Annotated in this window: 61 protein-coding genes, 3 tRNA genes and 3 pseudogenes (1 of these 67 running past the window's edge); 50 read left to right on the top strand and 17 right to left on the bottom strand. The window is 71.0% G+C overall.

Annotated elements, in window-relative coordinates; translation table 11 throughout:
* The 16 genes from HYV93_12115 to HYV93_12040 all read left to right on the top strand — a co-directional run.
* A protein-coding gene (locus tag HYV93_12115) for a glutamyl-tRNA reductase (GenBank protein MBI2526715.1) crosses the window boundary here: on the top strand, nt 1-383 show its 3' end. Its footprint begins 907 nt before the window's first position; 383 of the gene's 1,290 nt are visible here — the last part of the coding sequence; its start codon lies off the left edge, out of view; the stop codon is at nt 381-383.
* Nucleotides 380-1,288 (top strand): hydroxymethylbilane synthase, encoded by a 909-nt coding sequence (gene hemC, locus HYV93_12110; protein MBI2526714.1) that lies wholly within the window; start codon nt 380-382, stop codon nt 1,286-1,288. Before HYV93_12115 ends, hemC begins: the two co-directional genes overlap by 4 nt.
* The gene (locus HYV93_12105; protein ID MBI2526713.1) at nt 1,285-2,193 is read left to right on the top strand and encodes a uroporphyrinogen-III synthase; all 909 of its coding nucleotides are present in this window, start codon (nt 1,285-1,287) and stop codon (nt 2,191-2,193) included. Before hemC ends, HYV93_12105 begins: the two co-directional genes overlap by 4 nt.
* 3 nt (nt 2,194-2,196) lie before the next feature.
* Nucleotides 2,197-3,180, top strand: coding sequence for a porphobilinogen synthase (gene hemB / locus HYV93_12100; protein MBI2526712.1), 984 nt, complete (start codon nt 2,197-2,199; stop codon nt 3,178-3,180).
* A 12-nt stretch (nt 3,181-3,192) separates the two neighbouring features.
* Nucleotides 3,193-3,639, top strand: coding sequence for an Rrf2 family transcriptional regulator (locus tag HYV93_12095; protein ID MBI2526711.1), 447 nt, complete (start codon nt 3,193-3,195; stop codon nt 3,637-3,639).
* A 28-nt stretch (nt 3,640-3,667) separates the two neighbouring features.
* Nucleotides 3,668-4,612 (top strand): cysteine synthase A, encoded by a 945-nt coding sequence (cysK, locus tag HYV93_12090; GenBank protein ID MBI2526710.1) that lies wholly within the window; start codon nt 3,668-3,670, stop codon nt 4,610-4,612.
* A gap of 15 nt (nt 4,613-4,627) precedes the next feature.
* A complete protein-coding gene (locus tag HYV93_12085) occupies nt 4,628-4,930 on the top strand; it encodes a MoaD/ThiS family protein (GenBank protein ID MBI2526709.1) in 303 nt (100 codons plus the stop codon).
* Nucleotides 4,927-5,409: a Mov34/MPN/PAD-1 family protein gene (locus HYV93_12080; GenBank protein ID MBI2526708.1), complete on the top strand. Its 483-nt coding sequence runs from the start codon at nt 4,927-4,929 to the stop codon at nt 5,407-5,409. The genes HYV93_12085 and HYV93_12080 overlap by 4 nt, the downstream gene beginning before the upstream one ends.
* Nucleotides 5,406-6,950: a glutamate-1-semialdehyde 2,1-aminomutase gene (gene hemL / locus HYV93_12075; GenBank protein MBI2526707.1), complete on the top strand. Its 1,545-nt coding sequence runs from the start codon at nt 5,406-5,408 to the stop codon at nt 6,948-6,950. Before HYV93_12080 ends, hemL begins: the two co-directional genes overlap by 4 nt.
* 128 nt (nt 6,951-7,078) lie before the next feature.
* Nucleotides 7,079-7,477, top strand: a complete 399-nt coding sequence (locus tag HYV93_12070) for a cytochrome c3 family protein (GenBank protein MBI2526706.1) — start codon at nt 7,079-7,081, stop codon at nt 7,475-7,477.
* Nucleotides 7,474-10,458: a 4Fe-4S dicluster domain-containing protein gene (locus HYV93_12065; GenBank protein ID MBI2526705.1), complete on the top strand. Its 2,985-nt coding sequence runs from the start codon at nt 7,474-7,476 to the stop codon at nt 10,456-10,458. Before HYV93_12070 ends, HYV93_12065 begins: the two co-directional genes overlap by 4 nt.
* The gene (gene nrfD / locus HYV93_12060; GenBank protein MBI2526704.1) at nt 10,455-11,816 is read left to right on the top strand and encodes a polysulfide reductase NrfD; all 1,362 of its coding nucleotides are present in this window, start codon (nt 10,455-10,457) and stop codon (nt 11,814-11,816) included. Before HYV93_12065 ends, nrfD begins: the two co-directional genes overlap by 4 nt.
* A gap of 1 nt (nt 11,817) precedes the next feature.
* A complete protein-coding gene (locus HYV93_12055; GenBank protein MBI2526703.1) occupies nt 11,818-12,330 on the top strand; it encodes a DUF3341 domain-containing protein in 513 nt (170 codons plus the stop codon).
* Nucleotides 12,330-12,833 carry a cytochrome c gene (locus HYV93_12050; GenBank protein ID MBI2526702.1) on the top strand — a complete coding sequence of 168 codons (504 nt, stop codon included), beginning with the start codon at nt 12,330-12,332 and terminating at the stop codon, nt 12,831-12,833. The genes HYV93_12055 and HYV93_12050 overlap by 1 nt, the downstream gene beginning before the upstream one ends.
* Nucleotides 12,830-13,954, top strand: a complete 1,125-nt coding sequence (locus tag HYV93_12045) for a hypothetical protein (protein ID MBI2526701.1) — start codon at nt 12,830-12,832, stop codon at nt 13,952-13,954. The genes HYV93_12050 and HYV93_12045 overlap by 4 nt, the downstream gene beginning before the upstream one ends.
* 153 nt (nt 13,955-14,107) lie before the next feature.
* Nucleotides 14,108-15,331, top strand: coding sequence for a molybdopterin molybdotransferase MoeA (locus HYV93_12040; protein ID MBI2526700.1), 1,224 nt, complete (start codon nt 14,108-14,110; stop codon nt 15,329-15,331).
* 39 nt (nt 15,332-15,370) lie between these two features.
* On the opposite strand, the gene HYV93_12035 is transcribed toward HYV93_12040, so the two are convergent.
* Nucleotides 15,371-16,366 carry a YeeE/YedE family protein gene (locus tag HYV93_12035; GenBank protein ID MBI2526699.1) on the bottom strand — a complete coding sequence of 332 codons (996 nt, stop codon included), beginning with the start codon at nt 16,364-16,366 and terminating at the stop codon, nt 15,371-15,373.
* A 48-nt stretch (nt 16,367-16,414) separates the two neighbouring features.
* On the opposite strand from HYV93_12035, the gene HYV93_12030 reads away from it, so the two are divergent.
* The 22 genes and pseudogenes from HYV93_12030 (at nt 16,415) to HYV93_11925 (ending at nt 36,280) form a co-directional block, all read left to right on the top strand.
* Entirely contained in the window at nt 16,415-17,239 is an 825-nt protein-coding gene (locus tag HYV93_12030) for a tetratricopeptide repeat protein (protein MBI2526698.1), read from the top strand.
* Nucleotides 17,240-17,331: 92 nt separating this feature from the next.
* Entirely contained in the window at nt 17,332-18,330 is a 999-nt protein-coding gene (gene dprA / locus HYV93_12025; protein MBI2526697.1) for a DNA-protecting protein DprA, read from the top strand.
* A gap of 20 nt (nt 18,331-18,350) precedes the next feature.
* A pseudogene (gene topA / locus HYV93_12020) lies at nt 18,351-20,600 on the top strand (type I DNA topoisomerase).
* A gap of 32 nt (nt 20,601-20,632) precedes the next feature.
* Nucleotides 20,633-21,505: a tyrosine recombinase XerC gene (xerC, locus tag HYV93_12015; protein MBI2526696.1), complete on the top strand. Its 873-nt coding sequence runs from the start codon at nt 20,633-20,635 to the stop codon at nt 21,503-21,505.
* Entirely contained in the window at nt 21,502-22,056 is a 555-nt protein-coding gene (gene hslV, locus HYV93_12010; GenBank protein MBI2526695.1) for an ATP-dependent protease subunit HslV, read from the top strand. The genes xerC and hslV overlap by 4 nt, the downstream gene beginning before the upstream one ends.
* A gap of 58 nt (nt 22,057-22,114) precedes the next feature.
* Entirely contained in the window at nt 22,115-23,467 is a 1,353-nt protein-coding gene (gene hslU / locus HYV93_12005) for an ATP-dependent protease ATPase subunit HslU (GenBank protein ID MBI2526694.1), read from the top strand.
* A gap of 32 nt (nt 23,468-23,499) precedes the next feature.
* Entirely contained in the window at nt 23,500-24,366 is an 867-nt protein-coding gene (gene argB, locus HYV93_12000; GenBank protein MBI2526693.1) for an acetylglutamate kinase, read from the top strand.
* A complete protein-coding gene (gene argF / locus HYV93_11995) occupies nt 24,308-26,521 on the top strand; it encodes an ornithine carbamoyltransferase (GenBank protein ID MBI2526692.1) in 2,214 nt (737 codons plus the stop codon). The genes argB and argF overlap by 59 nt, the downstream gene beginning before the upstream one ends.
* 11 nt (nt 26,522-26,532) lie before the next feature.
* On the top strand, nt 26,533-27,741 hold the full coding sequence (locus HYV93_11990) for an argininosuccinate synthase (protein MBI2526691.1): 1,209 nt from the start codon (nt 26,533-26,535) through the stop codon (nt 27,739-27,741).
* Nucleotides 27,742-27,759: 18 nt separating this feature from the next.
* Nucleotides 27,760-28,527, top strand: a complete 768-nt coding sequence (locus tag HYV93_11985; GenBank protein MBI2526690.1) for a 2-phosphosulfolactate phosphatase — start codon at nt 27,760-27,762, stop codon at nt 28,525-28,527.
* The gene (gene pgsA / locus HYV93_11980; GenBank protein ID MBI2526689.1) at nt 28,524-29,099 is read left to right on the top strand and encodes a CDP-diacylglycerol--glycerol-3-phosphate 3-phosphatidyltransferase; all 576 of its coding nucleotides are present in this window, start codon (nt 28,524-28,526) and stop codon (nt 29,097-29,099) included. The genes HYV93_11985 and pgsA overlap by 4 nt, the downstream gene beginning before the upstream one ends.
* Entirely contained in the window at nt 29,096-29,692 is a 597-nt protein-coding gene (gene plsY / locus HYV93_11975) for a glycerol-3-phosphate 1-O-acyltransferase PlsY (GenBank protein MBI2526688.1), read from the top strand. Before pgsA ends, plsY begins: the two co-directional genes overlap by 4 nt.
* A 13-nt stretch (nt 29,693-29,705) precedes the next feature.
* A complete protein-coding gene (locus tag HYV93_11970) occupies nt 29,706-30,713 on the top strand; it encodes an NAD(P)-dependent glycerol-3-phosphate dehydrogenase (protein ID MBI2526687.1) in 1,008 nt (335 codons plus the stop codon).
* Nucleotides 30,706-31,719, top strand: coding sequence for a galactose-1-phosphate uridylyltransferase (galT, locus tag HYV93_11965; GenBank protein MBI2526686.1), 1,014 nt, complete (start codon nt 30,706-30,708; stop codon nt 31,717-31,719). Before HYV93_11970 ends, galT begins: the two co-directional genes overlap by 8 nt.
* A 50-nt stretch (nt 31,720-31,769) precedes the next feature.
* Nucleotides 31,770-31,844 (top strand) — tRNA-Gly (locus tag HYV93_11960).
* A gap of 45 nt (nt 31,845-31,889) precedes the next feature.
* Nucleotides 31,890-31,965: transfer RNA gene (locus HYV93_11955), tRNA-Cys, on the top strand.
* Nucleotides 31,966-31,995: 30 nt separating this feature from the next.
* Nucleotides 31,996-32,085 (top strand) — tRNA-Leu (locus HYV93_11950).
* Between the two features lie 38 nt (nt 32,086-32,123).
* Entirely contained in the window at nt 32,124-32,567 is a 444-nt protein-coding gene (locus HYV93_11945) for a YjbQ family protein (GenBank protein MBI2526685.1), read from the top strand.
* 379 nt (nt 32,568-32,946) lie between these two features.
* Nucleotides 32,947-34,632, top strand: a complete 1,686-nt coding sequence (locus HYV93_11940) for a radical SAM protein (protein ID MBI2526684.1) — start codon at nt 32,947-32,949, stop codon at nt 34,630-34,632.
* On the top strand, nt 34,620-34,925 hold the full coding sequence (locus HYV93_11935; protein ID MBI2526683.1) for a Rieske 2Fe-2S domain-containing protein: 306 nt from the start codon (nt 34,620-34,622) through the stop codon (nt 34,923-34,925). Before HYV93_11940 ends, HYV93_11935 begins: the two co-directional genes overlap by 13 nt.
* The gene (gene moaA / locus HYV93_11930; GenBank protein MBI2526682.1) at nt 34,922-35,944 is read left to right on the top strand and encodes a GTP 3',8-cyclase MoaA; all 1,023 of its coding nucleotides are present in this window, start codon (nt 34,922-34,924) and stop codon (nt 35,942-35,944) included. The genes HYV93_11935 and moaA overlap by 4 nt, the downstream gene beginning before the upstream one ends.
* Nucleotides 35,945-35,959: 15 nt before the next feature.
* The gene (locus HYV93_11925) at nt 35,960-36,280 is read left to right on the top strand and encodes a hypothetical protein (GenBank protein MBI2526681.1); all 321 of its coding nucleotides are present in this window, start codon (nt 35,960-35,962) and stop codon (nt 36,278-36,280) included.
* 157 nt (nt 36,281-36,437) lie between these two features.
* On the opposite strand, the gene HYV93_11920 is transcribed toward HYV93_11925, so the two are convergent.
* From HYV93_11920 to HYV93_11910, 3 genes are all read right to left on the bottom strand, one after another.
* Nucleotides 36,438-37,310, bottom strand: a complete 873-nt coding sequence (locus tag HYV93_11920; GenBank protein MBI2526680.1) for a hypothetical protein — start codon at nt 37,308-37,310, stop codon at nt 36,438-36,440.
* A gap of 499 nt (nt 37,311-37,809) precedes the next feature.
* Nucleotides 37,810-38,106, bottom strand: coding sequence for a hypothetical protein (locus HYV93_11915; GenBank protein ID MBI2526679.1), 297 nt, complete (start codon nt 38,104-38,106; stop codon nt 37,810-37,812).
* A gap of 481 nt (nt 38,107-38,587) precedes the next feature.
* Nucleotides 38,588-40,816: a tetratricopeptide repeat protein gene (locus HYV93_11910; GenBank protein ID MBI2526678.1), complete on the bottom strand. Its 2,229-nt coding sequence runs from the start codon at nt 40,814-40,816 to the stop codon at nt 38,588-38,590.
* A gap of 53 nt (nt 40,817-40,869) precedes the next feature.
* Here HYV93_11910 and HYV93_11905 point away from each other — a divergent pair, with 53 nt between their 5' ends.
* From HYV93_11905 to HYV93_11885, 5 genes and pseudogenes are all read left to right on the top strand, one after another.
* Nucleotides 40,870-41,025 (top strand): hypothetical protein, encoded by a 156-nt coding sequence (locus tag HYV93_11905; protein MBI2526677.1) that lies wholly within the window; start codon nt 40,870-40,872, stop codon nt 41,023-41,025.
* Nucleotides 41,026-41,121: 96 nt separating this feature from the next.
* Nucleotides 41,122-41,331 (top strand): annotated as a pseudogene (locus HYV93_11900) (hypothetical protein).
* Between the two features lie 2 nt (nt 41,332-41,333).
* Entirely contained in the window at nt 41,334-41,579 is a 246-nt protein-coding gene (locus tag HYV93_11895; GenBank protein ID MBI2526676.1) for a DUF4926 domain-containing protein, read from the top strand.
* A 719-nt stretch (nt 41,580-42,298) separates the two neighbouring features.
* A pseudogene (locus HYV93_11890) lies at nt 42,299-42,595 on the top strand (BrnT family toxin).
* A 55-nt stretch (nt 42,596-42,650) separates the two neighbouring features.
* Nucleotides 42,651-42,833, top strand: a complete 183-nt coding sequence (locus HYV93_11885) for a hypothetical protein (protein ID MBI2526675.1) — start codon at nt 42,651-42,653, stop codon at nt 42,831-42,833.
* A 497-nt stretch (nt 42,834-43,330) separates the two neighbouring features.
* On the opposite strand, the gene HYV93_11880 is transcribed toward HYV93_11885, so the two are convergent.
* Nucleotides 43,331-43,717, bottom strand: a complete 387-nt coding sequence (locus HYV93_11880) for a hypothetical protein (GenBank protein MBI2526674.1) — start codon at nt 43,715-43,717, stop codon at nt 43,331-43,333.
* A 432-nt stretch (nt 43,718-44,149) separates the two neighbouring features.
* Between HYV93_11880 and HYV93_11875 the strand changes: the two genes are divergently transcribed.
* Nucleotides 44,150-44,320 carry a hypothetical protein gene (locus HYV93_11875; protein ID MBI2526673.1) on the top strand — a complete coding sequence of 57 codons (171 nt, stop codon included), beginning with the start codon at nt 44,150-44,152 and terminating at the stop codon, nt 44,318-44,320.
* Between the two features lie 3 nt (nt 44,321-44,323).
* Here the strand turns inward: HYV93_11875 and HYV93_11870 are convergent, their stop codons facing one another.
* The 5 genes from HYV93_11870 to HYV93_11850 are packed head-to-tail and all read right to left on the bottom strand — an operon-like array spanning nt 44,324 to nt 45,826.
* The gene (locus HYV93_11870) at nt 44,324-44,515 is read right to left on the bottom strand and encodes a PEP-CTERM sorting domain-containing protein (GenBank protein ID MBI2526672.1); all 192 of its coding nucleotides are present in this window, start codon (nt 44,513-44,515) and stop codon (nt 44,324-44,326) included.
* A 55-nt stretch (nt 44,516-44,570) separates the two neighbouring features.
* Nucleotides 44,571-44,966, bottom strand: a complete 396-nt coding sequence (locus HYV93_11865; GenBank protein MBI2526671.1) for a type II toxin-antitoxin system VapC family toxin — start codon at nt 44,964-44,966, stop codon at nt 44,571-44,573.
* Nucleotides 44,963-45,250 (bottom strand): type II toxin-antitoxin system Phd/YefM family antitoxin, encoded by a 288-nt coding sequence (locus tag HYV93_11860; protein MBI2526670.1) that lies wholly within the window; start codon nt 45,248-45,250, stop codon nt 44,963-44,965. Before HYV93_11860 ends, HYV93_11865 begins: the two co-directional genes overlap by 4 nt.
* Before the next feature lie 57 nt (nt 45,251-45,307).
* Nucleotides 45,308-45,526: a DegT/DnrJ/EryC1/StrS family aminotransferase gene (locus HYV93_11855; protein ID MBI2526669.1), complete on the bottom strand. Its 219-nt coding sequence runs from the start codon at nt 45,524-45,526 to the stop codon at nt 45,308-45,310.
* A gap of 39 nt (nt 45,527-45,565) precedes the next feature.
* Complete coding sequence (locus tag HYV93_11850; protein ID MBI2526668.1) at nt 45,566-45,826, bottom strand: DegT/DnrJ/EryC1/StrS family aminotransferase; 261 nt, start codon at nt 45,824-45,826, stop codon at nt 45,566-45,568.
* 77 nt (nt 45,827-45,903) lie between these two features.
* Between HYV93_11850 and HYV93_11845 the strand changes: the two genes are divergently transcribed.
* Entirely contained in the window at nt 45,904-46,140 is a 237-nt protein-coding gene (locus HYV93_11845; protein MBI2526667.1) for a hypothetical protein, read from the top strand.
* A gap of 97 nt (nt 46,141-46,237) precedes the next feature.
* Here HYV93_11845 and HYV93_11840 read toward each other — a convergent pair whose 3' ends face one another.
* The gene (locus HYV93_11840; GenBank protein ID MBI2526666.1) at nt 46,238-46,408 is read right to left on the bottom strand and encodes a PEP-CTERM sorting domain-containing protein; all 171 of its coding nucleotides are present in this window, start codon (nt 46,406-46,408) and stop codon (nt 46,238-46,240) included.
* Nucleotides 46,405-46,746: a hypothetical protein gene (locus HYV93_11835; protein MBI2526665.1), complete on the bottom strand. Its 342-nt coding sequence runs from the start codon at nt 46,744-46,746 to the stop codon at nt 46,405-46,407. The genes HYV93_11840 and HYV93_11835 overlap by 4 nt, the downstream gene beginning before the upstream one ends.
* A 473-nt stretch (nt 46,747-47,219) precedes the next feature.
* Here HYV93_11835 and HYV93_11830 point away from each other — a divergent pair, with 473 nt between their 5' ends.
* Nucleotides 47,220-47,390 (top strand): hypothetical protein, encoded by a 171-nt coding sequence (locus tag HYV93_11830; protein ID MBI2526664.1) that lies wholly within the window; start codon nt 47,220-47,222, stop codon nt 47,388-47,390.
* On the opposite strand, the gene HYV93_11825 is transcribed toward HYV93_11830, so the two are convergent.
* Together HYV93_11825 and HYV93_11820 are read right to left on the bottom strand one after the other, a co-directional pair.
* The gene (locus HYV93_11825; protein MBI2526663.1) at nt 47,366-47,617 is read right to left on the bottom strand and encodes a hypothetical protein; all 252 of its coding nucleotides are present in this window, start codon (nt 47,615-47,617) and stop codon (nt 47,366-47,368) included. The genes HYV93_11830 and HYV93_11825 overlap by 25 nt on opposite strands.
* Nucleotides 47,618-48,268: 651 nt before the next feature.
* Complete coding sequence (locus HYV93_11820) at nt 48,269-48,832, bottom strand: lectin (protein MBI2526662.1); 564 nt, start codon at nt 48,830-48,832, stop codon at nt 48,269-48,271.
* 779 nt (nt 48,833-49,611) lie between these two features.
* On the opposite strand from HYV93_11820, the gene HYV93_11815 reads away from it, so the two are divergent.
* Together HYV93_11815 and HYV93_11810 are read left to right on the top strand one after the other, a co-directional pair.
* The gene (locus tag HYV93_11815) at nt 49,612-49,749 is read left to right on the top strand and encodes a hypothetical protein (protein MBI2526661.1); all 138 of its coding nucleotides are present in this window, start codon (nt 49,612-49,614) and stop codon (nt 49,747-49,749) included.
* A gap of 212 nt (nt 49,750-49,961) precedes the next feature.
* Nucleotides 49,962-51,050, top strand: a complete 1,089-nt coding sequence (locus tag HYV93_11810) for a PEP-CTERM sorting domain-containing protein (GenBank protein MBI2526660.1) — start codon at nt 49,962-49,964, stop codon at nt 51,048-51,050.
* Nucleotides 51,051-51,155: 105 nt separating this feature from the next.
* Here HYV93_11810 and HYV93_11805 read toward each other — a convergent pair whose 3' ends face one another.
* On the bottom strand, nt 51,156-53,327 hold the full coding sequence (locus HYV93_11805) for a tetratricopeptide repeat protein (protein MBI2526659.1): 2,172 nt from the start codon (nt 53,325-53,327) through the stop codon (nt 51,156-51,158).
* Nucleotides 53,328-53,617: 290 nt separating this feature from the next.
* Between HYV93_11805 and HYV93_11800 the strand changes: the two genes are divergently transcribed.
* Nucleotides 53,618-53,860, top strand: a complete 243-nt coding sequence (locus HYV93_11800) for a hypothetical protein (GenBank protein MBI2526658.1) — start codon at nt 53,618-53,620, stop codon at nt 53,858-53,860.
* An 84-nt stretch (nt 53,861-53,944) separates the two neighbouring features.
* On the top strand, nt 53,945-54,226 hold the full coding sequence (locus tag HYV93_11795) for a helix-turn-helix transcriptional regulator (protein ID MBI2526657.1): 282 nt from the start codon (nt 53,945-53,947) through the stop codon (nt 54,224-54,226).
* Nucleotides 54,227-54,350: 124 nt separating this feature from the next.
* Here HYV93_11795 and epsI read toward each other — a convergent pair whose 3' ends face one another.
* Together epsI and xrt are read right to left on the bottom strand one after the other, a co-directional pair.
* Nucleotides 54,351-54,992, bottom strand: coding sequence for an EpsI family protein (epsI, locus tag HYV93_11790; protein ID MBI2526656.1), 642 nt, complete (start codon nt 54,990-54,992; stop codon nt 54,351-54,353).
* Nucleotides 54,989-55,460 (bottom strand): exosortase (xrt, locus tag HYV93_11785; protein ID MBI2526655.1); only part of this gene is annotated, 472 nt, incomplete at its 5' end. The genes xrt and epsI, both read right to left, overlap by 4 nt.

The following is a 55,460-nucleotide window of genomic DNA, read 5'->3' as shown; positions in this document are numbered from 1 at the left end:
ACCTCCGGCTCGTGGTGGAGGCCAACCTGCGGGAGCGCCAGAAGGAGGCGCAGCGGGCCGAGGCCCTGGTGGAGCGCGAGGTGGCCAAGTTCGCCGCGCGGCTGCGTGACCTCGAGGTCGTGCCGACCATCGTGTCGCTCCGGGAGAAGCTCGAGACGATCCGCCGCGGCGAGCTCGACAAGGCGCTGTCGCGGCTGCCCGCCGCCACCGAGGAGACGCGGCAGGTGATGGAGGCGCTCTCGCAAGCCATCGTCAACAAGGTCCTCCACGCCCCCATCGTGAAGCTCAAGGACTCCACGCGGGACGGACATCACGCGCGCTTCGCCGAGCTGATCTCCGAGCTGTTCGGGCTGCGGCGCCCCCGGGAGGAGCGCGAGCCGTGAGGATCCGGCTCGGGACCCGGGCGAGCCGGCTCGCCCTCGTGCAGTCGGAGGGCGTGGCGGCCTCGCTCCGCGCCCTCGGCGCGGAGGTGGAGCTGGTGACGATCAGGACGTCGGGGGATCGGCTGGCGCAGGTGGCGCTGGCCGACTTCGGCGGCAAGGCGCTCTTCGTGAAGGAGATCGAGGAGGCGCTGCTGCTTGGCCGCGTGGACATGGGGGTGCACAGCCTCAAGGACATGCCCGCCCTCTTGCCGTCGGGGCTCTGCCTGGCGGCCTACCCCCCTCGCGAGGATCCGCGGGACGTGCTGCTGACCCGCGACGGCGCGGCGCTGGACGAGCTGCGCCGGGGCGCGGTGGTGGGCACCTCGAGCCTCCGCCGGCGCGTCATGCTCCTGGCCCGCCGGCCGGATCTCCGGATCGAGGCCGTGCGCGGCAACGTGGACACGCGGCTTCGCAAGCTGGCCGCCGGCGACTACGATGCCCTCGTCATGGCGCGGGCCGGGCTCTCCCGCCTCGGACTCGATCCCGCGCGGTCGTGGCCGCTGCCCGCCGGCGAGTTCCTCCCCGCCGTGGGGCAGGGGATCCTGGGAATCGAGGCGCGCGAGTCCGACGGGGCGCTGCTTGAACTTCTCGCCGCGCTCGATCACACTGACACGCGGGCGCAGGCCGAGGCGGAGCGGGCCCTGCTCGGGCGGCTGGGTGCCGGCTGTCACAGCGCGGTGGCGGGCCTGGCGCGACTCGAAGGCGAGGCGCTCACGGTCGAGGGATGGGTGGCGAGCGTCGATGGGCGCACGGTGCTGTCGGCCTCGGTGACTGGGCCCGCCGCCTCCGCCCGGCTGCTGGGGGAGAAGCTGGCCGACGAGCTCCTCGCCCGGGGCGCGCGGGCGGTGCTGGAGGAGGCGCGGTGACGGCGAGGACGGACGTCGGGGCGGCCAGGCCGCTCAGCGGGAGGGTGATCGTCGTCACGCGTGCACGCTCGCAGGCCGGACGCTTCGGGGCGCTCCTGGAGGAGGCCGGCGCCCGGGTGCTGGCCGTGCCGACGATCGCCATCGAGCCGCCCGCCTCGTGGGCGCCCCTCGATGCGGCGCTGGCCGCGGCGGGCTCGTACCACTGGCTCATCTTCACGAGCGCCAACGGTGTCGCGATGGTGCGGCGCCGCCTGGGCGAGGCGGGGCGCGGCGCCGAGGCGCTCGGCGGCCCCCGGGTGGTGGCCATCGGTCCGGCCACGGCGGAGGCGCTCCGGCGCTGGGGGCTCGGGCCCGAGCTGGTCCCGGACGAGTACGTGGCCGAGGGGCTGGTGGCGCGCCTGCGGGACCTGGTCCGCCCCGGGGAGCGCGTCCTCCTGCCGCGGGCCGCGGAGACGCGCGACCTGCTCGTGCGCGAGCTCGCCGCCATGGGCGCCTCGGTGGACGAGGTGGCGGCCTACCGGACGCGGCCCGCCATGGAGGGGGCCGCCGAGCTCATGGCTGCTCTCGAGGCCGGAGGCGTGGACGTCGTCACCTTCACGAGCTCCTCGACCGTGCGGCACTTCGCCGCGCTGTTCGCCGCGGGTCAGCTCGTCCGGCTCATGGCGAGCGTGCTCGTGGCGTGCATCGGTCCGGTGACGGCGGCGACCGCCGCCGAGCACGGTCTCCGCGTCGCCATCGCGCCCGAGGAGTACACGATCCCGGCCCTGGCCCGCGCCATCGCCGCCCACTACTCAGCGGCTCACGCCCCGGCGCCCCTGCCGGGGAGACCCGGCGCACCGGGAGGCCCCGACCCTCTCGCCTCCGGCCAGCATGCCGACCGGCATGCTGGGGATGAAAGGAATTGATCCATGCCGTATCCCATCTACCGTCCCCGACGCCTCCGCGAGTCTGCTCTCATGCGCAAGATGGTGCGCGAGACGACGCTCCGCGCCGATGACCTCATCCTGCCGCTCTTCGTCATCCACGGCCGCGGCAGCCGCGAACCGATCTCGTCCATGCCCGGCCAGGCGCGCCTGACCATCGACGAGCTCCTCAAGGAATGCAAGGACGCCGCCTCCATGGGCATCCCGGCGGTGCTCCTGTTCGGGCTGCCGCAGGAGAAGGATCCGCGGGGCAGCGAGGCCTACGCCGAGGACGGCATCATCCAGCAGGCGGTCCGCGCCGTGAAGGAGACGATCCCCGACCTGCTGGTCATCACGGATGTGTGCCTGTGCGAGTACACGAGCCACGGACACTGCGGGATCGTGGAGGACGGGCGGGTGAAGAACGACCCGACCCTGGACCTGATCGCGCGCACCGCCCTCTCGCACGCCGAGGCCGGCGCCGACATGGTCGCGCCCTCCGACATGATGGACGGGCGCGTCGGCGCCATCCGCGAGACCCTCGACGAGGCGGGCTATCAGGAGACGCCCATCATGGCGTACTCGGCCAAGTACGCCTCGGCCTTCTACGGGCCCTTCCGGGAGGCGGCCGACTCCGCGCCGCAGTTCGGCGACCGGCGCGCCTACCAGATGGATCCGGCCAATGCCATGGAGGCCATGCGGGAGGTGGCGCTGGACGTGGACGAGGGGGCCGACATCGTCATGGTCAAGCCCGCGCTGCCGTACCTGGACATCATCTCGCGGGTGAAGAGCGACTTCGGCCTGCCCGTGGCCGCCTATTCCGTCTCCGGCGAGTACGCCATGATCCGCGCCGCGGGGCAACTCGGCTGGCTCGACGAGGAGCGCGCCATCATCGAGGCCCTCACGGGCATCCGGCGGGACGGGGCCGACCTCATCATCACCTACTGCGCCACGGACGCCGCGCGGCTCATCGAGCAGGGGCGCCAGTAGCGGGCCCGGTCGGTGAGGATCTCGGCCAAGGGGGAATACGCCGTCAAGGCGATGCTCGACCTGGCCCTGTCGGACACTGACGAGCTCCGCCCCATCCAGGACATCGCGGCCCGCCGGGACATCCCGCAGCGCTACCTCGAACAGGTGCTGCTCCAGCTCAAGCGCGCGGGGTTCCTCGTCTCGCGTCGCGGCTCTTCGGGGGGCTACCGGCTGAGCCGGCCGGCCGATCAGATCACGGTGGGCAGCGTGCTGCGGGCGGTGGAGGGGGCCTTCGCGGGGCTCGAGCCCCCGCGGCGGACGAGGCGCGCATCCCCGCGGGACGTGGCCGGCGACCTGTCCGAGCTGTGGCAGGAGGTGAGCGCCGCCGTGTCGGCGGTCGTCGACAGGATCACGCTGGCGGACCTCAAGCGCGGGGCCGAGGAGCGCGAGCGCGCGGCCCGGCCCATGTACCACATCTGACCGGCGGCGGCCGGGGCGCGTGGGAGCCATGGGGCAGAGGCGGCCGGGGGGCGGAGGTCGGGCGCGAATCGCGGGGTCGGTGCTCGAGGTGGTGGGGGGCACGCCGCTGGTGCGGCTCAACCGTCTCGCGGCGCCCGACGGAGCCACGGTGCTGGCGAAGATGGAGTCGTTGAACCCGGGCGGCAGCGTCAAGGACCGGATCGCTCTGGCCATGGTGGAGGACGCCGAGCGGCGCGGCCTCCTCCGGCCGGGCGCCACCGTGGTGGAGCCCACCAGCGGGAACACGGGCATCGGCCTGGCCATGGTGTGCGCCGTGCGCGGCTACCGGCTCATCCTCACCATGCCGGAGGACATGAGCGTGGAGCGGCGGCGGCTCCTGGCCCGGTACGGGGCGGAGATCCGGCTCACGCCCGCGCTCGAGGGGATGACGGGCGCCGTCTTCGCCGCCCAGGAGCTGCTGCGCGAGCACCCGGAGTACTTCATGCCGCTGCAGTTCGACAATCCGGTCAACCCCGACATCCACCGACGCACGACGGCGCTGGAGATCCTCGAGGCCACCGAGGAGCGGGTCCACGTCTTCGTGGCCGGCATCGGGACCGGTGGCACGGTGACGGGCGTGGGCGAGGTGCTCAAGGAGAAGGTCCCGGGGGTGCGCGTCGTCGGCGTGGAGCCCGCGCGCTCGCCGGTGCTCTCCGGTGGCAAGGCGCGCCCCCACGGCATCCAGGGCATCGGCGCCTCCTTCGTGCCCGCCGTGCTGAACCGGGCGGTCCTCGACGAGATCGTGCAGGTGAGTGACGAGGACGCCACCGCCACCTGCGGCCGCCTGGCCCGGGAGGAGGGGCTCCTCGTGGGCATCTCGTCCGGGGCCAATGTCTGGACTGCCTGCCGGATCGCCGCCCGCCTGCCCGCGGGCCGCGTGGTGGTCACGGTGCTATGCGATACTGGGGAGCGCTATCTCAGCGTGCCGTTCTGAGAAGGGAGAGCCCCCATGACGGTCAACGTCTACATCCCGACGCCCTTTCGCAGGGCGACCCAGAACAGGGACCGGGTGTCGCTGGACGCCCCCGACGTCCGAGGGTTGCTGGACGGGCTGGAGGCGGAGTTCGAGGGCCTGCGAGGGCTCGTGCGCAACGAGCAAGGTGAGGTGCACCACCACGTGAACATCTACGTGAACAGCGAGGCCATTGAAGCCCTCGCGGGCCTCGAGACCTCGCTCAAGGACGGGGACGAGGTCTCGATCATTCCGGCCCTGGCCGGGGGCGGGCCCGATAGCGTCGAGGGACTGAGCTGAGCCGCGTCATCCTCACGGGCGAGGAGATCGCCCGGGTCCAGGAGCAGGCCATCGCCGAGTACCCGGCCGAGTGCTGTGGCGTCGTCCTCGTCCGGCTGTCGCTGCCGGAGGAGCGCCTGCTCCTGCCGTGCCGCAACATCCAGAACGAGCTGAACACGAAGGACCCGGCCCGGTATCCTCGCGACGCGAGGACCGCCTACTACATCGATCCGCGAGATCTTCTCACCATCGGACGCCGAGAGGCCGAGGGCTACCGCGTGGCGACCATCTACCACTCGCACATCGACACGGGCGCGTACTTCTCCGACACGGACAAGCGAAATGCGCTGATCAACGGCGAGCCGACCTACCCCGAGGCCGTTTACGTGGTGCTGTCCATCATCGAGCGGAGGCTGGCGGGCGCCAGCGCCTTCACCTGGGAGCCCGCGCGGCGCGACTTCGTCCCGACCGCCCTGACCCTCCCGGTCACCGCCCGATGAGCGCCAAAGGCGCGAAGAGGCCGAACCGCAACCCGAAGTCATCCACATTCAAGCGTCCTGAAGAGACCGCCGCAGGCGCGAAGAGGCCGAACCGCAGCGCGAAGTCATCCACATTCAGGCATCCGCAACAGAGCGCCGCAGGCGCGAAGAGGCCGAACCGCAGCGCGAAGTCATCCACATTCAAGCGTCCTGAAGAGACCGCCAAAGGCGCGAAGAGGCCCAACCGCAACGCGAAGTCATCCACGTTCAAGCATCCCGAACAAACCGCCGCAGCGTCTTCGACGCTCTTCGAGAGCGCCCAGCGGGTTATTCCCGGCGGGGTGAACAGCCCCGTGCGTGCCTTCCGGGGCGTCGGTGGCTCCCCCTTCTTCGTGGCGCGCGCCGCGGGGGCGCGGCTCGTGGACGTGGACGGCCGCAGCTACATCGACTTCCTGGGCTCCTGGGGCCCGCTGATCCTGGGTCACGCCGCGCCGGCAGTGGTCAAGGCGGTGATGGCTGCCGCGCGGCACGGCACGAGCTACGGCGCCCCCACGGGGGCCGAGGTGGAGATGGCCGAGCGCATCGGCCGGGCCGTGCCCTCGATGGAGATGGTCCGCCTGGTCTCCTCGGGGACCGAGGCGGCCATGAGCGCCATTCGCCTCGCGCGCGGCGCCACCGGACGCGACGTGATCATCAAGTTCGACGGCTGCTATCACGGCCACGCCGACAGCCTCCTGGTCAAGGCCGGCTCCGGCGGCGCCACGTTTGGCGTGCCGGATTCCCTCGGCGTTCCCCAGGCGCTTGCGGCCCTCACGATGGCGCTGCCCTTCAACGATCTCCCGGCGGTCGAGCGCGTGATGGCCGAGCGGGGGCGGGAGGTGGCGGCGGTGGTGGTGGAGCCGGTGGCCGGCAACATGGGCGTGGTCCCGCCCGCGCCCGGCTACCTGCAGGGGCTGCGGCGGCTGTGCACGCAGCACGGGGCGCTGCTTCTCTTCGACGAGGTGATCACGGGCTTCCGCGTGGCCCACGGAGGCGCCCAGGCGCTCTACGGCGTGCGGCCCGACCTCACCTGCCTCGGCAAGATCATCGGCGGGGGCTTGCCCGTGGGCGCCTACGGTGGCTCCCGCGAGCTGATGGCCCGGATCGCGCCCCTGGGTGGCGTCTACCAGGCAGGCACGCTTTCGGGCAACCCCCTGGCCGTGGCGGCCGGGCTGGCCACGCTCCGCGCCCTCGAGGAGCCCGGGGTGTACGAGCGCCTCGAGCGCCTCGGGGCGCGGCTCGAGCGGGGACTCCGTGAGGGGGCAGCCGCCGCGCGGGTGCCGGTCACGATCAACCGGGTCGGCTCCATGCTCACGTGTTTCTTCACCGAGGGCCCCGTGACGGACTACGCCTCAGCCCGGCGCGCGGACACCGCGCGCTACGCGCGCTACTTCCACGGGATGCTCTCGCGCGGCGTCTTTCTCGCCCCTTCCCAGTTCGAGGCAGCCTTCGTCTCGCTGGTGCACACCGACGCCGACCTCGCCCAGGTCGGCCGCGCCTGTCGCGAGGCCATGGCCTCTTGACACCAACTTTTCCCGCGTGATACGGTGCACGAGGTTTTCTGGACGACCGATGTCGTGTGCCGTCCGTCTGGAGCTCCCGAGGCAAATCAGGTGGCGCGCCATGCTGCGCGAGGAGTGTGCGAGCGTCGATGTCGGGCAAGATGGCCGTGGGAGTGCTGGGCCTGGTGCTCCTGGCCACCCTCCTCTTCCTCTCCCGACCCGGGGGCGCGCTGAGCGCGGCGCCGGGGCCGGTCCAGCCCATCAGCTTCAGCCACGCGACCCATGCCGGCCAGTACAAGACGGATTGCCAGTACTGTCACGCGGGCGCGCGGCGCGGCGCCGCGGCGGACATCCCCTCCGTGGCGCGCTGCTTCAGTTGCCATGCGGTGACGGCGGCCGACCGGCCGGAGATCCACAAGCTGGCCGGCTACGTGGCGGCGCAGACGCAGATGCCCTGGGTGCGGATCTTCGAGGTTCCGGAGTACGTCTCCTTCCCGCACAAGAGCGACATCAGGGCCGAAAACCCCCGAGAGACGGAGAGGCGATGAGCGGCATTGACCGGCGGGCGTTTCTCAAGATCGTGGCCGCATCGGGCGCTGCGACGGCGGCGGGCGGCTGCGGCCAGGGGGCGGAGTGGCTGCGGCCGCACGTCTCCCCGCCGGAGAACATCGTCCCAGGGATCCCCGCGTACTTTTCCACCGTCTGCCGGGAGTGCCCCGCCGGCTGCGGCGCTATCGCGAAGAACCGCGACGGTCGCGTGATCAAGCTCGAGGGCAACCCGGACCATCCCGTCAATGCCGGCGCCCTGTGCATCCGCGGCCACTCGGCGCTGCAGGGGCTCTACCATCCCGACCGCTTGCGCGGCGCCCTCGTGGGCGGCAAGCCCGCCAAGTGGGAGGAGGCCGAGAAGGCAGTCGTCGACAAGCTGGCGGCCCTGACCGGGGCGCGCCAGGGAGGCAAGATCGCGCTGGTCACCGGGCTCGAGACGGGCAGCCTGGCCCGGCTCATGGACGAGTGGGGCAAGGCGCTCGGCGCCCGGCCCCGCGTGGCCTACGAGCCCCTCGGCTACGAGCCGATCCGTGCCGCGAACCGCATCGCCTTCGGGCGCGAGGCGATCCCGGACTACCTGATCGGCGAGGCCGCCTACCTCCTCTCCTTCGGGGCGGACTTCCTCGAGACGTGGCTGTCGCCCGTGGGCTACGCGGGAGACTTCGCGCGGATGCACGCCTTCGCCCATGGCCGCGCGGGCACCTTCGTCCACGTCGAGCCCCGGCTGTCGGTGACCGCGGCCAATGCCGATCGGTGGGTGCGCAACGCCCCGGGGACCGAAGGCCTGCTGGCCCTGGCGATGCTGAAGGTGATCCTGGACGCCGGGCTGCAGGCGCCAGGGGCCGACACGAAGACACTCGGCGCTGCGGTGCAGGGGGTGGACGTGGCTCGCGCGGCGGCCGCCTCCGGAGTGGAGGCCGCCACCCTCGGGGAGATCGCCCACGACCTCGCGGCTTCGAAGGGGGGACTGGCCATCGGCGGCGGCGTCGGCGTCTCGGCGGGCAACGCCACCGAGACGCAGGTCGCCATCAACCTCCTCAACGCGGCGGTGGGGGCGCTCGGCACGCGCATCCGCTTCGGCAACGACTCGGTCCTCGGCCTGGCGAGCTCCTACGCGGACATGGTCTCCCTCACCCAGGCCATGGGCAGGGGCGAGATCGAGGTGCTGCTGCTCGGCGACGTGAATCCGGTGTACACGATGCCGCTCAAGGCCGGCTTCGCGGAGGCACTCGCCAAGGTGCCGCTGGTGGTGAGCCTCGCCAACCGCCCGAGCGAGACCGCGGCGAGGGCGCACGTGGCGCTGCCGGCGCTTCACTGGCTCGAGTCCTGGGGCGACTACGTCGCCGAGGAAGGGGTCGTGGGCCTCATGCAGCCGACCATGGGCCCCGTGGAGATCGAGGGCAAGCCGGTGGAGGCCAAGAGCGTGGGCGACCTTCTCCTCTCGCTCGGGCGGCAGGTGCTGGGCAGCGAGCCGGGCAAGGGGCCGCTGCCCTGGCCGACCTTCCAGGAGCTCGTCAAGGCGCAGTGGAAGGGGCTGGCCCCGCCGGCCCGCCGCGACAAGGAGTTCGACGCCTTCTGGGAGGAGTCGCTCCGCAAGGGCGGCGCCTTCCGACAGACCGCGGCGCCGCCCGTGGTGCTCAGGCCGGAGGCCGGCCGCATCAAGGCCGAGCCTGCCAGGCTCGAGGGTGCAGGCTCGCACGCGTTGCTCGTCTATCCCTCCGCGCGCTTCTACGACGGCCGCGGGGCTGACCGGGCGTGGCTGCAGGAGGCGCCGGACAGCATGACCCAGATCACCTGGGACGGCTGGGTGGAGGTCCCGGCCGAGACGGCGCGGAGACTCGGCCTGAGCCGGGGGGATGTCGTGACGCTCACCTCGCCTCACGGCAAGATCGAGTTGCCGGCCTATCCGTCGGACTCCCTGCACCCGGGTGCCGTGGCCGTGGCCATGGGGCAGGGGCACGAGTGGGGGGGGCTCTACGCGCGGGAGCGGGGGCTCAACGCCGGCGCCAATCCCATGCGACTCCTGGCGGCCGCGCCCGAGGCCCAGTCCGGTGGCTTGCCACACCTGGCCGTCACCGTCGAGCTGGCGAGGACCGGGGCCCGGCGCCCGCTGGCCATCCCGCAGTCCACGCATGACCAGGACGACCGCGAGCTGGCCCAGCACGTGCCGCTGGGCGCCGCCAGGGAGATGGAGCTGCGCGGGCGCCCGCCGGAGCATGCGAGCCACCCGAGCATGTACCCGCAGGTCCGGTACCCTGAGCACCGCTGGGGGATGGCGGTGGACCTCGACCGGTGCACGGGCTGCCAGGCCTGCGTCGTCGCCTGCGTCGCCGAGAACAACGTCCCCGTGGTCGGCCGGGAGCAGGTCGCCTACGGGAGAGACCAGCACTGGCTCCGGCTCGAGCGCTGGGAGGAAGGGCAGGCCGGCCACCCCGAGAACATCTTCCTGCCCATGTTCTGCCAGCACTGCGGCGTGGCTCCGTGCGAGCCGGTGTGCCCGGTGTACGCGGCCTACCATACGCAGGAGGGCCTCAACGGGCAGGTCTACAACCGTTGCGTCGGCACCCGGTACTGCGGCAACAACTGCCCGTACCACGTGCGGCGCTTCAACTGGTTCTACTACACGTTCCCGGCGCCGCTGGATCTCCAGCTCAACCCGGAGGTCACCGTGCGGCAGCTGGGCGTCATGGAGAAGTGCACCATGTGCGTCCAGCGCATCCTCCAGGGCAAGGACGCCGCCCGGGACGAGAACCGGCCGGTCCGCGACGGCGAGATCCGGACGGCCTGCCAGGAGACCTGTCCCACCCAGGCCATCACCTTTGGCGATCTCAAGGACGACCGGGCCGCGGTGTCCCGGCTCTCCCGCTCGCCCCGCGGCTACCACGTGCTGGAGGAGCTGGGCACGCAGCCCGCGGTGACGTACCTCAAGAAGGTCATCCGGGGGCGCGATCTCGCCCCGGCGAAGGGCCACAAGGCATGAACTTCCAGGGCAAGAGCGCGGACGCCAGCTGGGCCGACGTGAACCGCGACGTCATCCGCACCGTCGGCATGCCCGGCAACACCTACTTCGCCTGGATGTGCCTGGTGGGGCTGACGCTGGCGGCCGGTCTCGCCGCGTGGCCATGGCAGATCTACGTGGGCATGGGCGCGGCCGGCAAGCGGACGCCCCAGATGTGGGCCATGTACATCACCACGTTCGTGTTCTGGATCGGCATCGGACACGCCGGTACGCTGATCTCCGCCGTGCTCTACCTCTTCCGCGCGAAGTGGCGGACCTCCATCTACCGGGGCGCGGAGGCCATGACGATCTTCGCGGTCATGACCGCCGGGCTCTTCCCGCTCATCCACGCCGGGCGCATGTGGTTCGCCTACTGGCTCATGCCCTACCCGAACCAGCGCTACCTCTGGCCCAACTTCAAGTCCCCGCTGGTCTGGGACGTGTTCGCCATCTCGACGTACCTCACCATCAGCCTCGTCTTCTTCGTCATCGGGCTGGTGCCGGACATCGCGGCCCTGCGTGACAGCGCCACCGGCGTCAAGCGGCGGATCTACGCCGTGCTCGCCCTGGGCTGGGAGGGCTCGGACTCGCAGTGGCGCCACTACCGCCGCGCCTACGGCCTCTTCGCGGCCCTGGCGACGCCGCTGGTGCTGTCGGTGCACAGCGTCGTGTCGTTCGATTTCGCCATGGCGCTGGTTCCCGGCTGGCACTCGACGCTCTTCGCGCCGTTCTTCGTGGACGGGGCCATCTTCTCGGGCTTCGCCATGGTGCTCATCCTCATCCTGCCCATGCGCTACCTCTTCGACTGGTACACCTACATCACGGACAAGCACCTGGACGCCATGGCCAAGCTGATCCTGGTCACGAGTCTCGTGCTCACCTACTTCTACGCCTGCGAGGTCTTCACGGCCTGGTACAGCGGCGACCACTTCGAGCGGGCCTCGGTGTTCGCCAAGGCCACGAAGCAGTACGCCTGGGCGTACTGGCTCATGTACTTCTGCAACAGCGTGGTCCCGCTGATCTTCTTCTGGAAGCGGGCCCGGACCCACGTGGGGATCCTCTACGTGGCCTCCATCCTCGTGCTGATCGGGATGTGGTTCGAGCGCTTCAACATCATCGTCCCCGGGCTGGCCCACGACTTCTACCCGTACACCTGGGGCACCTACGTGCCGACCCTCACCGACTCGGCGATCATCGTCGGCTCCTTCGCGTGGTTCTTCCTCCTCTTCCTCGGCTTCATCAGGGTCATGCCGTCCCTGTCCATCGTGGAGGTGAAGGAGGTGCTGGCGCACCCCCTGAAGCACCCCCGGAAGCACGACGCCCACGGGGGAGGGCACTAGCATGGCCGCCGAGACCACGAGCGTGCTCGGCGTCTTCGCCCACGTGGACACCACGCTGCAGGCCATCCGCGACCTCAGGCAGCGCGGCTTCGCCGACCTGACGGTGTACTCGCCGGTGCCGGTGGAGGAGATCGAGGAAGAGGTGGAGCGCGTCCGGCCGCTGAGCCGGGTCCGGCTGTTCACCCTGATCGGGGGCGTCACCGGCACGGCCACCGGCTTCTTCCTCACCATCTGGTCGTCGCTCAAGTGGGAGCTCGTCACCGGCGGCAAGCACCCGGTCTCGATCCCGCCCTTCGTCATCATCGGCTTCGAGCTGACGATCCTGTTCGGAGGGCTCGCGACGCTCCTGGCCCTGCTGGTCCTGGGCCGCCTGCCGAAGCTCCGTCCCTCGCCCACCTACGACCCGCGCTTCACGCTGGACCGCTTCGGCGTGGCGGTGGCCTGCCCGCCCGACCGGGCCGGGGACGTCCAGACGCTCCTGGCGGGGGCCGGCGCCGAGGAGGTCAGGCGATAATGAAGTACGTCTTCGCCCTCGTGCTGCTGGTGGTGGGCGCGGTGGCGGCGCTGGAGGGCGGCGTCCTCGTGATGCGCTGGAACGACAACATGACGCAGACGCCCCGGGTGATGCCCGGCGAGCGGGCCTTCGCGATGCCGGTGGGCAGCGTGCCGCGCGCCGGCGGCGAGCTCTACTACCCCAAGGAGGAGCGGGAGGCGGCGGCATTGCGGAAGAACCCGGTGCCGGCCACCCCCGCGTCCGTCAAGACGGGCGGGGGGCTGTTCGCGATCTACTGCGTACCCTGCCATGGGACCTCTGGCAAGGGCGATGGGCTCGTGACGCCGAAGTTCGTGCCGCCCCCGGATCTCACCAACGCGGACCTGCAGAAGGGCCGCACCGACGGTTACTGGCAGAGCTATCTCAGCGTGGGCGGGGCGATCATGCCGCCCTACGGCGAGGCGCTCTCGCCCGAGGAGCGGTGGCACGTGGTGAACTACGTGAGGAGCCTGGCGCAGAGATGACCCCGACCACCTCGAACGCCCATGCCTCGCAGGGGTCCCCGGCCGTGCTGGCGGCGGTGGCCGCCGCCGGCGCGGTCGCCTTCGTCTACGGCATCATGCAGCCTCAGCCGGTCCGCGCCTGGGGGATGTACCTGGTCAATCTGCTCTTCTGGTCGAGCCTCGCGATCGCCGGGCCGGCGCTGGCGGGGATGATGCAGCTCACCGAGGCGCGCTGGTCGCCCACCGTGAAGCGGATCGCGCTGACTCCGGCCGGCTTCCTGCCGATCTCCTTCGTCCTCTTCCTGATCCTGTTCGCCGGCCTCAAGACCCTGTACCCGTGGGTGACGACCCCCGACCCGAAGAAGGCGGCGTGGCTCAACGTCCCGTTCATGGTGCTCCGCACCGGCGTCGGCGTGGCGCTCCTCTACTGGGTCGCGCTCCGCTTCTCCCGGGCGGTCTTCGAGGAGCAGCCGGGCGCCACCGAGAGCGCGGCCGCGCGCAGCCGCCGGACGCGGCTCGCCGCCACGCTCCTCTTCCTCTTCGTGGTGGTGGTGTCGCTCTGGGGCTTCGACCTGGTGATGTCCCTGGACCCCAAGTGGTACAGCGGGCTCCTGGGCGGCTACTACGTGGTGAGCACGCTCTACACGGGCTTCGGGCTGGTGGCCTTCCTCACCATCCGCGCCAACGCCCGCGGGCTCACTGCCGTGCCGCCCGCGGCCATCCAGGACGTGGCCAAGCTGACCTTCGCCATGTGCGTCATGTGGATGTACTTCTTCTTCTCGCAGTACCTGGTGATCTGGTACGGCAACGTCCCCGTGGAGACGAAGTTCTTCCTGCGGCGCTTCTTCAACGACCCGTGGCGGATCATGGCCTTCGTCATCTTCGTCATGGGCTGGCTCGTCCCCTTCGCCTACCTGCTCAAGCGCCTGACAGGGCGCCCGCCCACGGCGCACAAGCCGCTCGTGGTGATCCTCTTCATGGGGTGGACGGCCATCTTCCTCGAGCGCATCCTGCTGGTCTTCCCCGCCATCTCGCCGGAGGACGTCTTCCCGTTCGGGCTCGTGGAGATCCTGATCACGGCCGGCTTCTTCGCGCTCTTCGCGCTGGGCCGCCGCCGCTTCCTGTCCCGCTACCCCCTCTAGGGGTCAGGTCTTGCATTCCGACATCGGCCGGGGTGCGGGTGGTCCTGGCATGCGGGACAGGGCACCGGTCATCGTGTGTCGTACGGGCGCAACAGTGGTGGCGCCGGGCAGACGTGTCGGATTGCAAGACCTGACCCCTGCTACACTAGCTGCGTGATCTCGGTCGAAGAGGCGCTCGGCCGCATCCTCTCGTGCATCACGGTCCTCGGGAACGAGCGCGTCCCGCTCCTGCAGGCGCTCCACCGAGTGCTCGACGAGAGCGTGACCGCGCGGCTGGACATCCCGCCGTGGCCCAACTCCTCCATGGACGGCTATGCCCTCTGCAGCGCCGACACCGCGGCGGCCGCGCCGGCGGAGCCGGCGCGGCTGCGGCTGTGCGGGCGGGTGCCCGCGGGCGCCGTGGCGGAGCGGCCGCTCCGGCCGGGCCAGGCCGTCCGCATCTTCACCGGCGCGCCGCTGCCAGACGACGCCGACGCCGTGATCCCGCAGGAAGACGTGACGGTCGAGAGAGACACGGTGGTGATCGGCCGGCGCGTGGCGCCCGGCGAGTGCGTGCGGCGCCGGGGCGAGGACATGCGGACAGGGGACACGGTGCTGGAGCGGGGGCGCGCGCTGGGGCCCGCGGAGATCGGGCTCCTCGCCACGCTCGGCCATCAGCCCGTGTGCGTGGTGCGGCGCCCGGTGGTGGGCATCCTCTCTACCGGCGACGAGCTGGTGGACCTGCCCGGCACGCTCGGGCCGGGGCAGATCCCGAACTCGAACACCTACGCGCTGATGGGGCAGGTGCTCGAGGCGGGCGCGGAGCCCGTGAATCTCGGGATCGCCCGGGACAGGCTGGAGGAGATCGTCGAGCGGCTTTCCTGGGGGCTCGGCTGCGATCTGCTGATCTCCTCCGGCGGGGTGTCCGTGGGCGAACACGATCTCGTCAAGGCGGCTCTCGGGCAGCTCGGGGCCCAGCAGCACCTCTGGATGGTCAACATGCGGCCGGGCAAGCCGATCACCTTCGCGACGCTCCGCGGCGGACGCGAGGCGTCGCTGCCGGTGTTCGGGCTGCCCGGCAATCCGGTCTCCGCCATGGTCACCTTCGAGCTCTTCGTGCGCCCGGCTCTCCTGCGTATGGGCGGGCATGCGCGGCTGGCACGGCCCGTGGTGCAGGCGCGCGCGCTCGGGCCCATCGTCAATCAAGGGCGGCGCCGGGGGTATCTGCGCGTGAGGACCGAGCCCGTGGACGGGGGCCTCGGCGCGCGCCTCACCGGCGAGCAGGGCTCGGGGATCCTGCGCTCCATGGTCGCCGCCGACGGCCTCGCCATCGTCCCCGGTGACACGGTGATCGCGCCCGGGGAACCCGTCGAGGTGATGCTACTCAGAAACGCGTAGCACCCGGCGCCGGCGGCAGCGGGGCGCGGGGCGGCGCGGTCAGCCGCGGCGGAGGTAGAGGGCCCGGAGGGCGAGCCAGCCACCGAGGGCCATCGAGGCGAAGGTCACGAGGCTGCCGATGCTGAGCGTCGCGGAGTTGGTCAGGCCCTGATTGATGTTGCAGCCCTCGGCGAGCAGGGCCGCGCCGCCCATCAGGAGCCCTCCGCCGAAGATCTTCACGAGGCTCCACCCGGGCGGCAGCTTCCAGCGGAACTCTCCCGCGCGCCACGCGGCGACCCAGGCGCCGACGGGCACGCCGAGCAGCAGCACCATGCTCCAGGTGACCTGCGTCGGATATCCCACGAGGGGGTAGGTGAGCAGGTGACCCGTGTTGGAGGCGAAGGTGATGCCGGCGGGCCGGTCGCCGAAGCCAGACGTCCACCAGCCCGCCGCGATCATCCCGCCCACGGCCAGGCCCGTGGCGGCCCACGGCCACTTGCCGTGCTCGGGCTCGGCCGGGCCGCGGAAGAGGAAGACGGCCCCGACGGCGGCGAGCAACGCAATGACGATCCACGGCGAGAGGCCCACGAGACCGTGGAGCGTCGGCGCGGCGCCGCGGACGGTGACGGTGGGCGCCTGCAGCCATGTCCGCAGCGGCGCCAGCACGCCCACGCTGACGGTGGTGGCGCCCATCGCGAAGCCCAGCAAGACGACCCAGGCGCCCACCGCCCCCTCTCCGACGCGGTACCAGGTGCTTCCCGAGCAACCGCCGGAGAGGATCATGCCCACGCCGAACAGCAGGCCGCCCAGGATATTGGCCACCCAGCGGAACGGGCGGATGGGCACCTGGAGGAGCCCGAGCGCACCCAGCACGTGCACGCCGATGATGGCGACGAGGAGCGCCAGCAGGTAGGCCCGCAGGATGGTGAAGTCCCTCATGAGGACGGCGTTGGACAGGGCCCGCGTGAGGCAGAAGCCGCCGCGCTGGAGGATGTAGCCGAAGACGAGGCCGGTGAGGAGCGCGGAAGCGTGCACGGTCCAGTTGAAGTCGTCCACTGGCGCATGCTAGCCCCGGGGGCGCCCGCGTGTAAAGGGCGCGGGCGTTTGACTTGGCTTCCGGGCGGGTGCTACCGTCGCCCCATCGTGCTGCACGCCTTCTCTCCTCCCATGCTGCGCCGGCTCGCCGGCTGCGCGCTCTCCGCCGCGGCGTTGGCCGGCTGCGCCTGGGACGACAGCGGGCGCCGCGCCGTCGTCGAGATCGCCTCGGCGCAGAGAGAGCTTGTGGAGATGCGGCGGCTCCACGACGGGAGCGCGCGGGAAGTGAGCGAGCTCCAGTCGCGGATGCGGGGACTCGAGGCGGAGATGGCCGCGCTCGGGCGGGAGATCAGGAGCGCGGCCGCGGGACTCGCAGAGCTCCAGGTCGCGCTGCGCGTGCGCAGCGCCCCCGTCGCCGAGGGCCGGGGGGCGGCGCCCGAGGCGGCTCCGCCCCCCGGCGCACGGACTGCGGCCCCGCCGGCCCCCGCGCAGCCGCCTGAGCCGGAGCGGCTGTTCGCCAGCGCCCAGGCCAATCTCCGGGCGCGCGAGCCCGGGCAGGCGGTGCTGGAGCTCACCGACCTGATTGCGCGCTTCCCACGGCATCCGCTCGCGCCGGCGGCGCAGCTCTGGATCGGCGAGGCGTACTACCAGCAGCGCGACTTCCGCCAGGCGCTGGTCGAGCTGCGCACTCTCGTGGAGGAGTACGCGCGGAGCCCGCAGGTTCCGGACGCCCTCCTCAAGATCGGGCTGTGCCACCGCGCTCTCGGAGAGCCCGCGGGTGCCGGCGCCGCCTGGCGCCGGCTCGCGAGCGAGCATCCGCGGAGCGAGGCCGCCGCGCGCGCCCGCGCCCTCCTGGCGGCGGCGCAGCGCGGCGCCACGCTCCGGTCGCGCTGATCCCGCGCTGGCGGGAGCCGCTCCATTTCTTGACGCCCCTGAGGGCGAAGGTATACTGAGGCGCATTCTGCCGTGAGCGACGTATGATGATCATGACACGTATCTACCGGGAGACGATGAGCGAGGCGCAGCGAGGCGCGGCGGCGTGGCGTGAGGGTGTGCCGTCGTCCGGCGCCGTTGCGAGCGGCGGTGCGGTGGCGCGCGAGGTCCAGCTCGTGCGGCGCGGGGACGCGGGCTTCCCGTTGCTCCTGCGAGAGATCCCGGCGCCGCCCGAGCGCCTGCACCTGCGGGGATGCCTCCTCGACGAGGACGCGCTCGCGGTGGCGGTGGTGGGATCGCGCCAGGCCACGCCCTATGGGATCGCGGTGGCGGAGCGGCTCGCCTTCGATCTCGCGGCGCGCGGCGTGACGGTGGTGAGCGGGCTCGCGCGCGGCATCGACAGCGCGGCCCATCGCGGCGCGCTCGAGGCCGGCGGGCGCACCATTGCGGTGCTCGGGTCGGGGCTCGACGTGATCTATCCGCCCGAGAACCGGCGGCTGGCGGCGCGCATCGCGGCGCAGGGCGCCGTGGTCTCGCAGTACGCGATGGACGCGCGGGCGCTGCCCCAGCACTTCCCGGAGCGCAACCGCGTGATCGCCGGGCTCTCGCTGGGCGTGGTCGTGGTGGAGGCGGCCGAGAAGAGCGGCTCGCTCATCACCGCCCGGCACGCGCTGGAACTGGGACGCGAGGTGATGGCGGTGCCCGGCCGGATCACCTCGCCCACGAGCCGCGGCGCGCATCGCCTGCTCAAGGACGGCGCCGCGCCGGTGGAGGGCTGGGAGGACGTCGTGGCCCAGCTCCCGCGGCGCTTCCGGGACTGCGTGAGCGCGACAGCTCTCCCCGGGCCCCGGGCGGACGGCTGCATGCAGGCCGGGGATGATGAACGGCGGCTCCTCGCGCTCCTGGGGGAGGAGCCGGTGGGCATCGACGAGCTCATCGCGCGGAGCGGGCTCGGGGCGGGCCGGACGGCCGCCCTGCTCCAGGCCCTCGCCCTCGATGGGGTGGCGAGACAGCTGCCGGGCGCCCGCTTCGTGCGGGCGGGACGCGCCTGAAAGGACACAGAGTGGCGAAGCGCTCGCTGGTGGTGGTCGAGTCGCCGACCAAGGTCAAGACGATCCAGAAGTACCTGGACGCCAGGTACGTCGTCAAGGCCTCCATGGGCCACGTCCGCGACCTCCCCAAGTCGCGGCTCGGGGTGGACGAGCGGAAGGGCTTCAAGCCCGAGTACCGGGTCCTGCCGGCGAAGAAGAAGGTCCTGGACGAGCTGAAGCGCGCCGCCGAGAAGGCGGAGACCCTGTACATCGCGACGGACCCGGACCGCGAGGGCGAGGCGATCGGCTGGCACCTCGCGCAGGAGCTGGGGATCAGCAAGAGCAAGACCTACCGGATCCTGTTCAACGAGATCACGGAGCGGGCGGTCAAGGCCGCCTTCCAGCACCCGGGCAAGATCGACACGAACAAGGTGAATGCCCAGCAGGCCCGCCGGATCCTCGACCGGCTCGTGGGGTACAAGCTCTCGCCGCTCCTCTGGGAGAAGATCCGCCGCGGGCTGTCGGCCGGACGGGTACAGTCGGTGACGGTGCGCCTGCTCACCGAGCGGGAGCGCGAGATCCAGGCCTTCGTGCCGGTGGAGTACTGGTCGCTCCACGCGCGCCTCCTGGGCAAGCAGCCGCCGGAGTTCACGGCCACGCTCAGGGAGGTGCGCGGCGAGAAGGCCAGCCTGCCCACGGAGCGGGAGACGCTGGCGGTGATGACCGCGCTCCACGGCTGCCAGTGGCGGGTCCGGGCGGTGACCCGGGGCGAGCGGAAGCGGAACCCCGCGGCGCCCTTCACCACCTCCACGCTCCAGCAGGAGGCCGGCCGCAAGCTGCACTTCACCGCCAAGAAGACGATGATGCTGGCCCAGCAGCTCTACGAGGGCATCGAGCTGGGGGCCGAGGGCAGCGTGGGGCTCATCACCTACATGCGCACGGACGCCGTGCGCGTGGCGCCGGAGGCGCAGGAGGAGGCGCGCGGGTGGGTGGGGCGCCGGCTCGGGCGCGAGTATCTCCCGGAGACGCCGCCGGCCTACCGGTCGAAGAAGGGCGCCCAGGACGCCCACGAGGCCATCCGCCCCAGCGCTGTCGAGCGCGAGCCGCGGGCCGTGGCGCCCTTCCTCAGCCGGGACCAGCTGGCGCTGTACCGGCTGATCTGGGAGCGCTTCCTCGCCAGCCAGATGCTGCCGGCCCTGTACGACACCGTGGCGGCCGAGATCGAGGCCGGCGACTGCCTCTTCCGGGCCCAGGGTGCGACGCTCCGGTTCGCGGGCTTCACAGCGGTGTACGTCGAGTCGCGGGAGGAGGCGCCGGCGGCGCCCGAGGAGGAGGCGGAAGTCGAGGCCGTGATGCCGCCGCTCGTCGAGGGCGAGCGGCTCAGGCTCCGCGCACTCGACCCCAAGCAGCACTTCACCCAGCCGCCGCCGCGCTACACCGAGGCCTCGCTGGTGAAGACCCTCGAGGAGCGCGGCATCGGCCGCCCCTCGACCTATGCGCAGATCCTCTCGACCATCCAGGAGCGCGAGTACGCCAGGCGCGAGAAGGGCACGCTCTTTCCCACCGAGCTCGGCATGCTCGTCACGGACTCGCTGGTGCCGCATTTCCCCGAGGTCATGGACGTGGAGTTCACGGCCCAGCTCGAGGAGTCGCTGGACCGGATCGAGGAGGGGGCGGCCGACTGGGTCGAGACCGTCGCCGCCTTCTACAAGGAGTTCTCGAAGGACCTGGCGCGGGCCGGGAAGAAGATCGACAACGTGAAGGAGGGGGTGGAGATCGGCGAGGCCTGCCCGGACTGCGGCAAGCCCGTCGTGGAGAAGTGGGGGCGCTTCGGCAAGTTCCTGGCCTGCTCCGCCTACCCGGAGTGCAAGTACACGAAGGACCTGGGCGGCGGGCGCACGAAGGTGGCCGACGAGCCCACGGAGGAGATCTGCCCGACCTGCGGCAAGCCCATGGTCATCAAGCACGGGCGCTTCGGCAAGTTCATCGCCTGCTCCGGCTACCCCGCGTGCAAGACCACCAAGCCCGTGCCGCTGGGGATCGTCTGCCCGCAGCCCGGCTGCGGCGGCCAGCTCGTGGAGCGGCGCACGCGGAAGGGCCGGACCTTCTTCGCCTGCGGACAGTACCCCGAGTGCACCTTCTCGGTGTGGGCGCGGCCCATCCCGGAGCCCTGTCCGAAGTGCGGCGCGCTCTTCCTCACCGAGCGCCGCGCCCGGGGGGGCAAGGTGACGCGCGCCTGCATCCGCGAGGAGTGCGGGTACAAGCAGGAGGCGGCCCCCACGGTCGCCTGACGGGCCGCGAGCCAGTGACGGCGACTCAGCGGATGTCCGGCCCCATCGCGGCCTTCCTCGCCCATCTCGACGCCGAGCGGGGGGCCTCCCCCCACACGCTCAGGGGCTACGCCGCCGATCTGGCCGAGTTCCAGGGCTTCGTGAGCGCAGAGGGCGCCTCGGGGCTGGATGACGTGGACGCGCGGCTCCTGCGGGCGTATCTCGTCAGGCTCCATCAGCGGCGGCTGGCCAGGAGCAGCATCGCGCGCAAGCTCGCCTCCGTGCGCTCCTGCTTCCGCTTCCTCGCCCGGCGCGGGCTCGTGGACGGCAACCCGGCGCGCCAGGTGCGCACCCCCAGTGTCCCCCGCCGCCTCCCGTCCTTCCTGCCCCCGGACGAGTCGAAGGAGCTGCTGGACCGGTCCCCGGCCGCGTCCGCGGCCGGCCTCCGAGACCACGCCATCCTCGAGCTGCTCTACGCCAGCGGGCTCCGGGTGGCCGAGTGCTGCGGGCTGGACGTGGACGACCTGGACCGCCGCCGGGCCACGGTCCGGGTCCTCGGCAAGGGCGACAAGGAGCGCGTGGTGCCGGTCGGCGAGGCCGCGCTCGCGGCGCTCGACGCCTACCTCGTCCGGCGGCCCGAGGGTGGCGGCCCCCTCTTCCGCAACCCGCGGGGCGGCCGGCTCACGCCGCGGAGCGTGCACCGGATCGTGAGGCGGCTGGCGCGCGCGGCGGGGCTCACCCGGCGTGTCTCGCCCCACACCTTGCGCCATACCTTCGCCACCGACATGCTGGGGGCGGGCGCGGATCTCCGGCTCATCCAGGAGCTCCTGGGCCACAGCCGGCTCTCCACGACGCAGCGCTACACCCACGTGAGCCCCGAGCACCTGATGAAGGTGTACGACCGGGCCCACCCGAGGGCGACATGAAGGATCTGGAGGGCCGCGCGCGCGTCCGCGCCACCACCGTGCTCTGCGTGCGGCACCAGGGGGGAGTGGCGCTCGGGGGCGACGGGCAGGTGTCCATCGGCCAAACGGTCGTCAAGGCCTCGGCGCGGAAGGTCCGCAAGATCTACCACGGGCGGGTGCTGGCGGGCTTCGCGGGCGCGGCGGCGGACGCCTTCACGCTCTTCGGCAAGTTCGAGGCCAAGCTCGACGAGCATCGCGGCAACCTGCCGCGCGCGGCGGTGGAGCTGGCCAAGGACTGGCGGCTGGACCGCGTGCTGCGCCGCCTCGAGGCGCTGCTGGCGGTGGCCGACGGGGAGTCGTCCTTCATCGTCTCGGGCACGGGCGACGTGATCGAGCCCGACGACGGGCTGATCGGCATCGGCTCGGGCGGGCCCTATGCGCTGGCCGCCGCGCGCGCCCTCTGCAAGCACTCGAGCCTGGATGCCCGGGAGGTCGCCGAGCAGGCGCTCCGGATCGCGGCGGGCATCTGCGTCTACACCAACGATCACATCACCGTCGAGGTGCTCGAATGAGCGCTTGCGCGAAGAGGCCCAACCGCAACGCGGGGTCCTCCACGTTCAGGCGACTTCAATGAACGCGCTCACGCCGGCCCAGATCGTCGCCGAGCTGGACCGGTACATCGTCGGGCAGGAGCGGGCCAAGCGCGCCGTGGCCATCGCGCTCAGGAACCGCTGGCGGCGCCAGAACCTGCCGCCGGGGCTCCGCGACGAGGTGGCCCCGAAGAACATCATCATGATCGGGCCCACGGGGGTCGGGAAGACCGAGATCGCCCGCCGGCTCGCCAAGCTCTCGCAGGCCCCTTTCCTCAAGGTGGAGGCCTCCAAGTACACGGAGGTCGGCTACGTGGGCCGGGACGTGGAGTCCATGGTGCGCGACATCACGGAGCTGTCGGTGACCATGGTGAAGGCCGAGATGGCGGCCGCGGTCCGGGAGAAGGCCGAGGCCCAGGCCGAGGAGCGGGTGCTCGACCTCCTGCTGCCGCGGCGACCCGGCGAGGCCTTCAGCAGCAGCACGCTCGAGGAGGTCTCGCACGAGGCCTCCCGCGACGCCACGCGGGAGAAGCTCCGGGCGCAGCTGCGCGCCGGCAAGCTCGACGAGCGCGTCATCGAGATGGACGTCTCCGACCAGTCCAATCCCATGCTCCAGGTCTTCTCGGGGCAGGGCATGGAGGAGGTCGGCATCAACCTGAAGGACATGCTGTCGCACATCCTCCCCGGGCGCACGCGCCGGCGCCGGCTCCGGATCGGGGAGGCCCGCCGGTTCCTCGAGCAGGAGGAGGCGCAGAAGCTCGTGGACGCGGAGGAGGCCGTGGCCCAGGCCATCGTGCGCGTCGAGGACTCCGGGATCATCTTCCTGGACGAGCTGGACAAGATCGCCGGGCGCGAGGGAGGACACGGGCCCGACGTCTCCCGGGAGGGGGTCCAGCGGGACCTCTTGCCCATCGTGGAGGGCTCGACGGTCGCCACCAAGTACGGGATGGTGCGCACCGACCATATCCTGTTCATCGCGGCCGGGGCCTTCCACGTGGCGAAGCCCTCCGACCTGATCCCGGAGCTACAGGGCCGCTTCCCCATCCGCGTCGAGCTGGAGCCCTTGACGCGGGAGGACTTTGTCCGCATTCTGAGCGAGCCGGAGAATGCGCTCACCCGGCAGTACGTGGAGCTGCTGAAGACGGAGGGCGTGTCGCTCCGCTTCACCGGCGACGCCGTGGAGGCCGTGGCCGAGATCGCCTCCCTGGTGAACCAGCGGACGGAGAACATCGGGGCGCGGCGGCTCTACACGATCATGGAGCGGCTCCTGGACGAGATCTCGTTCTCGGCCCCGGACATGGCCGGCAAGGAGGTCGTGCTCGACGGGGCCCAGGTCCACGCGCGGCTGGCCGAGGTCCTCGAGGACGAGGACCTCTCGCGGTACATCCTCTAGGCGGGAGGGCGACGCCCATGCCCGCATCCGCGATGGCCGGCATCATCGAGAAGGCCGAGATCCTCCTCGAGGCCCTGCCGTACATCCGCGCCTTCCAGGGCAAGAGCGTCGTCATCAAGTACGGGGGCGCGGCCATGGAGCAGGGGCCGCTGAAGGAACAGTTCGCCCGGGACGTGCTGCTGCTGCGCCTCGTCGGGATCCGCCCGGTCATCGTGCACGGCGGCGGGCCGCAGATCGGCGCGCTCATGAAGCGGCTGGGCAAGGAGCCCGAGTTCGTGGGCGGCATGCGCGTCACGGACGCCGAGACCGTCGAGATCGTCGAGATGGTGCTCGTGGGCAAGATCAACAAGGAGATCGTGGCGCTCATCAACCTGCACGGCGGCCGGGCGGTGGGGCTGTCGGGCAAGGACGGCAACCTGATCCGGGCGCGGAAGCGGATGCACCGGGGTCCCGACGGGGGGCTCGTGGACATCGGGCTGGTGGGCGAGGTCGTGGCCATCGACCCCGAGGTGCTCGCCCTGCTCGAGGACAACGGCCTCATCCCGGTGCTCGCGCCGGTGGGCGTCGGGGCCGGGGGCGAGACCTACAACATCAACGCCGACCTCGTGGCCGGCGAGGTGGCGGCGGCGCTGCGCGCCGAGAAGCTGGTCCACCTGACGGACGTCAAGGGCATCGCGGGCGAGGACGGCGCGCTGATCTCGACGCTCACCCGGCAGGAGGCCGAGCGGCTCATCAAGGCCGGTGTGATCGAGGGCGGCATGCTCCCCAAGGTGGAATCGGCGCTGACGGCGCTCCGGGGCGGGGCGGCCAAGGCGCACATCATCGACGGCCGCGTCCCCCATGCGCTGCTGCTGGAGATCTTCACCCGGGAGGGGATCGGCACCGAGATCGTCCTGTGAGGCGGGCCGCGCCGCGCGACGCGAGGAAGGAAGCCGGAGGGAGCCCCGTGGACACCAAGCAGCTGCTGGAGTGGTCCGACAAGCACCTCATGACGTTCGCCAAGCGGTACCCCGTGGCCCTGGTGCGCGGCGAGGGGGTGCGCGTCTGGGACACCGACGGCAGGGAGTACCTCGACTTCACCGGCGGCATCGCGGTGACGGCGCTGGGGCACTCCCACCCGCGGGTGGTGGGGACCATGCGGGAGCAGGCCACGGCGCTGCTCCACGTCTCGAACTACTTCCACATCCCACAGCAGATCCATCTCGCCAAGCTCCTCTGCGAGCACTCCTTCGCCGACCGCGTCTTCTTCTCCAACTCGGGGGCCGAGGCCAACGAGACCGCGATCAAGCTCGCCCGCAAGTGGGCCAAGACCCATGGCGGCAGCGACCGCGGCGACATCATCAGCATGCGGGGAGGGTTTCACGGCCGCACGCTCGCCACGGTGACGGCCACGGCTCAGGAGAAGTACCACCACGGCTTCGAGCCGCTCCCGGGTGGCTTCAAGTACGTCCCCTTCGACGACCTCAAGGCCCTCGAGCGGGCCATCGACAGCCGCACGGCCGGCGTGCTCGTGGAGCCCATCCAGGGCGAGGGAGGCGTGAACATCCCCGGCGATGGCTACCTGCCGGGCGTGCGGAAGCTCTGCGACGAGGCCGGCATCGCGCTGATCCTCGACGAGATCCAGACCGGCATGGGCCGGACGGGCCGGCTCTGGTGCCACGAGCATGCGGGGATCGTGCCCGACATCATGACGCTGGCCAAGGCGCTTGCCAACGGTGTCCCCATCGGGGCCACGCTGGCGACGGAGGAGGTGGCGCAGGTCTTCACCCCCGGCAGCCACGGCACCACCTTCGGCGGCAACCCGCTCGCCACGGCGGTGGGGCTGACCGTGCTCGGCACGATGCTCGAGGAGCGGCTCCCCGAGCGGGCCGCTCGCCTGGGACGCCTCCTGCTCGAGCGGCTCGAGGCGCTGCGCGCGCGCCAGCCCGAGATGATCCGGGCCGTGCGGGGGCGCGGGCTCCTGGTGGGCGTGGATCTGACGCCGCCCGTGGGAGACGTCGTGACCGCCTGCCGCGAGCGGGGGCTCCTGGTCCTCACCGCCGGGGAGAACACGCTCCGCATGGCCCCGCCGCTCGTCGTCGGGGAGGCCGACGCGGCGCGGGCCGTGGACATCGTCGGCGAGGCGCTGGGGGCGCTCAGGCGGTGAAGCACTTCCTCTCCATCCGCGACCTCGAGCGGGACGAGGTCCAGCGCCTCTTCCGCCTGACGGCCGAGCTCAAGCAGCGGCAGCGGGCGCGGGCCGGCGGGGCACCGCTCGCCGGGCGCAGCATGGCGCTCATCTTCGAGAAGCCCTCGCTCCGGACTCGCGTCACCTTCGAGGTCGGCATGTTCCAGCTCGGCGGGTCGGCCGTGTATCTGTCGGGCCAGGAGATCGGCTTCGGGACGCGCGAGACGGTGCCGGATGTCGCGCGGAACCTCTCCCGCTGGGTGGACATCATCACCGCCCGCGTCTTCGCCCACGAGGCGGTCGAGGAGCTGGCCCGCCACGCCGCCGTGCCGGTGATCAACGGGCTGTCGGATCTCGAGCACCCCTGTCAGGCCATGGCCGACTTCTTCACGCTCTGGGAGCGGGGGCTCGACCTCTCCCGGACACGGCTGGCCTGGGTGGGCGACGGCAACAACGTCTGCCACTCCGTGCTCCTGCTGGCGGCGCTGACCGGCACCGCCGTGACCGTCTGCACGCCGCCGGGCTACGAGCCGCAGCCGGCGGTGGTGGATGCCTGCCGGGCGCTCGGCGGGCGCGTCACGCTGACGGTGGAGCCTCGCGAGGCCGTCGAGGGGGCGGACGTCGTCTACACCGACGTGTGGATCAGCATGGGACAGGAGCAGGAGCGCGAGCGGCGGCAGGAGGTCTTCCAGCGCTACCAGGTCAACGACACCCTGCTCCGCTTCGCGGGCAGGCAGGCCCTCGTCATGCACTGCCTGCCGGCGCATCGCGGGGAGGAGATCACGGACGCGGTCCTCGACGGACCCCAGAGCGTCGTCCTGGACCAGGCGGAGAACCGGCTTCACGCCCAGAAGGGCATCATCCTGCACCTCCTGGGCCACGGATAGCGCGAGGAGCCATGAACACACCCGTGAAGCGAGTCGTGCTGGCGTACTCGGGGGGGCTCGACACCTCCGTCATCCTCCGCTGGCTCATCGAGACCTATCGCTGCGAGGTCGTGGCCTACTGCGCCGACCTGGGGCAGGGGGAGGAGCTGATCCCGGTCCGCGAGAAGGCGCTCCGCACGGGCGCCTCGGCGGTCCACATCCTGGACCTGCGCGAGGAGTTCGTCCGGGACTTCATCTTCCCGATGCTGCGCGCCGACGCGATGTACGAGGGCGCCTACCTCATGGGCACCTCCATCGCGCGCCCCCTCATCGCCAAGGCGCAGGTGGCGGTGGCGCGCGAGGCGGGCGCCGACGCCGTGAGCCACGGCGCCACCGGCAAGGGCAATGACCAGGTGCGCTTCGAGCTGACGTACGCGGCGCTCGCCCCCGAGCTGACCGTGATCGCGCCGTGGCGGGAATGGGACCTGGACTCGCGCACGGCGCTCATGGAGTTCGCGCGGCGCCACGACATCCCGGTGCCGGTGACCGCCGAGCGCCCGTACTCCACCGACCGCAACCTCTTCCACATCTCCTACGAGGGCGGGATCCTCGAGGACCCCTGGGCCGAGCCGCCGCCGAAGATGTTCCTCCTGACCAGCTCCCCGGAGTCGGCGCCCGACGTGCCGGTCTACGTGGAGCTCGAGTACGAGGCCGGCGATCCGGTGGCGGTGGACGGCCAGCGCCTGCCGCCCGTGGCGCTGCTCGAGCGGCTGAACCGGCTGGGGGGGGAGCACGGCGTCGGGCGCGTGGACCTGGTGGAGAACCGGTACGTGGGGATGAAGTCGCGCGGCGTCTACGAGACCCCCGGCGGCACCATCCTGCAGGCGGCGCACCGCGCGCTGGAGTCGCTCACGCTGGACCGCGAGGCCCTGCATCTGCGCGACTCGCTCATCCCGCGCTACGCCGAGATGATCTACTACGGCTTCTGGTTCGCCCCGGAGCGGGAGGCACTGCAGACGCTGATGGACGCCATCCAGAAGGACGTGACCGGCACCGTGCGGCTCAAGCTCTACAAGGGGACCATCACGGTGGCGGGCCGCCGCTCGCCGCGCTCGCTCTACCGGACGGATTTCGTGACCTTCGAGGCCGACCGGGTCTACCGGCAGAAGGACGCCGAAGGCTTCATCAGCCTGAGCGCCCTGCGGCTGAAGATCCGCGCGCTCCGCGACCGCGCCCGCTGAGGGGGACCGGCGCCCCCCATGCACCTGCACGTCGCGCTGAGCCCGGCCGAGTTCGCGGGCCTCGACCTGTCGGGGCGCGCAGCGGTCGTCGTGGACGTGATGCGGGCGACGACGACGGTGATCGCGGCCTGCGCGGCGGGCTGCCGGCGGGTGATCCCCGTCCCCGATGCGGCCGCCGCGTGGGCGCAGCTCGGCGCCGGTGGCCGTCCGCCGGGGGAGGTGCTGCTGGCGGGCGAGCGGGGGGGGGACCCCATCGTGGGCTTCGATCTCGGGAACTCCCCCCTCGAGTACACGGCCGAGCGCGTGCGGGGCCGCACCCTCGTGCTGACCACCACCAACGGCACCGCCGCCATCCTGGCGGCGCGCGGCGCCGCCGCGGTGGCCGTGGCTGCGCTGACGAACGTGGAGGCCGTGGCCCGCTGGGCGCTCGGGCAGGGACGGGATGCCACCGTGCTCTGCGCCGGCGAGCAGGGGGCCTTCTCCCTGGAGGATGCGGTGTGCGCGGGGATCCTCGTGGAGCGCATCACGGCAGAGGTGGGGCGCGCCGGCGGGACCGTGGAGGTCTCCGATGCGGCGGTGGCGGCCTGGCGCCTCAGCGCGCATTACGCGGGCCGCCTCGGCGCGCTCCTGGAGGACGCCACGTGGGCGCGGACGCTGGCGCGCGCCGGCCGCTCGGAGGACCTCTGGGCGTGCCTGGCGCTGTCCACGGTGGACGAGGTGCCGGTGTTCGAGGACGGCGCCATCGTGCCGGGTGTGGTGATGGGCCGCGGGGCGGGGCTGCCGTGAACATCCCCATCGCGCTCACCCTGGTCCGCATCGTGCTCGTCCCGCTGCTCATCGTCTTCCTCATCTCCTCCGAGCGGGTCAGCGTGCTGATCGCGGCCGTCATCTTCGTGGCGGCCGCGTTCACCGACTGGCTGGACGGGAGCATGGCCCGCCGCTGGAACCAGGTGACGCGGCTCGGCACGCTGCTCGATCCCGTGGCCGACAAGCTCCTGGTGGCCGCCGCCCTCGTCTCGCTCGTCCAGGTGGAGATGGTGGCGGCCTGGGTGGCCGTCGTGATCATCGGGCGCGAGCTGGCAGTGACCGGGCTGCGCGGGGTGGCGCTGTCCATGGGCATCATCGTGGCGGCCTCCCGGCTCGGGAAGTGGAAGACCGTCACCCAGTACGTGGCCATCACCATCCTGATCCTCGAGAAGGGCCTGCCGGCGGACGTGGTCCCCTTCCACCTGCTCTCGACCGTCGCAATCTGGCTGGCGCTGGCCGTGACCGTGGTCTCCGGCGGCCACTACTTCTACGGCTTCTTCCTCAAGACGGGCCCGGGGGTGCTGGTCAAGGATCAGGAGCGCTGGCCATGAGGGTGCTCGGCGCGCTCCTGGCCTATCTCATCGGCGCCATTCCCGTGGGTGTGCTCGTCGCGCGCGCGGCGGGAGGGGGGGACATCCGCCGCCGGGGCAGCGGCAACATCGGCGCCACCAACGTCCTCCGCACCCTGGGAGCGGCGGCCGGCATCGTCACCCTCCTCGGTGATGTCGTGAAGGGCTACGCGGCGGTGGCCGTGGCCGGCGCGCTCGGCGCGCACCCGGCCTGGCAGGCCGCGGGCGCCGTTCTCGCCGTGGTGGGCAATTGCTGGTCACCCTTTCTCCGCTTCCGCGGCGGGAAGGGCGTGGCCACGGGGCTCGGAGCCTTCCTGGCGCTGGCGCCCTGGGCCATCGTTCCCTCGGCGGCCGTCTGGGTGGCGCTGGTGGCCTCCTTCCGCTACGTCTCGCTGGCCTCCATGCTGGCCTGCCTCGGCCTGCCGCTGGGAGTGGCGCTGCTCGGCTATCCGTGGCAGTCCGCCTCCGCGGCCGGCGCGGCGGCGGCCATGATCCTCGTTCGCCATCGCGAGAACCTCCACCGGCTGATGCAGGGGACGGAGTCGCGGCTGGGAGCGCGGGCGCCTGCGGCATGAGCGGCGGGAGGGCATGAGCGCGGTCGGCATCATCGGCGCCGGGAGCTGGGGGACGGCGCTGGCCATCCACCTCGCCCGCCGGGGTCTCAGTCCCCGGCTCTGGGCGCGCGATCCCGCTCTCGCCCGCGAGCTACGGGAGCGAGCGCGGAATCCCCGGTACCTGCCCGGTATCGCCCTTCCCCCCGGCATCCTGGCGACCTCCGAGGGCGGCGAGGCCCTCGGCGGCGCCAGCATCGTGATCGTTGCCGTGCCGTCGCAGTTCCTGCGGGCGGTGATGGCGAGGCTGGGCACGGTCGTGCCGCGGGGGGCCATCGTCGTCTCGGCCACCAAGGGGCTCGAGCCCGATCGGGGACTCCGCGTCTCCCAGCTCCTCGGGGAGATCCTGCCCGGCTCGCCCGTCGCGGTCCTCTCGGGTCCGTCCTTCGCGCGCGAGGTCGCGCTGGGGCTGCCGACGGCACTCGTCGTCGCCTCTGGGGACCGGCAGGTGGCACGCTTTGTCCAGCAGGAACTTGCCTCTCCTGAGTTCAGGCTCTACACGAATCGAGACGTCATCGGCGTCGAGCTGGCCGGGGCCCTGAAGAACGTGGTGGCCATCGCCGCTGGGCTGTCCGACAGCCTCTACCTGGGCGAGAACGCGCGGGCGGCGCTGGTCACGCGCGGTCTGGCCGAGATCGTGCGCCTCGGCGTGGCCTTCGGGGCCTCCGCGCGCACCTTTCTCGGCCTGGCCGGCCTTGGCGACCTCGTCCTCACCGCCACGGGCACGCTCAGCCGGAACCGGGCGCTGGGCCTGGAGGTGGGGCGCGGCAAGAGCCTGGCTGAGGTCGAGGGGAGCACCCGGAGCGTGGCCGAAGGGGCGCGGACGGTCGCCTCGGCCCTCCGTCTCGCGGCGGAAGCCAAAGTGAGCATGCCGATCTGCGAGGCAGTGGCTTCGGTGCTCCATGGCGGTACTCCGGCGGCCCGCGCCCTGGCCGGGCTCCTGGCTCGCTCGCTCCAGGCGGAGGACGAGGGGGACGATGGCTGAGCTCCGCAAGGACCCGGTGGTGGGGCGCTGGGTCATCATCTCCACGGAGCGCGCGCGGCGCCCCTCGGACTTCGCGCCGCAGCCGGTCCAGCGTGTGGGGGGCGTCTGCGTGTTCTGTCCGGGGCAGGAGGGGCATACCCCGGCCGAGATCCTCGCGGTCCGCAGCCCCGGCAGCCGGCCCAACCAGCCCGGCTGGAGCGTGCGGGTCGTCCCCAACAAGTTCCCGGCGCTCCGCATCGAGGGGGAGCTGGAGCCCGCCGGGGAAGGCCTCTACGATCGGATGAGCGGAGTGGGTGCCCACGAGGTGATCATCGAGACGCCGGACCATGGGGCCGCGCTCGCCAGCCTGCCGGAGGCCACGGTCGCCGATGTGCTCTGGGCCTATCGCGAGCGCATGCGGGACCTCGGCAAGGACAGCCGGTTTCGCTACGTGATGGTCTTCAAGAATCACGGGGAGGCCGCCGGGGCCTCCCTCGCGCATCCCCACTCCCAGCTGATCGCCACCCCCATCGTGCCCGCCATGGTGACGGAGGAGATCGAGGGGGCGGAGCGGCACTTCCGCCTCAAGAAGCGCTGCATCTGGTGCGACATCATCCGGCAGGAGCGCCGCTCAGGTGGGCGCATCATCGTCGAGAGCGATGGCTTCGTGGCCCTGGCGCCCTTCGCCCCGCGCCTGCCCTTCGAGACCTGGATCCTGCCTGCCGGGCATCGCTCCCGCTTCGAGGAGACGGAGGTCCGCGACCTCGGCCCGCTGGCGCGGCTCCTGGGAGAGATCCTGCGGCGAATGGGGCGGGTCCTCGGGGATCCGCCCTTCAACTACATGCTCCACAGCGCGCCGCTGAGGGCGGGGGCGCTCGACCACTTCCACTGGCATCTCGAGATCATCCCCAAGCTCACGCGGGTGGCGGGGTTCGAGTGGGGGACGGGGTTCTTCATCAACCCGGTTCCGCCGGAGGACGCCGTCCAGTACCTGCGCGGGGAGGAGCGCGGGTCGCCCGTAAGTTGACACCATTCCAGGCGTTTGTTAGAGTGTGTCGCGTTGCCGAAGGCCGGCAGGCGGGAATAGCTCAGTGGTAGAGCACAACCTTGCCAAGGTTGGGGTCGCGGGTTCGAATCCCGTTTCCCGCTCCATGCGCCATGACCGGGGCTCGGATCGCGGGCCCCTCTTGATCCCGCGGCGGCGTAGCCAAGTGGTTAAGGCGGAGGTCTGCAAAACCTCTATGCAGCGGTTCGAATCCGCTCGCCGCCTCCACGCATCGCAGGTGATGGCAGCCAGTCTCAGGCCGGGGTGGCGGAACTGGGAGACGCGGCGGGCTTAAAACCCGCTGGCCCTGCCGGGGCCGTGGGGGTTCGACTCCCCCCCTCGGCACCACGGCAGGCACGGGCTGACTCCAGCGGTCAGGGAGGAACGTGACTGTGCAGACCCTCAAGGTGGTGCGGAAGACCTTCACGATGCTGAGCGAGAAGCGCACCCAGGTCCTGGACATCACCAAGCAGATCCGCGACCTCATGCTCGCCGCTGACATCAAGGAAGGCATCCTCCTCGCCAACTCGCTGCACACCACCTGCGCGCTCTTCGTCAACGAGTTCCAGGGAGCCCTCGTGGAGGACCTCAAGGCGATGGTGGACCGGCTGGTCCCCGACCACGCGGGCTACCGCCACGATGATCCGCGCTACTCCGACTGCGAGCGCGGGAACGCCTCCTCCCATCTCCGGGCCGCCCTCCTGGGCCGGAGCGTGGCCGTCGGGATCAGCGGCGGCGAGCTGGCGCTGGGGCGCTTCCAGTCCATCCTGTTCGCCGAGCTGGACGGGCCGCGCCCGCGCACCATCGACATCCAGATCATGGGCGTCTAGGGGTCAGGTCTTGCAATCCGACACGTGGCCCCGGCGCGGGCGCCGCTGCCCGCCCGGCCGAACACACTAACGACTGTCCTGACCCACGTCACGGCGCAGGACCGCACCCCCGCCGATGTCGGAATGCAAGACCTGACCCCCTAGAGGGGCCCGCCGGCTCCGCCCCGCTTGGGGTCAGGTCTTGCAATCCGACACTTGTCACGGCGGGAGCGCTGCGGCGTCCCCGGCCGCACCCGGCGGCCAGCGCCGCGACCCCTCTCAGAGCGCCGGACCGGACCCTGCCGACCCCGCCGATGTCGCAATGCAAGACCTGACCCCGGGGGTGGTAGACTTAGTGCCCATGTCGTCGTGGGCACTCAAGCGAAGGGCGCAGGCCCGCGTGGCCGGCGAGGAGGGCCTCTCCCGGAAGGAATGGGGGGGCCGCGTCTCGGTGGCGCTCGTCTACCCGAACACCTACGCGGTCGGGATGTCCAACCTGGGCTTCCAGACCATCTACGCCCACCTGAACGCGCTTCCCGACGCGGTCTGCGAGCGGGTCTTCTTCCCCGACCCCGAGGATCTCGACGAGCATCTGCGGACGGGCACGGCACCCTTCTCCCTGGAATCGCTCCGCCCGCTGTCGGAGTTCGATCTGGTGGGCTTCTCGGTCACCTACGAGGGGGACTACATCAACGTGGTGCGGCTGCTCCAGCTGGCGGGCATCCCCGCCCGGGCGGCGGATCGAGACGCCTCGCATCCCGTCGTCATGATGGGCGGCGTCTGCGCCTTCTCGAACCCGGAGCCGATGGCGCCCTTCATGGACTTCGTGGCCGTGGGCGAGGGCGAGGAGCTCGTGGGCGAGATCGTCGCCGCCTACCGCGAGAGTGGGGCCGCGCGGGAGCCCGGCTCGCGCCGGGGCTTCCTCGAGGCGCTGGCGCGGCTCGGGGGGATCTACATCCCGGGCGCCTATGACGTCCGCCATGCCGCCGACGGGACCATCGCGGAGGTCGTCCCGACCTCGCCTGGTGTGCCGCAGATCGTCGCCAAGCGCCGGCTCGCCGACGTCAACCGCTTCGAGACCCTGTCGCTCCTCAAGACGCCGCGAGCGGAGTACGGTCACATGGCGCTCCTCGAGGTTGGCAAGGGCTGCGGCCGCGGCTGCCGCTTCTGCCTGGAAGGGCAGATCTACCGCCCCGTGCGGCATCGGAGCGTGGCCGCGCTGCGCGAGTCGGTCGCGCAGATCGCGAAGGGCTCCAGGCGCGTGGGGCTCGTGGGCGCCTGCGTGTCGGACTACCCGTGGATCGGCGAGCTCCTGGAGGCGCTGGAGGAGCACGGGGTGGAGCTGTCCATCTCCTCGCTCCGGGCCGACAGCCTCACCGAGCCCCTGGTCGCCTCGCTGGCACGGGGCGGGCACCGCACGCTGACCATGGCGCCGGAGGCCGGCACCGAGCGCCTCCGACTCGCCATCCGCAAGCCCATCACCGACGAGCATCTCGTCGCGGCCTGCGACCTGGTGCGGCGCCACGGCATCCCGAACCTCAAGTGCTACTTCATGATCGGCCTGCCGACGGAGACGCGCGAGGATGTCGAGGCCATCGGCGAGCTGGCCGCGCGGCTCCTCCGGCGCCTGCAGGTCCCCGGGCCCGACGGCCACCCCTTCGGCCGGCTCACGCTGTCCATCTCCTCCTTCGTGCCCAAGCCCTGGACCCCCTTCCAGTGGGCCCCGTTCGAGGACCATCGGGTGCTGGAGGACAAGCTCGACCTGATCAAGCGCGCGGTGCGGCGGCTGTCCACCGTCCGCGTGCTGCACGAGAACCCGCGCGAGGCGGCGCTCCAGGCGCTGCTGGCCCGCGGCGACCGGCGCGTGGCCGACTTCGTGGAGCTGGCGGCCACGCTGGGCGGCGACTGGCGGCGCGCGCTGCGCGAGTGGGACGGCGACCCGGCCTTCTACACGCGGCGGCCGCGCTCGCTTGACGAGGTCCTGCCGTGGGATCACTTCCAGGTCGGCGTGAAGAAGGCCAACCTCGTCAAGGAGTGGGAGCGGGCCGGGCTCGCGCTCGAGGAGCTGCTGCCGTGGCGCGCGTGAGACTGGCCCGGGTGGCCGAGGTGGGGGCCGGCGAGGGCCGGGTCATCGCGGCAGCGGGCACGGCCGTCGCGCTCTTCAACGTGGGCGGCGCCTACTGCGCCATCGCCAACGAGTGCCCCCACCGCGGTGGGCCGCTGGCCGATGGTGACCTCCACGGCACCGTCGTCACGTGCCCCTGGCACGGCTGGCGCTGGGATGTGACCACCGGGGCCAACGTCAACAACCCGGTGCTCGCCGTGCCGTGCTTCGAGGTGTCCGTCCGGGACGGCGAGGTCTTCGCCGAGATCCCATGATCCGCGACGCCCTCGCCCGCCCGCTCCGCAACCTCCGGCTGTCCGTGACCGATCGCTGCAACCTGCGCTGCCAGTACTGCATGCCGGAAGAGGAGTACGTCTGGCTCCCGCGCGAGGACATCCTCTCCTTCGAGGAGTGCGCCCTCCTGGTGGACGTCTTCTGCGACCTCGGCGTGGACAAGGTGCGCCTCACCGGCGGCGAGCCGCTCCTGCGCAAGGGCGTCGAGGCGCTGATCCGGATGCTCGCCGCGAACCCGCGCATCACGGACCTCGCCATGACGACCAATGGAGTCCTGCTGGCCGAGCACGCGCCGGCGCTCCGCGCCGCGGGTCTGCACCGGGTCACCGTGAGCCTCGACACCCTCCGCGCCGAGCGCTTCAAGGCGCTGGCCAGGCGGGAGCTGCACCCGCGCGTGCTCGAGGGGATCGAGGCCGTGGGGCGGGCCGGCTTCCCCGGGCTCAAGCTCGACGCCGTCGTCATCCGGGGTACCAATGACGACGAGCTGGTGGAGCTCGTCGAGTACGGCCGCCGCGTCGGCGCCGAGGTGCGCTTCATCGAGTACATGGACGTGGGCGGGGCCATCCACTGGTCCATGGACCGCGTGGTGTCGCGCGCCGAGATGCTGGAGGTGCTCGGGCGGCACTACGGAGGCGTGACGGCCCTCGTCGAGGACAGCACGGCGCCGGCCGACCGCTTCATCCTCCCCGACGGGTGCGTGTTCGGGATCATCTCCTCCACGACTCAGCCCTTCTGCCGGAGTTGCGACCGGAGCCGGCTCACGGCCGACGGCCTCTGGTACCTCTGCCTCTACGCCACGCGGGGGACGGACCTGCGCCAGGCGCTGCGCTCGGGGGCCACGCGGGAGGAGCTGAAGCGCCTCATCGTCTCCACCTGGCAGGAGCGCGCCGACCGCGGCGCCGAGGAGCGGCTGGCCATGGCTGACCGCCGCGCCCCGCTGGTGCAGATCGGCGAGCTCAAGCGCGACCCCCACCTGGAGATGCACACCCGCGGCGGCTAACCTTGGGGTCAGGTCTTGCATTCTGACATCACTCCGCGGATTGGCGGCGCCTCCGGCCGACGGCACGCCCTGCGCGCTGCCGCGCTGCTCTTCACCGCCGCCGCCCTCGTGCACGTGGCGGCCCTCGCTGGCCTCGGCGCCGGTCCGGACGCCGTGGCGGGGCTCATGGTGGTGGACCTCCTGATCCTCGCGGGGAGCACCGCCGCGGCCTCGCTCATCACCCGCGCGCTGCCGGAGGAGGAGGTGCCCGCCTTCTGGGGCGCCGGCTTCGTCGGCATGTTCCTCTTCGGGATGCTCTTCCTCGCCACCTGGGCCGTGGTGTTCCGCCGGACATAGGCGCGGGGACGCCCCTCCACGGCCCGGGCGATCGCGGCGACCTCCCGGTGGCAAGGGGCGGCAGGGAGCGCCGGCTGGCTGGGAGAGTGCGACCCGCACGCCGGGCACGGGCCGGCAGCCCGAGAGCGTCCCGGGCCCGTCGCGCCTCGCCGCTCGGCTACGCTGGCGGCCGGCCGCGCCGGCGACGCCAGGCCAGGCGGCCGAGCCCCCCGGCGGCGGTGCCCCAGAGGAGCAGGGTGGTGGGCTCCGGCACCGGGGCCACCGGGCCGGCACCGCCGACGAAGTCCACCTCGAGACGCGTGCCGCCCAGGTTGAGCGTCTCCGAGATGCGAAGCCAGCCCTCCATCGGCGCGTCGAAGAGGAAGAGGTAAGCCTGATCGATGGGGGAGGAGTCGCCGCCGCCGAAGTCTGCCCGGGCGAGGACGGCGCTCTTGGTGCTCCAGGTGAAGCCGTTGAAGAGGAGTTGCCGGGTCCCGCAGTCAGCAGTGGGGCAGCGCTGGAGCTTGAACGGGTCGAGCCCGGCGTCCTCGGCGATGAGGAGGCTTGTGAAGCCGCCCGCGGGGATCTTCAGGATGACCTTGGCGTCGTTCCCGAAGTCGATGTTCAGCGCCGCATCGCCCCCTTCCGCCACAAACCCCACATCGTCGAGCCGGCCTACCTCGGAGTTGACTCGCGCGTCGATGGGGCCGGGCTCGCCCGCGTCGATCCCGCCCCAGTGGCTCTCGTAGGTCACTGTGCTGTCGATCAAGGCGCTGACCGGCCCGGCGAGTCCGATCTGGCCTGCGGCCACGGCGGAGGCGTTGAGCGTGAGCTCGACGCCGGCTGTCCCCGTGAGCGTAAACGGTGCGCTGACCCCCCCCGGGGGATTCGGGACGGTGCTGAAGGCCGAGAAGAGATAGAGCTTCGTGACCGAGGCCGCCTGCGCTCCCGCGGCAGGCAGCAGCAGGGCCAGCCCCAGTGCGGCAGTCAGCCCCAGCCCCCGCGCCGCCAGCCGAACGGCACGTCCGAGGCCAAACCGAGCAGCGAACATACGAACTCTCATGGGCAGATGATCCATACCAGCACAATGCGTACCATGTGAGGGCGCGTCGAGACGGACGCAGAATCGGGGGCTTGTCGGGGCAGACCGAGGCCCTCTATGAAAGCCGGTGCACACATATGCAGCCATGTGGAAAAATCTGACAACGCTTTCTCCCGCTGCCGGAGCGCGGCGGGGGGGGTGGCTTCGCTGCAGGTGGCTCCGGTCGGCGGCGCGGACTGCGGGCGGCCTCGCTGCGCTTCGTCACCGCCAGCCTGGTGCACTGTTGTGCGACCGGCCGAGGGACAGGCCCGTTGCAGGGCTGCGTGAGTTGAGGTAGACCGGACCCGACGCCGTGGAGCGCGGCGGGGCAGCGAGTTCGGGCCAGGGCGGCGTGTCGGATTGCAAGATCTGACCCCAAGGATGGCTGCTTCTGCCAGCGCTCGGGCGGCGGCCCTTCGGGGAAAACCACAGCTGGGCGACGAACCGGGTTCAGCCCGCCATGGTGTGTCTACGCAGCCACGCGCCCCCGCCGCCGATGCCAAGCCCCCACTGCTGCCCCGACGGCCGTCGTGCCCCACAGCAGAAGCGACGTGGGTTCGGGAACGACCGTCACCGCATCCTCGGTCAGGATGAAGAGCTGCTCGTACCCGTTGCTCAGGCCGTCGAGATCCAGCCGGATCGACAGGGAGTCCCACGGACAGCCGGTCCCGCCAATGCCATTCGTCTGACAGGCGGCGAGTGCGGCGTTCAGGGCCGGAGACAGGACGGCCCAGGCCGCTTGGTCGGCGCCGAGGTTGTGGTTCACGGTCTTGGCGACGCCGGGGCCGTCGCAGGGTGTCGGGAGATTCAAGGCATTGAGGCAGATAGCGCCCTGGGCCAGGACGTACTCGTCCGGCAGAGTGGGGCCGCCGTCGGTGACGGGGTAGCCCGAGCTCGTGGGCCGAGGGGCCCCTCGAACTCGAAAGTCTTGTCCGTCCCCGTACCGTCGGCCTCGCGGAGCACGACTTGCCCGTAGACACAGAGATCCTGGCCGGCGGTCATCCCGCGGTTGCCGACAAAGCTCGCGGGGCACCGACAGCGCAGAGGGGGCCTCTGCCCCGACTATGGTGCAGCCTCACAGGTGCAGCCTCACAACCTGACGCTAACTGGTCGGGTGAAAGTCCTGACGCGGAGGACGCGGGCGTCCGCGTCCGCTTGGCTCTTCCTGAGGCGGGCATCGAGCGCGTTCCGACTCTCGTCGGGCTTGCCCTCGGCTCTGGCGATCTCGGCCAGCCGTCGCCAGCTCGCTACTCGAGCGCGGCGAGGGCCTTCCTGGCCTCGTCCTGGCCGGGAAAGGAGGTGGGCGCGGCGGCGGCGATGGCAAGCGCCTGGCGGGCGGCCTCCTTGTCGCCGGCCGCGGCCGACACCATGCCGAGGTGGTACTGGATCTGCGGGTTGCCGGGCAGCTTGGCGGCGCTGTCCTTGAGAAGGCCCAGCGCCCGCTGGTGCAGGCCCCGCCGGTAGAAGATCCAGCCGAGGGTGTCGGAGACCTGCGGATCCTCCGGGGCCAGCTCCTTCGCCGTCTGGGCCAGCGCCAGCGCCTTGTCCTTGTCCCCGCCGTGCTCGGAGAGGATCCAGGCCAGGTTGTTGGCGGCGGGGGCGAAGCGTGGATTGCCGGCCAGCACCTTCTCGTAGTGCTCGCGCGCCCTCGGGATGTCGCCCCGCTGCTCGTGGATGACGCCGGCGAGCATCAGGGCGCCCAGGTTCTTCGGGTTGACCTTCAAGGCCTCCGTGACCCTGGCCAGGGCCTGGTCGAACTGTCCCGAGGCGGCGTGGAGGCCGCCGAGCTGGAGGTAGGGCCCGGGCAGCCGCGGCTCGAGCTCGATGGCCCTGAGATAGGCGGCCTCGGCGAGCTTCCTCTCGCGGCGCGCCAGGTGCGCCTCGCCCAGCAGGAACTGATGCGTGCCCGACTTCGGCAGGAGCACCGCCTGCTTCCGCAGCCGCTCGATCGCCTGGTCCGGCTGCTTCTCGGCAAAGGACAGGCCGACGAGCTGGGTCAAGGGATCCACGAAGCCCGGGGCCAGGACCAGCGCCGCCTCCAGTTCCTTCCGCCCCTCGGCGCGCTTGCCCTGCGCGAGGAGGCCGACGCCGAGGAGATAGACCGCGCGCGGGTCCTTCGGCGCCAGCGTGACGAGCCGCCGATAGACCTCCGTGGCCCGCGCGGGCTCGCGCCGGGCGAGATGGGCCGAGCCGAGGAGGACCAGCGCCGGGGCGGCGTTCGGGTGGCGGGCGAGGAAGCGTTCGAGGTCCTCGATGGCCGGCTGCGCCGCGCCCGACTTGATGTTCAGCTCCGCCAGCAGCAGCACGGCATCGGCGAAGTTGGGGGCGAGGGTCACGGCCTCCTTCAGCTCCGTCTTGGCCTGCTGGGGGCTGCCCGCTTGCAAGTGCGCCAGCGCGAGCTGGTAGCGGACGGGCGCCAGCCGCGGCTCGGCCTTGAGCACCTTCTGAAACTCCTGGACAGCCTCCGTCGTCTCCCGCTTCGCCAGGTGGACGCGGCCGCGGAGGAGATGCCCGTCGAGATCCGAGGGGCTCTTCTTCAGCACCACCTCGAGGGCCTTGACCGCCTCGTCCCATTTCCGTTCCCGGAAGGCGATCTCGGCCAGGCGCCGCCAGGCGGGGAGGAAGTCGGGGGCCTTCTCGGTCATCTCGCCGAGCGTCTTCTTCGCCTCCTCGGGCCGGCCCAGCAAGAGGTAGAAGTCGGCCAGCCTGACCCGCGCTGGCGACCCCGCGGGGGCGAGCTCGGCTGCCGTCTTGAATTCACGCTCGGCGCCCGGGGCATCCCGCTTGGCGACGAGGAAGTTGGCCAGCGCCAGGTGCGCCTCGACCGACTTCGGCTCCCGGGCGACAGCCTCCTGGAAGGCGCGCTCGGCGGCGGGCACGTCCCGCTTCTTCAGGTGGAGGGCGCCGAGGGCCAGGTGGAACCGGGCCTGGCCGCCGAAGTCGGCACGCGCCGCCTCGAGCCGGGCGATGGCCGCCTCGACCCCCTCGGGCGTGGTCGCCGCCCCCGCCGCCAGGGCAAGGGCCTCGAGGTGCTTGGGCTGCTTCTCCAGCACCGCTTCCGCCTGGGCGCGCGCCTCGTCCGGCTTGCCGCCAAGGAGGTAGATGCTCGCCAGCTTGAGCCGCACCTCCAGCTGGTCCGGCTCCAGCTCCTGCGCCCGGAGGAGGAAGCGGAAGGCCTGCCCCATCTCGCCGAGGGCGAAGTGGGCCAGCCCGAGCTGGCGGATGGCCTGCGGATTGGCGCTCTCGATGCGGAGGACGTTGCGGTACTCGATGATGGCGTCGCGGTACTTCTCCGCCTTGGCGTAGCGCTCGCCCCGCTCGAGATGGCGCGCCTTCCTGGCCTCGGGCGAGCGGGCGCAGCCGGCCGCCAGCGCCAGGACCACGACGAGCAGCAAGGTGGCGCCGCGGAGCAGCCCGACGCGAGCCGCGGTCCCGCCCACCTGCTCCCGCACCAGTGCGCCCGCCAGGATGGTCATGGCCGATGAGGCACCGTAATTCAGATTGGCCGCGCGACGCAAGGGGTCAGGTCTTGCATTCCAACATCGGGCTGGGCAGTGAGGGTGGCTCCTCCCGGCGCGCGGCCTCGCTGCGCGTCGCCGCTGCCACCCTGTTGCACCCGGCAGCCCTCGGCGTCCTCGGCGCCGGCCCCGACGCCGGCGTGGGGCTCACGGCGGTGCCCCGCTGATCCTCGTGGCAAGCCGTGCCGTGGTCTCGATGATCACCCGGACGGTGCCGGAGTGCGAGGCGCCCGCCTTCCGGAAATCGGACAGACGCGGGGACGAAGCTCGAGGACTACACGCTCAACATGTTGCATCGCGAGGGCTGACACAAGGCACGCGTGTTCGAGTCCGTCCTCGGGATCACTGCGGACAACGCCGGCGTGCTGCCGTTCTCTCTGAGCACGGCCATGGGCGTCGCGACCGTGCTCAGCGTGTGGATCGTCCGCCACGGTGAAGACCTTCCCCGGCTCACGACCCGATATATCGTGTGAGCATGGAGAGCGAGATCACCATGCACGATGTGGTGGCCCCCCTCGAAGATCTGCCCGCCAGGCATTTCGAGACCGGGCGACCGCTCTTGCTGCGCCGCGGGCAGGTCGGCACCGTGGTCATGACCCACGATGGCACGGTGTTCGAGGTGGAGTTCGCCGGAAAGGATGGGCGCGCCTACGCCATCCTCCCTGTGACCGCCAGCCGGCTGATGATCCTGAGGGATACCCCCGAGCACTCAGTGGCCTAGCCGCTCCCCAGGCGGGGCGTGACCTGACTTCCGCCGGCGGCCTCTTCGCCCCGTTCCGCCCGGGAAGGGACTTTGGCGCCGCGGCGGCGATGGCGGGGGCCTCCTCGAGGATCTCCGCACCGTCCGTCAACTCGGCAAAGGCGATAGGGGAGGGGAGTCGGTCGGCGTGTCCACCTCCGCCGGCGCTTCTCGGGCGGGGGCATCTGGCCCCGGACAGGTTCCCAGCAGCCGCTGGATCTCGGGGGCTGGGTCGGCCGCCGGCGGGCGCCCTCCGGCTCCTCATCGGTGGTTCACCCCGTCCGGCGCGGTGAAGGCGATGGCGGTCGCCGGGGTCATGTCTTGCATTCCAACATCGGTCTGGACATTCAAGGTGGCTCCAGTCGGCGGCGCGGTCTGCGGGCGGCCTCGCTGCGCTTCGTCGCCGCCACCCTGGTGCACCTGGCGGCCCGCGGCGCTGGACCCCCGACGCCGCGGTGGGGCTTGTGGCGGTGGGCCTGATCCTCGTGGACCGCAGGGCCGGGGCCTCGATCATCACCCGGATGGCCGGAACCGCTGATCACGCTCGCCCGGACTGAGTGATCACGTTGGCCGAAATACGCACTCGGGAACTCCGGCCCGGTACCCGCGATCACCAGCCTCGCAGCGGGGGTGGCGCGAAGGCCTCCGTGGATCGGCCCACTCTCCCGGGGTACGGGTAGCTGTTCGTATACGATCGTCGTATACTTCGGCCCAATGCTGCTTCTCCCGGAGTTCTTCCCCGGCGCCACCGGTTCCAGTGGGACGAGGGCAACGCGGAGAAGAATTGGCTGCAGCACGGTGTGACGCACGCCGAGGCGGAGCAGGTGTTTTTCAACCTTCCGGTTCTGGTGAGAGGAGACCCGAAACACTCAGCCCAGGAGGTCCGGTACTTCGCTCTGGGCCGGACGGACATGGGGCGCGAGCTGATGGTTGCCTTCACGCTGCGGGGTTCGTTGCTCCGCGTGATTTCCGCCCGGCCTATGAGCCGTCGGGAGAGAGGGTGTATGGCGAAGCGAAGGGGTATTCCCGAACCTCAAGCCATCCACGGAGACCATCTCGCTGCGGCTGCCCGCGAGCCTCCTCGCCGAACTGAAGATGCTGGCGAACAAGCGCGACGTGCCGTATCAGTCACTTCTCAAGGTCTTCCTGGCGGAGCGAGTTGCACGCGAACGCACCGGGAAAGCCAGGGCGATGCCGAACCGGCCGCTTCAGCGGTCCGGCTCCGCCAGGCGCTGAGGTTCCCTCGCCCCCGGGGGGAGACGTGTTCCAGGATCCTCCGGAGGCAGGGGAGGGCGGCGAGCAGCGGATCTGGCCAAAGCCAGTAGAGTAACGGTTCAGGCCCTGCAGGTGGCCGCAGGGGCGAGTGCCACCGCACGGAGGAACAGAAGCGTCAGGCAGGCCCGGGGTCGGACACGTAGGTTTGGATGCGCCCGGCATCGTCTTGCTCGACAGGTCCTCGGTGGGTGCGGTCATGGGGCACCCAAGCCCCTGGGCGGGAGGCTGCTGCCAGCTGCTCAAGCACGCCCGGTTGTCGGTCGAGGAGTTCAGCGCCCTGTTCTGACGGCGCCGCCCTCCGGTTCACGAGGCGCCGCTGGGCGGAGACCATGCCGAGTCCGTCGGCGTGTTCCTCTTCGGGATGCTCTTACTCGCCACCTGGGCCGCCGTCTTCCGCCGGCGGGAGGCCTCCGGCCTCGCCGTGGGAGAGGAGAGCGCGTCGACCGCGGAGGCCGATCTCAGCGGCCGAGGCGCTGCTCGATCTCTTCGATCCGGGACTGGAGCGCCGCGAGTTGCTGCTTCAGCGCTGCGAGGTCGTGCTCGCTGATCTCGCGGCGGCCCCCCTCGTCGGCGAGCGCCGCCTCGATCCGGCGCAGGGCCTGCGTGATGGCGTGGTACTCCTGCTCGAGGCGCTCGAATCGCCGGTAGATCTCGTCGAAGTGCCCGAGCATCTCGGCTCGCAGCTCGGTGAACTTGAGAACCCCCTCGGTGAAACGGCGGTCCATCTCGGTGAAGCGGCGGTCCACCTCGGTGAAGCGGCGGTCCATCTCGGTGAAGCGGCGGTCCACCTCGGTGAACTGGCGTACCAGGAAATCCATGAGCTCCTGATTTTCGTCGGGGGTCATGGCCCATGTCTATCCCAGGTTCGGGCGTTGTTCAAGCGTATCCATTTCTTGACGGGCTCGGCGGGCGCTCCCGCGCGGTCGGCTTCTCGAGCGGGCCCGCGGCCGTGGTGGCCCCGAGGAGCGTGGTGGTCGGCTCCGTCACGGGGCGACCGGGTCGAGGCCGCGGACGAAGTCCAGCTCGAGCCGCCCGGCCGGCAGTTCCGCGGCGAATGGAGCGGCCCCGGGCCCTTCCCCTGTGCCTCCCGCCACGCACCCGGCGAGGCGGCTGAGGGAGATCCTCGTGCCGCGCCGCGGAGTCGCTCGTCTCGCCGGGATGAGCCCGGGGCGGTCGTAGCTCCCACGACGGCGGGCGCCCCCCCCGGGTCCGGCGCGAGCCTCAGCGCCGAGAGGGGACCCGCGGAGAGGGTTGCCCGCTACTACGATCGGCGAGGGGTGCTGGGCGAGCTTGTGGACCGGCCGGTGGAGTTCGCGCTCGACGAGGAGCTGCGAGGGCAGATCCGCGAGGGATCTCGCGGCCGGCGGCTGTCTGCTCCACGATCCCGCGCCGTCGTCATGACCCGCGATGGCGCGGTGTGTGTGGTGGCGCGCTGGCTCTCCCCTTGAACGCTAGTCCTGCGACCGCCTCCGCCAGCGCCGGAGGCCGGCGATCCCGAGCAGCGACGTCCCCCAGAGCAGCAACGTCGTGGGTTCCGGAACGGGGGAAGCGTCCACGCTGAGGTTGTCCCAATACATGTGATCCTCCACACCCGCCGAAAGGTCGGTGGTGGAGGAGATCACCTGGGCGATGACTTGCTCCATCAACGCGCCGCGTGGTGAGGCAGGTCAACACGGCCCATTGCCGAGGGCACCGCCGTCACCAGATGGTCTCGACCACCCTGCTCGCGCGGATGCGCGCATCGCGGCTGACCAGAGGCACCCCCTCGGCCCTCGCGGTGGCGGCGATGAGCCGGTCGGCGGGGTCGGCGGGGAAGGTGTCGGGGAAGTGCGTCGCCAGCGCGGCGATCGAGGGCGTGATCTCCTTGACCGTCACTCCGCTGCGGTCCACCAGCGTTCCGAGCCAGGTCTCCGGCGATCCCTGGGGGATCACGCGACCCCGCACGAGCATCATCGCGACTTCCCAGAGGCTGATCGAGGCGATCGCGAGCCCGCCGTCATGCGCGGCTCGCCGGATCGCGGCCGCCGCGACGCGCGACAGCCGCCGCGGCTCGAGGCAGAGCCAGAGCCAAGCGTGCGTGTCGAGGACGATCACCGTGGCGCCCGCCGGGCGCCGGACCGCCTGGCTCGCCGCGCAACGCGTCTGCGGCCACCCGCCTTCCACGTCCCGGCGGCGACGACGGGCGTCTCGATATCACCGACGATTCGCGCCGAGCCGGCCAGGCAGCCGAAGACATCGGTTGCCGGCGCGTCGGGGGGGACGAGCTTGGCCACCGGTCGGCCCTTCTTGGTGATCACCACCGGAGTCCGGTACTTCCTGACCTCCTCCATCACGCGCAGGCAGCGCGCCTTGAACTCGCCGGCCGGCATCGTCTTCATGGTCTCCCCCGTCGGCTCATGGTCATGGCGACGTGACCATGATAGCACGCGCGTGGCCTACGGGATGGTGCAGACGCGCTCCAGGTCCTCCTCGCTCATGCCGGTGCCCGAGGGGAGGCGGAGCCCGCGGGCGAACAGGGCCTCCGAGACGCCGCTGAGGTAGGCGGGGCTCTGCGCGAAGACCGGCTCCAGGCGCATCGGTTTCCGGAGCGGCCGGCTCTCGATGTTCTCGCGCTCCAGGGCCAGGCGCAGGGTCTCGCGGTCGAATCCCGCCACGGCCGGGTCCACGGTCAGGCAGGTGGGCTAGCGGTTGCCTTAGGCCCAGGGGGGGTCGGGCATGAAGGCGAGGGCGGGGAGCGCGCCCAGGCGCTTGACGTAATGGTCGAAGATGGCCCCGCGCCGCGCCACGCGGTCGTCGAGGACCGTGAGCTGGCTGCGGCCGATGGCGGCGGCGATGTTGCTCAGGCGGTAGTTGTGGCCGATCGCGGTGTGCTCGTAGTGGGGCGCGGGCTCGCGCGGCTGGGTGGCGAGCGCGCGCACCCGGGCGATCTCCTCCGCCGAGCGGCCGAGCAGCATGCCGCCGCCGCCCCCGGTGGTGATGAGCGGGCCTTGCCAAGGCGCGCGCGGCCCCCCGCTACGACGATCGGCGAGGGGTGCTGGGCGAGCTTGTGGACCGGCCGGTGGAGTTCGCGCTCGACGAGGAGCTGCGCGGGCAGATCCGCGAGGGATCTCGCGGCCGGCGGCTGCGGAACGTCTCGATCAAGCTGGATCCCGTCCAGATCCAGGCGCTGCGAAAGATCGCGACCATGCGGTCGGTCCCGTATCAGACCTTGATCCGCCAGTGGCTGGCCGAGGCCATCCGGAGGGAGCTTCGCATCGGCGCGCGCTGAGGGCCCTCGCGAGGGATCTGCTCCACGATCCCGCGCCGTCGTCATGACCCGCGATGGCGCGGTGTCTGTGGTGGCGCGCTGGCTCTCCCCTTGAACGCTAGCCCTGCAACCGCCTCCGCCAGCGCCGGAGGCCAGCGATCCCGAGCAGCGACGTCCCCCAGAGCAGCAACGTCGTGGGTTCCGGAACGGGGGAAGCGTCCACGCTGAGGCTGTCCCAGTACACGTGATCCTCCACACCCGCCGAAAGGTCGGTGGTGGAGGAGATCACGAGATCACCTGGGCGATGACTTGCTCCATCAACGCGCCGCGCTCCCAGGTCACGCCGTCATCCAGGCGCGAGCGCGGCAGGGCAAAGGCGCTGATGTCCTCGGTAAAGCCGTTGACCGTCAGGGACAGGTAACGGTCCGCAGATTGATTCGCCACCAGCGTGAGGCTGTACCAAGTGTCCCAGTCGAGGCCTTGCCCGATGATGAGCGGGACGGGCACGTTGTTGTTGATGCCATTGAAGGCGGCCAGGCCGACGCTGACGGCGGTGTCGATCCGCGCGACGCCGTTGCCGCCGACGAGGTTGAATCCCAGGATCTCGAAGCCCGGATGGGCCCCCATTGACCGTTAGCCCTGCCCGGTATTCGAGGGGCGACCCAGTGTCGACGGTGGAAGCCCGGAAGTCCACCGAGAGCGTCATGATCGGGTTGAGGGACAGGTCCGGCGGACCGACGGGCCGGATGTCGATGGTTTGCTCGCCAACCCCGTTGTCGAGGAAGGTAGCCTCGTGCAGGGCGTTACCGGAAACGGCGACGGTGCTCTGGATCTCGCCGAATGCGGGGGGGGGGGTGGCGGGCCCGCTGTACCAGCCGTCATGATCGGCCGCGCTGGGATCTTCGGTGTGCCCGATCGTGAGAGAATTGAAATCGGTCTGATAGACAGACGCCGCTGCCCACGGGCACCGGGGCTGAGTTCACTGGGAACACGGTTCCGTGGTACAAGTGGAACAGGAGGGAGTGTCCGCGATGGCGGGTACGGTCGACCGAGTCCTTCGGGAAGCTTTGAAGCTCGCACCCGGTGAGCGGGCCCGGATCGTGGCTGAGCTGCTGGCAACCCTGGAGCCCGACACGCCGAGCGACCAGCGTACCGAGGCCGATTGGGTCCAGGAACTCGAGCGGCGCGCGCGCGCGGCCATGGCGGGCAGCCCTGGAGTTCCCTGGACCACCGCGCGAGACCAGATTCAGAGCCGACTCTGCAGCCGTTGAGTGCTGTCCGCCTCTCGCCAGAGGCGGTTGATGGGGTAGCCGAGGCAGCCGCGTGGTACATGGCCCAGCGGCCAGGGCTGGAGATGGAGTTCCTCGCCGAGGTCCAGCGTGTTCTGCCCCTGGTGGGGACCTCTCCCGTGTCCTTCCCTCGTCTGCTTGATCTGCCCGCGGATCTCGTGATCCGACGGGCACTGCTCCCGCGCTTTCCCGTACGCCGTGATCTTCATCGATCTCGGGGCCGAGGTCAGGGTTCTCGCCGTCGCCCATGGGAAGCGGCGGCCCGGTTACTGGCTGAATCGCGTCGAGCGTTGAAGCACGATCAGCCGCGCTCCCGGCGCGTCCCTGTTCCCGCCAAGTAGCTCCATGATGAGCGGCGTCGAGGAACTCATCGCTCAGCCTGTCGAGGGCCTCGAGCGGCTGCCAGCCACATCCCCGGGAAGAACGCTGAACGGTAACGCCGCCTCGCCTGGGGGCGGCGCCTCACCCTCGTCGAGGTACTGGAGCTCTGCGCCCGCGTGATTGCCCGAGCCGCGCGGCCCGTCGGACTGCGGGACATGGGGCCGTGGAGTCAGCGCTCGCCCAGCCGCGGATGACCGACTCCATGCATCAGCGCCAGGGCGGCGAGCCGGCGATACACCTCGGTCGCCCGTGCGGGCTGTGCGCGTTCGGAGGCGAACCCTTGGCGGGGAGCAGATTCGCCCTGCGCGCACCGCCTTCGACCCTCCTCGGCTACGACGTGCTCGGGGCCGATGGTCTCGCCGCGCCCGGTGGAGCGCATTCAGGGCCGGAGAAATCGCCGAGGGTTGGCGGGATGAGGGCCGGTGACACGCCGCCCGGGGGCGACCGGTCCCCCGCAGCCTGCAGGTGCGCGGACGCCGCTACGGCGAGCGGCGGTGCCCCAGCCGGCGAACGACGGCGAGGCCCACCGCCGTCGTGCCCCAGAGCAGCAGCGTCGTGGGCTCGGGGACAGCGCTGGCGGGGAGTTCGGCGAGGCCCGTGGCCTCGGTCCACGATGTAGGCAAATCATTCCACAGGCCAGCCGAGGCAGACCAGTTCATCACAACCACATCCTCACTACCCCCGAAGTCGTTCGGTTCCCCCCCCGCCCAGTTGGTGTACGTGACAGGCTCGCCGCTCACCCAGACAAAGCTCCCTTCGGAGGCCATGTCGTTGAACCCAATCCACCAGAGGAAGAAGGGCGCACCCCAGCCGTTGGCGAGCAACCAGGCCTGCTCTGCGGCGTCGTTGATGGTGACGAGATGGCCGCCCATCGCAACGGCGCCGGCTTCCGCGGCGGCCCAGGTTTGCAAGCCCCCGGGGACTGTGTCGTACCAGTGTCCGGTGGCCGGGTTGTACATGGGGGCGGCGTCTGAGACGGCGGAAGCCACGAGAACCATGGCCCCGACAGCGAGGAAGGAGATCGTCCTTTTCGCTCTCTTCACGGCATTCCCTCCCTGCGGCGCTCGGCCACCGCGACCACTCTACGGGCATTTACTCCCACAGCATACCCGATGCCAACTCGATCGTCCGGAACCGGCCGTTCACTTGTCGGACACTTGGGAACCACGAGACCGCGGACGGCAGCAAAGCGCTGCACAGGAAGAGAACGCCCTTGCATCCCCCATGCATCGCCTGTGCTGGCCCCGGCGCCCCCCCCAATTCAGCTCGGCCAGCGGCCGCCTCGCCTCATCCCAGCTGCAAAGCTGGCACCGCGCCTCCGGCCAACACCCTCGGGGTCCGCCGGGCGCCTTCCGTGTCTGCCACGTTGAGGGAGACGAGCCCCAGCCAGATCGCTCATGGTGAACGCCAGGATCGGGATGGTGAACACGTAGATCGGTGATCGCGAACGGTGACGAGGCGATCCTGCCCCCGAACGGGAGGCAGGTGCCTGAGCCGGCGGCGCTGATGGTCCAGCGCGGTGTCCGCCCCCGGAGACGAAAGGGGCGCGATGGCGATCGAGCAGCTGGTCGGTGGGGTCAGGTCTTGCAGTCCAACATCGTTCTGGACATTCGGCCGAGGGGCCAGCCTTCCCGCGTGCGGGCTTCGTGGGCATGTTCCTCCTTGCGATGCGCTTCCTGGCGACATGGGCCGCGGTACCGGCCGGGGGCGGCGTGTCGGATTGCAAGACCTGACCCCAGGAACTGACACACGCGAGTCGTCGGCGCACTACGTATCGATCGCGGCGAACGCCTTTCGCGCCTCGCCCCGGCCGGGGCAGCAGGTGAGCGACCTCGAGCGCACCGTGATCGACGGGCTCCACCGCCCGGAGTACTGCGGCGGCCTCACCGAGGTCGCCACGGGGCTCTGGCTCCCGCGGGAGAAGGTCGACGTCCGACGGCTTGTTTTTCGCACTGTGTGACCTTGATGTATGCCCTGTGAAAAGCCCTGCGGTTTCCGTGCCGGCTCTTGCGAGAAGGCCCTCGACGACGTGAGGCTAACTTATTGAAAACATGAAAGTGATCCGGACGTGGCAGGGTGGCACGGGCATTGCTGCTTTTACGGCCGCGAGGGTGGTGCACCAACGTGCCAAGGATCCCAGACGACAAGAGAGCAGGGGGAGGGAATCAGCCCATGAAGGCAAGCGAGAAGGCAATGTGGGTCGCTCTGAGCCTCAGCGCGTTGCTGTTGCTGCACGGGCAAGCCTATGCCCTCTCCATCGGGCAGGGCATATACCACGCCAAGTACAATGACGCGGAAGCTCTGTATACCGGCGCTGGTCCGGGCGCACTCGGTGTACCGCTTCCACCACCTGGCACCGCCTTCGCCGTGGGACAAGTTCTGCGCGGCATCTCGGTCTTGAACGCATTTCAGTTCCACCCCGGGCACGGGGGCGTTCCGCCAACCACCTGGGATTCCACAGTAGATGAGGTCAACTCTGTCACGTATGACCTCGTGGTCACCCGGGTCAGCCCGCTTGCCCCGGGCTTTGCCGAAGTCGGCTTCATGCCGGCGGGGTTCTTCCCATACGTGGATACGAACGTACAGGCTGGGACTATCGCCGCAACAGCCCTTGGGGGGTTCGGCGGGCATAACGATCTCTATGTGGACACGAAGACAGCCGGCACGTATACGGCCTATTCAGACTTTCCTGGATCCTCCGCATTCCTTCCGGGTGGCGCCGGTGCCGGGAAGCACAGCGCGGCAATGGCTGCCGGGGACGCCTACCCCGGCATCAACACGGCAGCAGATGCGGATGTGCTCCTGACAGAGACGGTATTTGCTCCCCTCCCCGCTGGTCTCATGGTTGCCGGTGGGGGGTGCTTCTTCTGTCTTCCCACCGAGGTGCTCAACGCGCAGGTATTTTTTGGCCCAGGGGGAATCACGGCGGGGACCGGAAAAGGTTTCCTGAACATCATCGGAGGGCCCTTTGGCCCGACAGTGCTCCCCGGTGGGATACCCGCCGACGTGCTGGCGAGTTACGATTCGACGGGGGCCTTGACGCCAGCTCTTGCTGCCGCCCTTGGGTTCGACATGTCGATTGTGGTCAACTTCGGCGCGCCGCCCGCCGTGGGGGTTGGGGCCACTCCTTGGAACGCGGGTACCGAGGATCCCATTCACTTCACGGTGGTCCCAGAGCCGACGTCGATGCTCCTCTTCGGCACCATGCTGGTCGGTCTGGGTGCCGCGGGACGGCGCCGGCTCCGCCGCCGAGCCAAGTAGCGCCAGGCACCCGCAAGCCCTCGGAGGCGAACGGCGCGACCCCACTTGGTCGCGCCGTTCGTGTCTGCAGTCCGCGCCAGCGCCGCCGGCCCGAAGAGGGCCCCTCTACTTGATGGCGGCCAGGGCCTGCCGGGCCTCGCCCTTTCCCGGGAAGTCCGCCGGCGACTTGGCGGCGATCGTCAGCGCCCTCTGCGCCGCCTCCTTGTCGCCGGCCTTCAGCGCGGCCATCCCCAGGTGGTACTGGATCATCGGGCTGTCGGGCAGCTTGCTCGCGCTGTCGCGGAGAAGGGCGAGCGCCCGCTGGTGAATACCCCGCTTGTGGAGGATCCAGCCCAGGGTGTCCGAGATGCGTGGGTCCTCGGGGGAGACCTCCTTCGCCATCTGAGCGAGCTGGAGTGCCTTCTCCTGGTCGCCGCCGTGCTCGGAGTAGATCCAGGCGAGGTTGTTCGCGGCCGGCGCGAAGCGCGGGGCGGCGGCGATCGCCTTCTCGTACGCCTCCCGCGCCCTGGCGAAGTCCCCTCGATGCTCGTGGATGACCCCGGTGAGCATGAGCGCGCGGACCTCGCCGGGGTTCACTTTCAGCGCCTGGCCGAACTTGGCGAGCGCTTCCTCGTACTTGCCCGAGCTCGCGTAGAGGCTGCCCACCCGGACATAGGGGCCGAGCAGACGCGGCTCGAGCTCGATCGCCTTGAGGTAGGCGGTCTCGGCGAGCGCCGTTTCCCCGCGCGCCAGGTGGACGGTGCCGCGCAGGTCCTGGTGCCAGCCTGACCTGGGCACGGCGGCGATCTGATTCTTCACCAGGTCGAGCGCCGCATCGGGTCGCTTCTCCGCGAGGGCGAACGTGACGAGCTGTGCGAGCGGCTCGATGAACCCGGGACCGAGGGCGAGCGAGGCCTCGAACTGCTTCTTCGCCTCCGCGCGCTTGCCCTGGACCAGGAGTGCCATCCCGATGAGATACGGGCCTCGCGGGTGTTTCGGCAGGAGCGCGGCGAACTTGCGGTAGACCTCGACGGCCCTGGCGGGCTCCCGCTTGGCCAGATACGCCGCGCCCAGCAGCACGTGGGCCTGCACGAGCTGCGGCTGCCTGGCGAGCAGTCTCTCCAGATCCTCGATGGCCGGCTGCACCGCTCCCGCCTGGATGTTCAGCTCGGCCAGCAGCAGCACGGCATCGGCGAAGTTGGGGGCCAGGGTCACGGCCTCCTTCAGCTCCGTCTTCGCCTGCTGGGGGCTCCCGGCCTGCAGATGCGCCAGCGCGAGCTGGTGGCGCACGGGCGCCAGGCGCGGCTCGGCCTTGAGCACCTTCTGAAACTCCTGGATCGCCTCCGTCGTCTCGCGCTTGGCCAGGTGGACGCGGCCGCGGAGCAGGTGGCCGTCGATGTCGGACGGGCTCTTCTTCAGGACCACGTCGAGGGCCTTGACGGCATCGTCCCACTTCTTCTCGGCGAAGGCGATCTCGGCACGGCGGCGCCAGGCGGGCAGGAAGTCGGGCGCCTTCCCGGTCATCTCGTCAAGCGTCTTCTTTGCCTCCTCGGGCCGGCCCAGCAAGAGGTAGAAGTCGGCCAGCCTGACCCGCGCTGGCGACCCCGCGGGGGCGAGCTCGGCTGCCGTCTTGAATTCACGCTCGGCGCCGGAGGCATCCCGCTTGCCGACGAGGAAGTTGGCCAGCGCCAGGTGCGCCTCGACCGACTTCGGCTCCCTGGCGACAGCCTCCTGGAAGGCCCGCTCGGCGGCGGGCACGTCCCGCTTCTTCAGGTGGAGGGCGGCAAGCGCCAGGTAGAGGCGGGCCTGGCCGCCGAAGTCGGCACGTGCCGCCTCGAGCCGCCGGATCGCCGCCTCCACTCCCTCGGGAGTGCTCGCCGCCCCCGCCGCCAGCACGAGGGCCTCCAGGTTCTTCGGCTGCCTCTCCAGCACGATCTCGGCCTGGGCGCGGGCCTCGTCCGGCTTGCCGCCGAGGAGGTAGATGCTCGCCAGCTTGAGCCGCACCTCCAGCTGGTCCGGCTCCAGCTCCTGCGCCCGGAGGAGGAAGCGGAAGGCCTGCCCCATCTCGCCGAGCTGGAAGTGGGCGAGCCCGAGCTGGCGGATGGCCTGCGCATTGGCGCTGTCGATGCGGAGGACGTTGCGGAACTCGATGATAGCGTCGCGGTACTTCTCCGCCTTGGCGTAGCGCTCGCCCCGCTCGAGATGGCGCGCCTTCCTGGCTTCGGGCGAGCGCGCGCACCCGCCAGCCAGCGCTACCACCACCGCCACCAGCACCATCAGCAGGGTCAGGTCTTGCATTACGACATTCGTGATCGAACGAGCGCGTGGTTGCCTCTCCCCGTCCGCTCCGGTTGGTTCCCGGCGCAGAGTCGGAGCGCGCAAGAGGCGCGTCGCGAGCAGTTCCCGCGGAGACTCCATCACCCGACGACCCTTCTCAGCGAGCGTGCTGGATTGCAAGACCTGACCCCGCGTGGTGGTACATGACGCCCGGAGGGTGTCGGGCCGGACGGCGGCGGTGAGACCGTGGAGGAGATTATGTTGACAGAGTTACCACACAAGGTATCATGCGGCAAGGAAGGCCCCAGGCGGTGAGCCCGGCATGGGCCGTAGAGTTCCACGAGAACAGCGACGCCGGGTGCCCGGTCCGGGAGTTCCTCGACGCGCTGGACAGGCCGCGGCGGGCCAAGATCGTGGTGGCGGTGGGTTTGCTGGCCGAGCGAGGGCCGACACTCCCGTTCCCGTACTCGAGCTGGAGCGAGATCCCCGAAGGGGACGTGCGGGTCGCCGAGGGGCGCATGAAGAGATATCTCGAGCAGCGACAGAGTGGCTGAGGGGCCGACAGAGTGGGGGGACGAGAGGTGAGGAAGGCGACGAACTGGGACCGGTACTTCCAGAAGCAGATGGGCGACCCCGAGATGAAGGCGCTCGTCGAGGAGGAGTTGAAGGCGCTCCGGGTGGGTGTCCGGCTTGCCACGCTCCGCCAGCAGAAGGGTTTGAGCCAGACGCAGCTCGCCGCCAAGGTTGGCATGAGTGCGCCAAACATCTCGCGCATCGAGGGCAACCCAGGGCACAACCTCACCCTCGAGACCATGGTCAAGCTCTTCAGCGCGCTGGATTACGAGGTGTCCTTCACGTGTCGGCCTCGCCGCGCTCCGGGCAAGCGCCCCCGGGCCCGACCCTCGCCGACGCCTCGCTGACGCCTGCCCCCCGCCAGTGGGGTCAGGTCTTGCAATACAACATTCCCTCTCAGCGAGCGTGCTGGATTTCAAGACCTGACCCCCGGGAGCGCGTGCTGGATTGCAAGACCTGACCCCGGGGTGGTCATTCCGGGAGGTGCTCGCCGAGGCGTGGGTAGAGGGCCTGGACGTAGTGGACGAGGTGCTCCGTCGTCTCGGCCGCGCTGCCGTAGATCGGGCTCGACACGCGCACCAGCGCCCCGTCGGTACGGTTGCGGAGCATCGCGCTGCGCACCATCTCCACCTTGGCCTCCACCTCGCGGGCCACCGCCTTGCCCTGCGACTGGTACCAGTAGAGCACCAGCTGCATGTCCCGGTCCTTCTGGATCAGGTAGCGGTTCACCGTGATCGGGGCATGCGGGGCGGGCAGGGGAATGGTCAGGAAGGAGGCCTCCACCGGCTCCCAGCCGCCGCCCGGCAGGCAGTTCCGCGGCGAGTGGATCTGCGCCCCCTTGCGCTGCGAGGCCCAGTAGCCGATGTAGAGCCACAGGCTCCGCCCCGAGGGGTCCGTGTAGCGCCGCATCAGGTAGTCGCTCACCTTGAGGACGTTGAGGACGTCCATCTCGAAGATGGTGGCCTCGCGCCCCCGCCAGTCGCCAATCGTCTCGGGGAAGGCGTCGAAGGTCTTGCGGATCGCCACTGCCTCGCCCTGCGAGCGGAGCTGCAGGAGGAGCAGCGCCCCGAGCAGTAGCGCGCAGGACAGCGCCGCGCGCGTCCAGGTCCTCACGCCCGCCGCCGCGCGAACCGCCCCCGGGCCCAGCGCAGCAAGCCATGCAGGGCAAAGAGGCAAGCGAAGGCGAAGACAAAGACGGCCCACCCCGAGAAGGTGTGGAAGAAGCCGGAGGCGTACTCCACGCCGAACCACTGGCCGATGAGCCCCGTCGAGATGACGCGCCCCGCATTGGCGAGGATGGTGATCGGCACTGTGGAGACCACGAAGATCAGCATCAGCCAGCCTCCCGGCAAGGCGAGATAGGCCCACGCCACGGCCCCCCCGAGGAGGGAGATGAGCGAGCGGATGCCGCTGCAGGCCTCCGTCACTCCCAGGGTGAGCTGGCTCAGGTGGATCACGTTGCCGTCCAGGATGACCGGCACGCCCAGGAGATCGAGCGCCCAGGCCGCCTGCTGGGCGGCCAGCGACTGCAGCGGGAAGGTGACCGCGTAGAAGAGGATGGCCGGCAGCGGCACCATGAAG

It is taken from the genome of Candidatus Rokuibacteriota bacterium (genome assembly GCA_016188005.1).
GTDB lineage: Bacteria > Methylomirabilota > Methylomirabilia > Rokubacteriales > CSP1-6 > UBA12499.
This window is presented reverse-complemented; position numbering and strand designations above follow the sequence as displayed.

Coding starts and splice junctions, on each gene's coding strand:
- argF (MBI2526692.1), top strand. CDS start 24,308: ATGCGCTGCTGCTGGAGATCTTCACCCGGGAGGGGATCGGCACCGAGA.
- cysK (MBI2526710.1), top strand. CDS start 3,668: ATGGGGCAGAGGCGGCCGGGGGGCGGAGGTCGGGCGCGAATCGCGGGG.
- HYV93_12045 (MBI2526701.1), top strand. CDS start 12,830: ATGACCCCGACCACCTCGAACGCCCATGCCTCGCAGGGGTCCCCGGCC.
- HYV93_11850 (MBI2526668.1), bottom strand. CDS start 45,826: ATGCTGCTCGGCCGCTCGGCGGAGGAGATCGCCCGGGTGCGCGCGCTC.
- HYV93_12050 (MBI2526702.1), top strand. CDS start 12,330: ATGAAGTACGTCTTCGCCCTCGTGCTGCTGGTGGTGGGCGCGGTGGCG.
- moaA (MBI2526682.1), top strand. CDS start 34,922: ATGATCCGCGACGCCCTCGCCCGCCCGCTCCGCAACCTCCGGCTGTCC.
- HYV93_11985 (MBI2526690.1), top strand. CDS start 27,760: ATGCACCTGCACGTCGCGCTGAGCCCGGCCGAGTTCGCGGGCCTCGAC.
- HYV93_11910 (MBI2526678.1), bottom strand. CDS start 40,816: ATGACCATCCTGGCGGGCGCACTGGTGCGGGAGCAGGTGGGCGGGACC.
- HYV93_11880 (MBI2526674.1), bottom strand. CDS start 43,717: ATGACCCCCGACGAAAATCAGGAGCTCATGGATTTCCTGGTACGCCAG.
- HYV93_12055 (MBI2526703.1), top strand. CDS start 11,818: ATGGCCGCCGAGACCACGAGCGTGCTCGGCGTCTTCGCCCACGTGGAC.
- hslU (MBI2526694.1), top strand. CDS start 22,115: ATGAACGCGCTCACGCCGGCCCAGATCGTCGCCGAGCTGGACCGGTAC.
- HYV93_11805 (MBI2526659.1), bottom strand. CDS start 53,327: ATGCAAGACCTGACCCTGCTGATGGTGCTGGTGGCGGTGGTGGTAGCG.
- HYV93_11870 (MBI2526672.1), bottom strand. CDS start 44,515: ATGGAGCAAGTCATCGCCCAGGTGATCTCCTCCACCACCGACCTTTCG.
- HYV93_11835 (MBI2526665.1), bottom strand. CDS start 46,746: ATGGGGGCCCATCCGGGCTTCGAGATCCTGGGATTCAACCTCGTCGGC.
- HYV93_11810 (MBI2526660.1), top strand. CDS start 49,962: ATGAAGGCAAGCGAGAAGGCAATGTGGGTCGCTCTGAGCCTCAGCGCG.
- galT (MBI2526686.1), top strand. CDS start 30,706: ATGGCTGAGCTCCGCAAGGACCCGGTGGTGGGGCGCTGGGTCATCATC.
- argB (MBI2526693.1), top strand. CDS start 23,500: ATGGCCGGCATCATCGAGAAGGCCGAGATCCTCCTCGAGGCCCTGCCG.
- nrfD (MBI2526704.1), top strand. CDS start 10,455: ATGAACTTCCAGGGCAAGAGCGCGGACGCCAGCTGGGCCGACGTGAAC.
- HYV93_12065 (MBI2526705.1), top strand. CDS start 7,474: ATGAGCGGCATTGACCGGCGGGCGTTTCTCAAGATCGTGGCCGCATCG.
- HYV93_12070 (MBI2526706.1), top strand. CDS start 7,079: ATGTCGGGCAAGATGGCCGTGGGAGTGCTGGGCCTGGTGCTCCTGGCC.
- HYV93_12085 (MBI2526709.1), top strand. CDS start 4,628: ATGACGGTCAACGTCTACATCCCGACGCCCTTTCGCAGGGCGACCCAG.
- HYV93_11970 (MBI2526687.1), top strand. CDS start 29,706: ATGAGCGCGGTCGGCATCATCGGCGCCGGGAGCTGGGGGACGGCGCTG.
- HYV93_11990 (MBI2526691.1), top strand. CDS start 26,533: ATGAACACACCCGTGAAGCGAGTCGTGCTGGCGTACTCGGGGGGGCTC.
- hslV (MBI2526695.1), top strand. CDS start 21,502: ATGAAGGATCTGGAGGGCCGCGCGCGCGTCCGCGCCACCACCGTGCTC.
- HYV93_11895 (MBI2526676.1), top strand. CDS start 41,334: ATGGAGAGCGAGATCACCATGCACGATGTGGTGGCCCCCCTCGAAGAT.
- plsY (MBI2526688.1), top strand. CDS start 29,096: ATGAGGGTGCTCGGCGCGCTCCTGGCCTATCTCATCGGCGCCATTCCC.
- HYV93_11860 (MBI2526670.1), bottom strand. CDS start 45,250: ATGAAGACGATGCCGGCCGGCGAGTTCAAGGCGCGCTGCCTGCGCGTG.
- HYV93_11795 (MBI2526657.1), top strand. CDS start 53,945: ATGAAGGCGCTCGTCGAGGAGGAGTTGAAGGCGCTCCGGGTGGGTGTC.
- xerC (MBI2526696.1), top strand. CDS start 20,633: ATGTCCGGCCCCATCGCGGCCTTCCTCGCCCATCTCGACGCCGAGCGG.
- HYV93_11920 (MBI2526680.1), bottom strand. CDS start 37,310: ATGTTCGCTGCTCGGTTTGGCCTCGGACGTGCCGTTCGGCTGGCGGCG.
- hemB (MBI2526712.1), top strand. CDS start 2,197: ATGCCGTATCCCATCTACCGTCCCCGACGCCTCCGCGAGTCTGCTCTC.
- hemL (MBI2526707.1), top strand. CDS start 5,406: ATGAGCGCCAAAGGCGCGAAGAGGCCGAACCGCAACCCGAAGTCATCC.
- dprA (MBI2526697.1), top strand. CDS start 17,332: ATGACACGTATCTACCGGGAGACGATGAGCGAGGCGCAGCGAGGCGCG.
- HYV93_11825 (MBI2526663.1), bottom strand. CDS start 47,617: ATGAAGATCACGGCGTACGGGAAAGCGCGGGAGCAGTGCCCGTCGGAT.